General features: G+C 36.4%; 60 protein-coding genes. 13 read left to right on the top strand and 47 right to left on the bottom strand.

Annotated elements, in window-relative coordinates; genetic code table 11:
• Positions 1-463 precede the first annotated feature (463 nt).
• The 5 genes from EV200_RS05810 (at position 464) to EV200_RS05830 (ending at position 5,346) form a co-directional block, all read left to right on the top strand.
• Entirely contained in the window at positions 464-1,351 is an 888-nt protein-coding gene (locus tag EV200_RS05810; protein WP_132530096.1) for a DnaJ C-terminal domain-containing protein, read from the top strand.
• A 5-nt stretch (positions 1,352-1,356) separates the two neighbouring features.
• On the top strand, positions 1,357-1,653 hold the full coding sequence (locus EV200_RS05815) for a chaperone modulator CbpM (RefSeq protein ID WP_165877873.1): 297 nt from the start codon (positions 1,357-1,359) through the stop codon (positions 1,651-1,653).
• Positions 1,654-1,754: 101 nt separating this feature from the next.
• The gene (locus EV200_RS05820; RefSeq protein ID WP_132530100.1) at positions 1,755-3,323 is read left to right on the top strand and encodes a helicase HerA-like domain-containing protein; all 1,569 of its coding nucleotides are present in this window, start codon (positions 1,755-1,757) and stop codon (positions 3,321-3,323) included.
• Positions 3,324-3,382: 59 nt separating this feature from the next.
• The gene (locus tag EV200_RS05825) at positions 3,383-4,282 is read left to right on the top strand and encodes a nucleotidyltransferase family protein (RefSeq protein WP_132530102.1); all 900 of its coding nucleotides are present in this window, start codon (positions 3,383-3,385) and stop codon (positions 4,280-4,282) included.
• Positions 4,273-5,346, top strand: a complete 1,074-nt coding sequence (locus EV200_RS05830; RefSeq protein ID WP_132530104.1) for a phosphotransferase enzyme family protein — start codon at positions 4,273-4,275, stop codon at positions 5,344-5,346. Before EV200_RS05825 ends, EV200_RS05830 begins: the two co-directional genes overlap by 10 nt.
• Before the next feature lie 162 nt (positions 5,347-5,508).
• Here EV200_RS05830 and dnaK read toward each other — a convergent pair whose 3' ends face one another.
• The gene (dnaK, locus tag EV200_RS05835) at positions 5,509-7,419 is read right to left on the bottom strand and encodes a molecular chaperone DnaK (RefSeq protein ID WP_132530106.1); all 1,911 of its coding nucleotides are present in this window, start codon (positions 7,417-7,419) and stop codon (positions 5,509-5,511) included.
• 394 nt (positions 7,420-7,813) lie between these two features.
• On the opposite strand from dnaK, the gene EV200_RS05840 reads away from it, so the two are divergent.
• The gene (locus tag EV200_RS05840; RefSeq protein WP_132530108.1) at positions 7,814-8,173 is read left to right on the top strand and encodes a DUF1304 domain-containing protein; all 360 of its coding nucleotides are present in this window, start codon (positions 7,814-7,816) and stop codon (positions 8,171-8,173) included.
• A gap of 168 nt (positions 8,174-8,341) precedes the next feature.
• Here EV200_RS05840 and EV200_RS05845 read toward each other — a convergent pair whose 3' ends face one another.
• A complete protein-coding gene (locus tag EV200_RS05845) occupies positions 8,342-9,547 on the bottom strand; it encodes a class I SAM-dependent methyltransferase (RefSeq protein ID WP_229676783.1) in 1,206 nt (401 codons plus the stop codon).
• Positions 9,548-9,824: 277 nt separating this feature from the next.
• Here EV200_RS05845 and EV200_RS05850 point away from each other — a divergent pair, with 277 nt between their 5' ends.
• Positions 9,825-11,561: a GMC oxidoreductase gene (locus EV200_RS05850; RefSeq protein WP_132530110.1), complete on the top strand. Its 1,737-nt coding sequence runs from the start codon at positions 9,825-9,827 to the stop codon at positions 11,559-11,561.
• 11 nt (positions 11,562-11,572) lie between these two features.
• On the top strand, positions 11,573-12,211 hold the full coding sequence (locus EV200_RS05855; protein ID WP_132530112.1) for a gluconate 2-dehydrogenase subunit 3 family protein: 639 nt from the start codon (positions 11,573-11,575) through the stop codon (positions 12,209-12,211).
• A 225-nt stretch (positions 12,212-12,436) separates the two neighbouring features.
• On the opposite strand, the gene EV200_RS05860 is transcribed toward EV200_RS05855, so the two are convergent.
• The 35 genes from EV200_RS05860 to EV200_RS06030 all read right to left on the bottom strand — a co-directional run bounded on the left by EV200_RS05860 (position 12,437) and on the right by EV200_RS06030 (position 35,426).
• Positions 12,437-15,406 carry a glycoside hydrolase domain-containing protein gene (locus EV200_RS05860; RefSeq protein WP_132530114.1) on the bottom strand — a complete coding sequence of 990 codons (2,970 nt, stop codon included), beginning with the start codon at positions 15,404-15,406 and terminating at the stop codon, positions 12,437-12,439.
• Between the two features lie 397 nt (positions 15,407-15,803).
• Positions 15,804-16,334 carry a 50S ribosomal protein L17 gene (rplQ, locus tag EV200_RS05865; protein ID WP_132530116.1) on the bottom strand — a complete coding sequence of 177 codons (531 nt, stop codon included), beginning with the start codon at positions 16,332-16,334 and terminating at the stop codon, positions 15,804-15,806.
• A 126-nt stretch (positions 16,335-16,460) separates the two neighbouring features.
• Positions 16,461-17,453, bottom strand: coding sequence for a DNA-directed RNA polymerase subunit alpha (locus tag EV200_RS05870; RefSeq protein WP_025145205.1), 993 nt, complete (start codon positions 17,451-17,453; stop codon positions 16,461-16,463).
• 85 nt (positions 17,454-17,538) lie between these two features.
• Positions 17,539-18,147: a 30S ribosomal protein S4 gene (gene rpsD / locus EV200_RS05875; RefSeq protein WP_029282720.1), complete on the bottom strand. Its 609-nt coding sequence runs from the start codon at positions 18,145-18,147 to the stop codon at positions 17,539-17,541.
• Between the two features lie 62 nt (positions 18,148-18,209).
• Complete coding sequence (gene rpsK, locus EV200_RS05880; protein ID WP_029282718.1) at positions 18,210-18,599, bottom strand: 30S ribosomal protein S11; 390 nt, start codon at positions 18,597-18,599, stop codon at positions 18,210-18,212.
• A gap of 151 nt (positions 18,600-18,750) precedes the next feature.
• A complete protein-coding gene (gene rpsM, locus EV200_RS05885) occupies positions 18,751-19,128 on the bottom strand; it encodes a 30S ribosomal protein S13 (protein ID WP_010599886.1) in 378 nt (125 codons plus the stop codon).
• Between the two features lie 69 nt (positions 19,129-19,197).
• On the bottom strand, positions 19,198-19,314 hold the full coding sequence (gene rpmJ, locus EV200_RS05890) for a 50S ribosomal protein L36 (protein WP_010599887.1): 117 nt from the start codon (positions 19,312-19,314) through the stop codon (positions 19,198-19,200).
• A 1-nt stretch (position 19,315) separates the two neighbouring features.
• Positions 19,316-19,534 (bottom strand): translation initiation factor IF-1, encoded by a 219-nt coding sequence (gene infA / locus EV200_RS05895; protein WP_010599888.1) that lies wholly within the window; start codon positions 19,532-19,534, stop codon positions 19,316-19,318.
• Between the two features lie 71 nt (positions 19,535-19,605).
• Entirely contained in the window at positions 19,606-20,391 is a 786-nt protein-coding gene (map, locus tag EV200_RS05900) for a type I methionyl aminopeptidase (protein WP_029282715.1), read from the bottom strand.
• Between the two features lie 9 nt (positions 20,392-20,400).
• Positions 20,401-21,741 carry a preprotein translocase subunit SecY gene (gene secY / locus EV200_RS05905; RefSeq protein WP_132530118.1) on the bottom strand — a complete coding sequence of 447 codons (1,341 nt, stop codon included), beginning with the start codon at positions 21,739-21,741 and terminating at the stop codon, positions 20,401-20,403.
• 7 nt (positions 21,742-21,748) lie between these two features.
• The gene (gene rplO, locus EV200_RS05910; protein WP_132530120.1) at positions 21,749-22,195 is read right to left on the bottom strand and encodes a 50S ribosomal protein L15; all 447 of its coding nucleotides are present in this window, start codon (positions 22,193-22,195) and stop codon (positions 21,749-21,751) included.
• Between the two features lie 104 nt (positions 22,196-22,299).
• Positions 22,300-22,479, bottom strand: coding sequence for a 50S ribosomal protein L30 (gene rpmD, locus EV200_RS05915; RefSeq protein WP_010599892.1), 180 nt, complete (start codon positions 22,477-22,479; stop codon positions 22,300-22,302).
• A gap of 4 nt (positions 22,480-22,483) precedes the next feature.
• Entirely contained in the window at positions 22,484-23,002 is a 519-nt protein-coding gene (rpsE, locus tag EV200_RS05920) for a 30S ribosomal protein S5 (protein WP_010599893.1), read from the bottom strand.
• 17 nt (positions 23,003-23,019) lie between these two features.
• Complete coding sequence (gene rplR / locus EV200_RS05925) at positions 23,020-23,373, bottom strand: 50S ribosomal protein L18 (protein ID WP_132530122.1); 354 nt, start codon at positions 23,371-23,373, stop codon at positions 23,020-23,022.
• A 5-nt stretch (positions 23,374-23,378) separates the two neighbouring features.
• Entirely contained in the window at positions 23,379-23,936 is a 558-nt protein-coding gene (gene rplF, locus EV200_RS05930) for a 50S ribosomal protein L6 (protein WP_132530124.1), read from the bottom strand.
• A gap of 18 nt (positions 23,937-23,954) precedes the next feature.
• A complete protein-coding gene (gene rpsH / locus EV200_RS05935; protein WP_056869756.1) occupies positions 23,955-24,353 on the bottom strand; it encodes a 30S ribosomal protein S8 in 399 nt (132 codons plus the stop codon).
• A gap of 151 nt (positions 24,354-24,504) precedes the next feature.
• Positions 24,505-24,774 (bottom strand): 30S ribosomal protein S14, encoded by a 270-nt coding sequence (gene rpsN, locus EV200_RS05940; protein WP_010599897.1) that lies wholly within the window; start codon positions 24,772-24,774, stop codon positions 24,505-24,507.
• Positions 24,774-25,340 carry a 50S ribosomal protein L5 gene (gene rplE, locus EV200_RS05945; RefSeq protein ID WP_088301915.1) on the bottom strand — a complete coding sequence of 189 codons (567 nt, stop codon included), beginning with the start codon at positions 25,338-25,340 and terminating at the stop codon, positions 24,774-24,776. Before rplE ends, rpsN begins: the two co-directional genes overlap by 1 nt.
• Positions 25,337-25,678: a 50S ribosomal protein L24 gene (gene rplX / locus EV200_RS05950; RefSeq protein WP_132530126.1), complete on the bottom strand. Its 342-nt coding sequence runs from the start codon at positions 25,676-25,678 to the stop codon at positions 25,337-25,339. The genes rplE and rplX overlap by 4 nt, the downstream gene beginning before the upstream one ends.
• Before the next feature lies 1 nt (position 25,679).
• Positions 25,680-26,048 carry a 50S ribosomal protein L14 gene (gene rplN / locus EV200_RS05955; RefSeq protein ID WP_010599900.1) on the bottom strand — a complete coding sequence of 123 codons (369 nt, stop codon included), beginning with the start codon at positions 26,046-26,048 and terminating at the stop codon, positions 25,680-25,682.
• 1 nt (position 26,049) lies between these two features.
• Complete coding sequence (gene rpsQ / locus EV200_RS05960; RefSeq protein ID WP_010599901.1) at positions 26,050-26,304, bottom strand: 30S ribosomal protein S17; 255 nt, start codon at positions 26,302-26,304, stop codon at positions 26,050-26,052.
• 13 nt (positions 26,305-26,317) lie between these two features.
• A complete protein-coding gene (rpmC, locus tag EV200_RS05965; RefSeq protein WP_132530128.1) occupies positions 26,318-26,530 on the bottom strand; it encodes a 50S ribosomal protein L29 in 213 nt (70 codons plus the stop codon).
• A 72-nt stretch (positions 26,531-26,602) separates the two neighbouring features.
• The gene (rplP, locus tag EV200_RS05970) at positions 26,603-27,025 is read right to left on the bottom strand and encodes a 50S ribosomal protein L16 (RefSeq protein ID WP_010599903.1); all 423 of its coding nucleotides are present in this window, start codon (positions 27,023-27,025) and stop codon (positions 26,603-26,605) included.
• 40 nt (positions 27,026-27,065) lie between these two features.
• Positions 27,066-27,920: a 30S ribosomal protein S3 gene (rpsC, locus tag EV200_RS05975; RefSeq protein WP_132530130.1), complete on the bottom strand. Its 855-nt coding sequence runs from the start codon at positions 27,918-27,920 to the stop codon at positions 27,066-27,068.
• A 9-nt stretch (positions 27,921-27,929) separates the two neighbouring features.
• A complete protein-coding gene (gene rplV / locus EV200_RS05980; protein ID WP_056097519.1) occupies positions 27,930-28,292 on the bottom strand; it encodes a 50S ribosomal protein L22 in 363 nt (120 codons plus the stop codon).
• A 7-nt stretch (positions 28,293-28,299) separates the two neighbouring features.
• A complete protein-coding gene (gene rpsS, locus EV200_RS05985) occupies positions 28,300-28,566 on the bottom strand; it encodes a 30S ribosomal protein S19 (protein ID WP_010599906.1) in 267 nt (88 codons plus the stop codon).
• Positions 28,566-29,390, bottom strand: coding sequence for a 50S ribosomal protein L2 (gene rplB, locus EV200_RS05990; protein WP_088301914.1), 825 nt, complete (start codon positions 29,388-29,390; stop codon positions 28,566-28,568). Before rplB ends, rpsS begins: the two co-directional genes overlap by 1 nt.
• Before the next feature lie 20 nt (positions 29,391-29,410).
• Complete coding sequence (gene rplW, locus EV200_RS05995) at positions 29,411-29,701, bottom strand: 50S ribosomal protein L23 (protein ID WP_029282693.1); 291 nt, start codon at positions 29,699-29,701, stop codon at positions 29,411-29,413.
• A 1-nt stretch (position 29,702) separates the two neighbouring features.
• On the bottom strand, positions 29,703-30,332 hold the full coding sequence (gene rplD, locus EV200_RS06000) for a 50S ribosomal protein L4 (RefSeq protein ID WP_029282691.1): 630 nt from the start codon (positions 30,330-30,332) through the stop codon (positions 29,703-29,705).
• 4 nt (positions 30,333-30,336) lie between these two features.
• Positions 30,337-30,954 (bottom strand): 50S ribosomal protein L3, encoded by a 618-nt coding sequence (gene rplC / locus EV200_RS06005; RefSeq protein ID WP_029278646.1) that lies wholly within the window; start codon positions 30,952-30,954, stop codon positions 30,337-30,339.
• Positions 30,955-31,447: 493 nt separating this feature from the next.
• The gene (locus EV200_RS06010; protein ID WP_208864513.1) at positions 31,448-31,882 is read right to left on the bottom strand and encodes a hypothetical protein; all 435 of its coding nucleotides are present in this window, start codon (positions 31,880-31,882) and stop codon (positions 31,448-31,450) included.
• A 267-nt stretch (positions 31,883-32,149) separates the two neighbouring features.
• Positions 32,150-32,542, bottom strand: a complete 393-nt coding sequence (locus EV200_RS06015; protein WP_229676784.1) for a DUF1634 domain-containing protein — start codon at positions 32,540-32,542, stop codon at positions 32,150-32,152.
• A 2-nt stretch (positions 32,543-32,544) separates the two neighbouring features.
• Positions 32,545-33,378, bottom strand: coding sequence for a sulfite exporter TauE/SafE family protein (locus EV200_RS06020; protein WP_132530136.1), 834 nt, complete (start codon positions 33,376-33,378; stop codon positions 32,545-32,547).
• Positions 33,379-33,564: 186 nt separating this feature from the next.
• Positions 33,565-34,158, bottom strand: a complete 594-nt coding sequence (locus EV200_RS06025) for a hypothetical protein (protein WP_132530138.1) — start codon at positions 34,156-34,158, stop codon at positions 33,565-33,567.
• An 11-nt stretch (positions 34,159-34,169) separates the two neighbouring features.
• Complete coding sequence (locus tag EV200_RS06030; RefSeq protein WP_132530140.1) at positions 34,170-35,426, bottom strand: prephenate dehydrogenase; 1,257 nt, start codon at positions 35,424-35,426, stop codon at positions 34,170-34,172.
• A gap of 139 nt (positions 35,427-35,565) precedes the next feature.
• Here EV200_RS06030 and EV200_RS06035 point away from each other — a divergent pair, with 139 nt between their 5' ends.
• From EV200_RS06035 to EV200_RS21720, 3 genes are all read left to right on the top strand, one after another.
• A complete protein-coding gene (locus EV200_RS06035; protein ID WP_132530142.1) occupies positions 35,566-36,177 on the top strand; it encodes a hypothetical protein in 612 nt (203 codons plus the stop codon).
• A gap of 53 nt (positions 36,178-36,230) precedes the next feature.
• Complete coding sequence (locus EV200_RS06040) at positions 36,231-37,319, top strand: serine hydrolase domain-containing protein (RefSeq protein ID WP_132530144.1); 1,089 nt, start codon at positions 36,231-36,233, stop codon at positions 37,317-37,319.
• A 140-nt stretch (positions 37,320-37,459) separates the two neighbouring features.
• Positions 37,460-37,630: a hypothetical protein gene (locus tag EV200_RS21720; protein WP_165877875.1), complete on the top strand. Its 171-nt coding sequence runs from the start codon at positions 37,460-37,462 to the stop codon at positions 37,628-37,630.
• Here the strand turns inward: EV200_RS21720 and EV200_RS06045 are convergent.
• Both EV200_RS06045 and dgt read right to left on the bottom strand, forming a co-directional pair.
• Positions 37,622-38,260, bottom strand: a complete 639-nt coding sequence (locus EV200_RS06045) for a YiiX/YebB-like N1pC/P60 family cysteine hydrolase (protein WP_132530146.1) — start codon at positions 38,258-38,260, stop codon at positions 37,622-37,624. The two genes, EV200_RS21720 and EV200_RS06045, sit on opposite strands and share 9 nt — an antisense overlap.
• A 7-nt stretch (positions 38,261-38,267) precedes the next feature.
• Positions 38,268-39,611 (bottom strand): dGTP triphosphohydrolase, encoded by a 1,344-nt coding sequence (dgt, locus tag EV200_RS06050; protein ID WP_132530148.1) that lies wholly within the window; start codon positions 39,609-39,611, stop codon positions 38,268-38,270.
• A gap of 168 nt (positions 39,612-39,779) precedes the next feature.
• Between dgt and EV200_RS06055 the strand changes: the two genes are divergently transcribed.
• Together EV200_RS06055 and EV200_RS06060 are read left to right on the top strand one after the other, a co-directional pair.
• The gene (locus tag EV200_RS06055) at positions 39,780-40,163 is read left to right on the top strand and encodes a hypothetical protein (protein WP_132530150.1); all 384 of its coding nucleotides are present in this window, start codon (positions 39,780-39,782) and stop codon (positions 40,161-40,163) included.
• 9 nt (positions 40,164-40,172) lie between these two features.
• Positions 40,173-40,367, top strand: coding sequence for a YtxH domain-containing protein (locus EV200_RS06060; RefSeq protein WP_132530152.1), 195 nt, complete (start codon positions 40,173-40,175; stop codon positions 40,365-40,367).
• Between the two features lie 138 nt (positions 40,368-40,505).
• On the opposite strand, the gene EV200_RS06065 is transcribed toward EV200_RS06060, so the two are convergent.
• The 8 genes from EV200_RS06065 to EV200_RS06100 all read right to left on the bottom strand — a co-directional run bounded on the left by EV200_RS06065 (position 40,506) and on the right by EV200_RS06100 (position 48,715).
• Complete coding sequence (locus tag EV200_RS06065; RefSeq protein ID WP_132530154.1) at positions 40,506-40,790, bottom strand: hypothetical protein; 285 nt, start codon at positions 40,788-40,790, stop codon at positions 40,506-40,508.
• Positions 40,791-40,977: 187 nt separating this feature from the next.
• On the bottom strand, positions 40,978-41,226 hold the full coding sequence (locus tag EV200_RS06070; RefSeq protein ID WP_132530156.1) for a hypothetical protein: 249 nt from the start codon (positions 41,224-41,226) through the stop codon (positions 40,978-40,980).
• A gap of 99 nt (positions 41,227-41,325) precedes the next feature.
• Positions 41,326-41,631 carry a 30S ribosomal protein S10 gene (gene rpsJ, locus EV200_RS06075; protein ID WP_008244591.1) on the bottom strand — a complete coding sequence of 102 codons (306 nt, stop codon included), beginning with the start codon at positions 41,629-41,631 and terminating at the stop codon, positions 41,326-41,328.
• Between the two features lie 139 nt (positions 41,632-41,770).
• On the bottom strand, positions 41,771-43,885 hold the full coding sequence (fusA, locus tag EV200_RS06080; RefSeq protein WP_132530158.1) for an elongation factor G: 2,115 nt from the start codon (positions 43,883-43,885) through the stop codon (positions 41,771-41,773).
• A gap of 130 nt (positions 43,886-44,015) precedes the next feature.
• The gene (gene rpsG, locus EV200_RS06085; RefSeq protein ID WP_029282664.1) at positions 44,016-44,483 is read right to left on the bottom strand and encodes a 30S ribosomal protein S7; all 468 of its coding nucleotides are present in this window, start codon (positions 44,481-44,483) and stop codon (positions 44,016-44,018) included.
• A gap of 17 nt (positions 44,484-44,500) precedes the next feature.
• Entirely contained in the window at positions 44,501-44,914 is a 414-nt protein-coding gene (gene rpsL / locus EV200_RS06090; RefSeq protein ID WP_012780770.1) for a 30S ribosomal protein S12, read from the bottom strand.
• Positions 44,915-45,330: 416 nt separating this feature from the next.
• Positions 45,331-46,647: an adenosylhomocysteinase gene (gene ahcY / locus EV200_RS06095; RefSeq protein WP_132530160.1), complete on the bottom strand. Its 1,317-nt coding sequence runs from the start codon at positions 46,645-46,647 to the stop codon at positions 45,331-45,333.
• A gap of 619 nt (positions 46,648-47,266) precedes the next feature.
• The gene (locus EV200_RS06100) at positions 47,267-48,715 is read right to left on the bottom strand and encodes a M28 family peptidase (RefSeq protein WP_132530162.1); all 1,449 of its coding nucleotides are present in this window, start codon (positions 48,713-48,715) and stop codon (positions 47,267-47,269) included.
• Positions 48,716-49,211 lie beyond the last annotated feature (496 nt).

Raw genomic sequence — 49,211 nt, forward strand, 5'->3', positions numbered from 1 at the left:
CGTTGCCTACCGCAAAGCTTATGTTGCCTACCGCAAAGCTTATGTTGCCTACTGCAAAGCTTATGTTGCTTACTGCAAAGTTTATGTTGCCTACTGCAAAGCTCATGTTGCCTACCGCAAAGCTTATGTTGCCTATCGCAAAGCTTATGTTGCTTACTTGCAACTATTAAACTTTCTTCTCCGCTTAACCTTATATATCCTTAAATGCCTTATATGGTCAATAAATTTATACCATTACTATTTACAAAAGATAATTTTAAAAGGGAAGTAAATTATACTTTCCTTAGATTAACAACACTAATCTGATCATTAACAGCAGATGCCTTCAATTTTTTGGAGGCATTTTTGTTTAATGGCTTTTAGAAATAAAAATCAATATTTAAGGGAGATATACGTTAAAATATTAAAGTAAATTTAGCCACCAAACATTGAACATTAGTACTAACTTATTTGTTAACAACATATGGACTACATAGATTACTATAAAATCCTCGATTTAAAGAAAAGCGCATCAATTGACGATATAAAAAAAGCTTATCGAAAATTAGCCAGGAAATATCATCCAGATTTAAACCCGAATAATGATGAGGCCAATAAAAAATTTCAACAGATTAACGAAGCCAATGAAGTATTAAGTGATCCAGAGAAACGCAAGAAATACGATAAATATGGTAAAGACTGGCAACATGCCGATCAGCTGGATGCACAACAGCAGCAACAGCGACAATACCAATCGCAAGGCGGAGGCGGTGGTTATTCTGGCGGATTTGGTGGCGAGGACTTTTCAGATTTCTTCTCTTCCATGTTTGGTGGCGGTGCAGGCAGAAGCAGCAGGCAATCCCCCTTTAAAGGACAAGATTATAATGCCGATTTACAATTAAATCTTAAAGATGCATACACCACACATAAACAAACACTAACTGTAAATGGCAAACAAGTACGCATAACCATCCCGGCCGGTGTAGAAAATGGACAAAAGATAAAGCTTTCTGGTTATGGAGCACCCGGAGCCAATAATGGGCAACCCGGAGATTTATACATTAAGTTTAACATCAGCGAAGACCCTAAATTTAAACGCAAGGGTAATGATATCTACATTCAGGAAGAAATTGACCTGTACACAGCCGTTTTAGGTGGCGAAAAAATTGTAGAAACATTAAACGGTAAAGTAAAGCTTAAAATACCAGAAGGTACACAACCCGATTCAACGCTGCGTTTAAAGGGAAAAGGGTTTCCTGTTTATAAAAAAGCAGATCAGTTTGGAGATTTATATATTAAATGGCAAGTTAAACTCCCTACCAATTTGAACCAGGAGCAAAAAGAACTATTTGAAAAACTATCTAAAAGCTAATGATGATGAGCAATAATCTAATAGCCCTACATGATATATGTGTGTATCATCATGTAGAGATCGATTTCATCCAATCACTCGAAGATTTCGGTCTGATTAAAACCACCACGCAAAAGAAATTAACCTTCTTAAGTTTTGATGAATTGATGAAACTAGAGCGGTATGTTCGTTTAGCTAAAGATTTAGATATTAACCTCGAAGGCTTGCACGCCATTTCGCAACTATTAAGTCAGGTAGAAACCATGCAAAACGAAATCAGCACTTTAAAAGCCGAATTAAACCATTATAAACAGTTTAACTAATAAAGCGAAAACTTTGTGCAATAAATTGTACCCGGGATGTTCCCTTAATTACACCTATTTTTCAAGATTAGTTATTAAATTGTGCTATCAAATATAACAACATGAGTGAGTCATCTAAATTTATCGAAAAAATAAAATCATCCTATGCCCCTACCGGTTCATATATTTATTTAGGTGCAGGAATTTTAGATGGACAAGTTCACAGCGAGGCCGAAGTTAATTTATCATTAAAAATGATGAACAGACATGGCTTAATTGCCGGGGCTACAGGAACAGGAAAAACAAGAACGCTACAGTTACTGGCAGAACAGTTATCAGATGCCGGAGTACCAGTATTTATGTTGGATGTTAAAGGAGATTTATCCGGTTTAAATCAGCCAGGCGCAGTTAATCCTAAAATAGAAGAGCGTGCCCAGCAGTTAAACAAGCCATTCGTACCCGCTGGTTTTCCTGTAGAAATCTATTCCCTCTCTGGAAAAACAGGCGCACAAATGCGGGCAACCGTATTTGAATTTGGGCCAACACTTTTATCAAAAATATTAGACCTCAACGATACACAAGCTGGAGTAATGGCTGTTATTTTCAAATATGCTGATGATAACAAAATGCCAGTAATAGATCTGAACGATTTAAAAAAACTCGTATCTTATCTATCAGAAGGCGCAGGTGCAGCAGAAATAAAAAGCAGTTATGGCAGTATTTCTACCTCAACATCAGGTACAATTCTGAGAAAAATTGTGGCGATTGAACAGCAAGGATTGGGTGGCATGTTTGGAGAAAAATCTTTTGACATCGAAGATTTATTTGAACGTGTTGACGGAAAAGGTACCATTAGCTTACTTAACATTGCTGATGTTCAAAATCAACCCATATTATATTCTACCTTTTTATTAAGTCTACTCGCCGAACTGTTTAGTACAATGCCCGAAGTTGGAGATTTAGATAAACCAAAATTAGTTTTCTTTTTTGATGAAGCACATTTACTATTTAAGAATTCATCAAAGGCCTTTTTAGAACAGATTGAAACCATTATCCGACTAATCAGATCAAAGGGAATTGGCGTATTTTTCTGCACCCAATCTCCAACTGATGTGCCAGAAAGCGTATTAGGTCAATTGGGTAACCGGGTTCAGCATGCATTAAGGGCATTTACACCAAATGATGTAGATGCACTTAAAAAAACGGTAAACACTTATCCAAAATCTGATTTCTATGAAATAGATAAGATTTTAACCTCACTTGGTACCGGACAAGCACTCATCACTGTTTTAAATGAAAAAGGAATCCCCACTGAAGTTTCAGCAACTATGCTTACTCCTCCACGTGCCACAATGGGTCCTTTAACATCTGTTGACTTTGAGAAGTTAATACAGAGCAGTCAGATGTTCACCAAGTATAAGGACTTAATTGACCCTGAAAGTGCCTATGAAATTTTAACAAAAAGAATAAATGATCAGGCGGCAGCAGCAGAACAAGAAAAGCAGGAAAAAGAGTTGCAAAAAAAAGAAATACAAGACAATAAGGCCAAACCTGGAGAAAAAAGCTTGGTAGAACAGGTAATGGGTGCAACAATCACTCGCCAAATTGGCAAAGAAATTGTTAGAGGTATATTCGGAATGCTAACCGGCAAGAAAACCAGATCTAAAACCGGTGGTCTTTTTGGTTTTTAATCCCTCTCAATAATCAACATTAATACAATAACATTTAACGCTCCATTAATTTTTATAAGATGAAACCTACACTATTGATATTGGCTGCTGGGATGGCAAGCCGCTATGGAAGTATGAAACAGATTGATGGCTTTGGCCCAAATGGCGAAACCATCATCGATTATTCCATATATGACGCAATCAATGCCGGATTCGGCAAAGTTGTATTTATTATTAAAGAAGAATTTGTAGATAATTTTAAATCTATTTTTGAGCCAAAATTAAATGGCAGAATAGAAACAGAATATGTTTTTCAAAATTTCGACTTAAAACAATTCGGCATAGACGAAGAAATTTATAGAGAAAAACCATGGGGAACTGCGCATGCAATTCTATCAGGAAGAAATGTAATTAAAGAGCCTTTCTGTGTCATCAATGCCGACGATTATTATGGTTTTGATGCCTTTCAAAAAATGGCTGATTTCTTAAATACAGAAGCTAACGACACCAATTATTCTATTATAGGCTACGAAATTGGTAAGACGCTATCTGAATTTGGTTCAGTATCAAGAGGTGTTTGTAAAGTAGACGAATCTGGTAACTTATCAGAAATTGTAGAACGTACAAAGGTTTATCCAAAAGATGGAAAGATTTTCTACGAAGAAGATGGCGAAGAATTTCCATTAGACTTCAGTACACCAGTGTCGATGAATTTCTGGGGTTTTACTCCAGCAGTTTTCAAAATTACAGAAGGCTTGTTTAAAGAGTTTGCAATGGCAAATAAAGACAAACCTAAAGCAGAATTTTTTATTCCCCTAATTGGCGAAAATCTGGTAAGAAATAATACAGCCACTTTTAAAGTAGTTCCAACATCCAATAAATGGTTTGGCGTAACTTATAAAGAAGATAAACCATACGTTCAGGATTCTATTAACCAATTGGTTAAAAACGGAACCTATCCTGAAAAGTTATGGAGCTAAATTTAAATGCTGAAGTTTTACAAGCTTACGGATATACTTCAGAAAATATAAACATTAATCAGATAGGTACGGGTTTAATTAACCGTACCTATTTGCTATCACCTGTATTTGAAGAAAATAAATTCATCCTTCAAAACATCAATACCAGTGTTTTTAAGCATCCGCAAAGCATTGCCGGCAACCTTAAATTAATTGGAAATTACCTGGCAACAAACTACCCGGATTACCTCTTTATCAAACCTGTTTCTACCATTAGCGGCGAAGAAATGGCTTTTGTAAATGGCGAATATTGGAGGTTATTACCTTACATACCCCATACCGTTTCTTTAGAAGTATTAAATGAGCCACAACAAGCTTATGAAGCAGCAAAGCAATTTGCAAAGTTAAGCCGCCTGTTAGCCGATTTTGAGACCACCACGCTTCAAGAAACCATACCTGGATTCCATAATTTAAGCCTGCGTGTAGATCAGTTTCAGGATGCCTTAAAACTAGCCTCTCCTGAACTAAAGACCATAGCCAAACAGCAAATTGACGATGCCAACTCACAAAAACACCTGCTAGATTATTTCAATTCTTATAGCCACCGGAAAGACTTCCCCAACCGTGTGATGCATCATGACACCAAAATAAGTAATGTACTTTTAGATGCAGAAACTTTTAAAGGCATTTGTGTAATCGATTTAGACACCATCATGCCAGGCAAATTCATTTCAGATTTGGGTGATATGATGCGTACCTATCTATGTGCCTTCTCTGAAAATGAAACCGATTTAGGCAAAATCAACATTCGGTTACCCTATTTCGAGGCAATGATTAAAGCTTATCTTTCAGAAATGAAAAGCATTTTAACCGAAACAGAAAAGGAGCTGATTTTATTTTCAGGCAAATACATGATCTATATGCAGGCCATACGCTTCTTAACTGATTTTTTAAACGGGAATATTTATTATCCGGTGAGTTACTCTACTCAAAATCTAGACCGGGCTAAAAACCAGTTTAAATTACTGCATGAATTATCCGTAAACGAAAAAGAATTACAGGATATTATTGAATCAAATCTATAAGGTTTCTTTTAAGAGTTGACAACTTTCTTTTCAATCTGCTATTTAAAGTTGTCAACGCTATAAATTGTCAACTCTACAAACCAAAAAAGCGTTTCTGAACTTAATCAGAAACGCTTTTTATATACTCCTAAGACTTGCGAATCAGGACTTTAGACTCAAGACTTATTTCTTATCGTCTTCTTTTACTTCTTCAAAATCAACGTCAGTAACATTATCGCCACCACCTTGAGGTTGAGCATCAGCTTGTGGCTGCTCACCACCTTGAGGCTGACCGCCATCTTTGTACATTTCCTCAGATGCCGCATTCCATGCATTTTGCAATTCAGCTTGCGCTGCATCGATATCTGCAAAGTTACGTGACAAGTGAGCTGCTTTTAATTTCTCTAAACCAGATTCGATTGGCGCTTTTTTATCAGCAGATAATTTATCACCAAATTCTTTCAATTGTTTTTCAGTAGAGAAGATTAAAGCATCAGCACCGTTAATTTTATCAGCTTCTTCTTTTTGTTTAGCATCATCAGCTGCATTAGCTTCTGCTTCTTCTTTCATTTTTTTGATCTCAGCATCAGTTAAACCTGAAGAAGCTTCGATACGGATTTTTTGCTCTTTACCAGTAGCTTTATCTTTTGCACTTACGTGTAAGATACCGTTAGCATCAATATCGAAAGATACTTCTACCTGAGGCACACCACGAGGTGCTGGTGGAATACCATCTAAAATGAAACGACCAATTGTACGGTTTTGATTAGCCATTGGGCGTTCACCTTGTAAAATATGGATTTCTACTGAAGGCTGGTTATCAGCTGCGGTAGAGAAAGTCTCTGATTTTTTAGTTGGGATAGTCGTGTTAGACTCAATTAATTTAGTCATTACACCACCCATAGTTTCGATACCTAATGATAAAGGAGTAACGTCTAATAACAATACGTCTTTTACATCACCAGTTAACACACCACCTTGAATAGCAGCACCAATAGCCACAACCTCATCAGGGTTAACACCTTTACTTGGCTCTTTACCAAAGAAAGCTTTAACTGCATCCTGAATAGCAGGAATACGAGTTGAACCACCTACTAAGATAATTTCATCGATATCGCTTGTGCTTAAACCAGCATTTTTCAATGCAGATTTACAAGGCTCAATAGTACGTTTGATTAAGCTATCAGCCAATTGCTCAAATTTAGCACGAGATAATGTACGCACTAAGTGTTTTGGGCCACTAGCATCAGCAGTAATATATGGCAAGTTAATTTCAGTAGAAGTTGTGCTTGATAATTCAATTTTAGCTTTCTCAGCAGCTTCTTTTAAACGTTGTAATGCCATTGGATCTTTCGCAAGGTCCATGCTGTTTTCTGATTTAAATTCATCAGTTAACCAATCGATAATAATGTGGTCAAAGTCATCACCACCTAAGTGCGTATCACCATCAGTAGATTTTACTTCGAAAACGCCATCACCTAATTCCAATACAGAAACGTCATGCGTACCACCACCACAGTCAAACACAACAATTTTCATGTCTTTGTGTGCTTTATCTAAACCATAAGCTAAAGCAGCTGCAGTAGGCTCGTTGATGATACGTTTTACAGTTAAACCTGCAATTTCTCCAGCTTCTTTAGTCGCCTGACGTTGTGCATCGTTAAAATAAGCTGGCACAGTAATTACTGCTTCAGTAACTTCCTGACCCAAGAAATCTTCAGCAGTTTTTTTCATTTTCTGCAAAATCATTGCAGAGATCTCTTGTGGAGTATATTTTCTGTCGTCGATTTCAACACGTGGCGTGTTGTTATCACCTTTAACAACTTTATAAGGTACACGTCCAGCTTCTTTCGCACTTTCGTCGTAGCTGTTACCCATAAAGCGTTTAATCGAATATATCGTTTTTGTTGGGTTGGTTATAGCCTGACGTTTAGCAGGCTCGCCAACTTTACGCTCACCGTTTTCTGCAAAAGCAACAATAGACGGTGTAGTACGTTTACCCTCACTGTTAGCGATAACTACAGGCTCGTTGCCCTCCATTACGCTCACGCAAGAGTTTGTTGTTCCTAAGTCTATTCCAATAATTTTTCCCATTGTATTTATGTTTTTCTTTCTTTTATTATTCTAATTTCTAGCTATTAAACAATGCTTGTGCCAATTGCCTTTTGGCAGAAAATATCGTCAAAAGACTGATAAAATGTAAAAAAGGAGACTAAAGTTTACTGACAGCATGACAGAAAAGAACTAAAAGATCAAAACTGAAATACCAGTCCCGATTACCAAATTTTATTGCAATAAGTTGAAAATTATGTTAAAATTAAATTAGAGACACTTCCCTCGCTAAATGCAATAGCATTATAAACTAAGGCTGATACTATGAAATCTAATTAGTGCCTTCTAGGCACATGACCAGAGAGATTAGCTATAATAAAAATCAACAATGATATTTCGCAATTTATTGTATCTTCAATAAATAAACCAATACATCATGCAATTAGCTGCACAAATTATGATCGGCCTGGTCGCCGCCATTCACATTTATATTTTATGGTTAGAAATGTTCGCCTGGACAACTAAAGCACCAAAGGTTTTCAAAACCATACCTGCAGATCTTTTTCTACCTACAAAAACATTAGCAGCAAACCAAGGATTGTACAATGGTTTTCTGGCAGCTGGATTAATCTGGTCATTATGTATCAGTGATCATCAATGGAAAATTTATGTAGCTATCTTTTTCTTATGCTGCGTAATCGTTGCCGGCATTTATGGAGCAGCAACTGCAAGTAAGAAGATTCTTTATGTGCAATCCATCCCGGCATTAATCGCATTAATCTTATTACACCTGTAACCATCAGTGGGTATTGCCGTAAATAAGGGATTAACCTCTATTTCTGCTTTAGTTTTACCTTAAACTCTGCGCTTCTATGAAGAACTTAGCGTTCTTGGCGGTTAAACTAAAACCCCAACCTTTTTATACTTTATTTAGCCTGAAGCTTTGCGGTTCTTTGCGGTTAATTTACAACTCCAACAATCTTTCTAAATGATGATAGCCAATCCCAAAGTATGCTTTACTCGCTTTAATCTTTTGTAAAATCTCCGCTTGTCTTTCGCTTTCAGCTTTAGTCTTTAAGCTTTCACCTCTTTTAACCCCAACAACAAGTACATTCTTCGGTGTGTGTACATCTGATATAAATTCAAATACTTTAGTTTTATAACCAAAGTATTCCAAAATTAAAGCACGGATACCGTCCGTAACCATTTCAGCCTGACGCTCCAGAAAAATCCCATGTTTAGTTAAAAACGAAACGTCATTTTTAACTTTATTTTTTTCTATTTCTCTTCTGATCTGTTTATGGCAACATGGCGCGACGACAATCAATTCGGCATTAGCCTTAATTCCTTTAAAAATGGCATCATCAGTTGCCGTGTCGCAGGCATGAAGCGCAATTAATAAATTCACATCCTTGGCATCATAATCTTCAATCGTTCCCTGAACAAAATCCAATTGATCAAATGAAGATTTCTTTGCTACCTCATTACACAAATCAACCATGTCCTGGCGATATTCTACACCAATCACCTCAGACTCCAATTTAAGAACGGAATGAAGATAATCATACAAAGCAAAGGTTAAATAACCTTTACCTGATCCCATATCAGCAACTTTCTTAATTGTTCCCTCAGGCAACTCTTTAATCAGCGCACTTAAAATTTCAATGTAATGGTTAATCTGACGGAATTTATCCTGTGCATTTTTATATACTTTACCCTCAGTGTCGGTAATTTTTAATTCATTTAAGTAAGATTTTGAATCTGGTTTAATTAATCTTTCTTTCGCTTTATCGTGACTATCTGCCGGAACTTCTTTAATAGATGCATTTATTTCTCTGATTACAATCTTTCCGTTATTTAATTCTTCAAAAATTAAATCATTTGCAGTTGTAAACAGTGTAGCTATTTTGAATCCATTTTGCATGTATTCTGCTATTAAATTAATCGCTTCATCCGAATTAAAATTTTTAACTACATCTCTTGTTTTGTACCGGAAAGTAAAGGCAAATTTTTCCTCTCGCCTGATCACAACTTTACGAACCAGTATTTGTTTCAAAGCTTCTTCTGTCCCCTTGTAATTTCCTAAGGAAATTTTAACAAAATTTCTTTCGTTTAAACTAACTTCTAGAGCAGAAATAAATTGAGCAATGTGTTCGGAAAATACCATCATTAAAATTTAAAACTCAAAGATAAATCATTTTACTTGGAGAATGTACGTTGCTACATAATGTAACAATTGAGCGACTTACCAATTACTTTAAATGTTAAAATAAATATGATTACACTTTGAATATTGCTTTTCGATTAAAAAAATAGAGATGAGAGGTAATACGATTTAGGAATGTCAGAAAATAGATTATCTGTAATCATTCCAAAAAAAGGCGATCACTTTTATTTCAAAAAAATTAAGTTTAGATTAGATATCAATTAATTTCTATCCATATTACATGAGTGACTTTCAGATAAAAAAATCGCCAACGGTTTATGATGCTATTATTGTTGGATCTGGTGCCGGTGGCGGTATGGCGGCATATGTTTTAGCTAACGCAGGCCAAAAGGTTTTAATGCTTGAGGCTGGTCAATATTTCGACCCCCGAATAGATGCGCATCAATTGAAATGGCCTTGGGAATCTCCACGTCGTGGCGCATCTACTACGAGACCTTTTGGTGATTTTGATGCCTCATATGGCGGCTGGGAGTTGGAAGGTGAACCTTATACAACCAAAGATAAAACCGAATTTGAATGGTTCAGATCCAGAATGCTGGGCGGACGCACCAATCACTGGGGAAGAATATCACTCCGAATGGGTCCGCTTGATTTCCAGGCGAAAGATGGTTTAACGGATGACTGGCCCATTACTTATGACGATGTAAAACCATTTTATGATAAAGTTGACCGTTTAATTGGCGTTTATGGCACTAAAGAAGGATTGCCTAATGAACCAGATGGCATTTTTATGAAACCGCCAAAACCCCGGCTAACTGAGCTTTTTATTAAAAAAGGAGCAGATAAAGCAGGAGTTAAAGTCATTCCGGGCAGAGGTTCCGTTTTAACAGAACCTTTACCAAATAATAGCGATAGGGCACCTTGCTTCTATTGCGGCCAATGTGGGAGAAGCTGTAAAGTATATGGCGATTTTTCTTCTTCATCTTGCTTGGTGATTCCTGCAGTTAAAACCGGAAACCTTACTGTTATTACTGATGCAATGGTTCGTGAAGTGATTACAGATAAAGATGGATCGGCCAAAGGAGTTTCCTATGTAAACCGGAAAGATTTACAAGAATATCAGGTAAATGGAAAAATGGTGATTTTAGGCGCAAGTGCTTGTGAATCGGCCCGTATTTTATTGAATTCTAAATCATCTGCACATCCTAATGGCTTAGCCAATAGTAGTGGCATAGTAGGTAAATACCTTCATGATTCTACCGGTGTAAGCGTTTCAGGATTTCTGCCTCAGTTAATGGATAGAAAACGTTATAATGAAGATGGTTTAGGAAGTGTGCATATTTATTCGCCATGGTGGCTAGATAATAAAAAACTTAACTTCCCGAGAGGTTACCACATTGAATATTGGGGTGGAATGGGAATGCCTGCTTACGGCTTCGGCGGAGGTGTTCCGGAAATGAACGGCATGGTGCCTGGAAGAGATGGCAAAATGAAGGATGCAGGCGGTTATGGTAAATCTTTAAAAGATGATTACCGCCGTTTCTATGGCACAACTGTAGGTATGGCGGGGAGAGGAACAGCCATAGCCAGAGCAGATAATTATTGTGAAATTGATCCAAATGCAGTCGACAAGTTTGGTATTCCAGTATTGAGATTTCACTACAAATGGGCTAAGGAAGAAATTTTACAAGCTAAACACATGCAGGATACCTTCCTTACCATGATGAAAGAAATGGGTGGTGTAGTGACTTCCAAAATTCAGGGACCAGAAACCAATTATGGATTACTTCCCCCAGGGAAAATTATTCATGAGGTCGGCACCATTAGAATGGGCGATGATCCTAAAAATTCTGCTTTAAATAAATACTGTCAGGCGCATGATTGCAAGAACTTATTTGTGGTAGATGCGGGTTCATTTGTTCAGCAAGGCGATAAGAATGCCACTTGGACAATTCTTGCATTATCCATGCGCACCGCTGAATACATTTTAGCTCAAAAGAAAAAACAAAACATTTAAAGAATTACTATATGAACAGACGTGATTCCATAAAAGCATTAGGCCTAACAGCCATTAGTACCAGTGTAATATTAGATGCCTGCAAACAACCCGAAAGCAAAACCGCTGATATTACTACACCAAAAGAAGAAGATGGTAAAGAGGCAGGACGTGAACAATGGGAAATTGACCGGGACAAAAGGTTAAAAGCTGAAACATATTTTACCAAACATGAAATGGCAACAATAACTGTTTTAGCAGACATTATCATTCCAAAAGATAATGTATCAGGAAGTGCATCCGATGCTAAAGTGCCTGAGTTTATTGAATTTATTGTTAAAGATATTCCTGAACATAAAATCCCTATGCGTGGCGGATTAAAATGGCTTGATGTTTACTGTTTTAACAAATTTAATAAATCCTTTATAGAGGCATCTTCTGATCAACAGATTTCTATAATTGATGAAATCGCCTATCCAAAGAAGGCAAAGCCAGAAGTTCAGGCTGGGGTTACATTTTTTAATAGGATGAGAAGTTTAACTGCATCAGGCTTTTATACTACTGAAATTGGCGTAAAAGATATTGGTTATGCCGGAAATGCGCCTAATCAATGGACTGGTGTGCCAGATGACGTATTGAAGCAATATGGTATGCAAAACGTTAAGGTGTAATTAGTAATATCAAAACAAATCGCCATTTCGATCGAAGTGGAGAAATCTTTGTAAATCGGTTCAAAGATTTCTCCATTCCGTTGCACTCCAGTCGAAATGACGACTATTCGATAATTAAAATGAGGCTTCGTTTATAACGAGAAGATCGATTTATATCGATCTTAGTATAATTACACACTGCTAATGTGTTTCTGAATGATCCCGTTTGCAAATCGGGACCAGAAACTACTCCACCATCAATATCAAACCTTTTCCTTTTTCGATAGGAATTGGTTTTCCAATAGGATAATTTCCAGCAACCTGAAACTGATCAATATTTGGAGCTGAGATTTTTGCCTTATCGGCATTTAAGCCTAATTTATTCCAATCAATAATTAAATTAACCTGTACATCATCCTCTGCCCAACTTGCCAAAGCGATCATCGTCTTTCCTTGCTTCTTGTAAACAGTTGCTAATACTTTCGAATGATCAGTTTTTACAAGACAGTTATCGCTCCAATAACCAATCATTTCAGATCCTTTAATGCCGAAGTTATCCCAAGCTTTCCACAAAGGTTTTGGATCACTTTTATCCGACCAGCCGAGGCGGCTCGTCATGCCATAAATCATTCCCCGCCAAGGATTTCCATCATCTTGTAGCATCTCCCCCATTAAACCAAATGGAATTCCGCTTACTTCGGTTAAAAAAAAGTCAGGGCTATTTTTTTGATAATCGAAATATTCACCAAACCATAAACGATTGAGATAAGGAAAATGCTCCAGATATAAAATGGCACTATTATTAAAACCATCATTCTTATTATACTGGTTAGCAGAATGGAGATCAATAATACCTGGGTGATGATTTTGAGTTAATACACGTTTAATGCGTTTCATCGTAACCCGGTCAAATGCTACATCATCAAGATACACACCATCAATACCCACATTATTCACAAGCCAATTCATACCTTCTACGTAATAATTATGCCAACGGTTCATCCCACTGTTAATTATAGCCGCATCTTTTATCTCAGGCACAAACCATGCAGCGATGTAATTAGAATCTAAATGCTCCTGCAACCAACTAAATCCTCCACCTTTTCCAGGTGAATACACTTCAGTACCCAAACTTCGTAAGGCTGGCCATTCATAAGCATGATTGGAGAGCTCCCGTACAGTATTATAAATTTTAACTTTTAAGCCTCTGGTGTGCGCATCATCAACATAATTTTTCATTTTTTTCCATTCGATAAAAGGATAATTTATCCATGGATTAATAGGTGTGGCATGGTGAATATTAACTACAGTTGCACCTGTCGATTTAATTGAATCCAAATCTCCATATTTATGATAAAAGCGATTTTCCCATTGGAAATCAGTATCAATTAAGTGAAAGGGAGTAATCAATAAGTTAAAATTATAATAAAGCACATCACCTTTTTTCATACTTCTGGCTCCGGTAAAACTATCAGCCAACATTGAGCTACCTTTAACATTAATCTGAATGCCACCTTTATTATCATTACCCCATGACTTTGGCAATAACAAAGGTTTCTGCAAGTAGAAATTAGTATTTAGCGGACGAATATAGTTTTCATCTCTGAGGTTATAGTATAGCCCTGCATTTACATTTCCAATCCAAACTGCATCCTGATTTTTATTTGCTACATCCCATTTCCATTTAACCGTATCAGGACGAAGGCCACCCTTTTCTCCCAAACCCATTAAATATTTAGTTGAGTTTTTTTCAAAAGGAATGTGAAAATCGACATTGCTAAAATTGACATCTTTTAAGGCTGTAACTTTTACTACATAATGAACATATCCATCAAATTCTAAGGCCCCTTCTACATCCATTTGGAGATTTGGCGATGTGTTGGATGCCGTCCATTTTACAGTTCCAGCCTCTTTACTGGTAATTTGAAAATTGCTCGCAGCAAATTTTTCCTGAGTTTTAGGTGTATTGTAAAAATGAAAATGAATCGGCTCGTATAAAATATTATTTGGCTTTTCTGTATAAGCCGTCATTTCTGAATTGAAAAACGTTTGAATCTGCTTAGGGAAACCATCTGCATTAATTTCGAACTTTCTACCCAAAAGTGAGATTACGTTTCCATTAACAGTTAAAGGTGTGTAAGGCGCAACCACTGTATTTGCTTGTGCTAGCGTAGAATTTAACCAGGTTAAGCGGGTTTGTTTATTGGGAGTTCCTACACCGGCATCCGCCAATATCTGATTGGTGACCGAGATACGCACATCAATAACCTTAGAGTTACCATTACTTTTTACCGTGAATTTACCTGAATAAATACCCGCTGTTGTATTTTCTGGAATATTCACAGTAATCCATATCGGCTGAACTTTACCAGAAGCTACATTTACAGTTTGAACCAATGGTTTATTGTCATAACTTGTCCCATTCGTATTTAAGCAGTTGATATATTTCTTCGAAATCATCTTTCCAGTCTTGCTTTTTAAATCACTAAAACTCACGCTTATTTGTTGCAAATCCTTCATTGCAAATACACCTAACTGAAAAGCATAATTCTCACCTCTACTTGCAACGCCAGAAAAATTCTTTTGAGTGCCTTTTTGAATCCATCGGTATGGTAAATCATTTTGCATCTTAATAGGATACATTCTATCTTCAGGAAAAACAATAAAGGTATTATTAGGATATTTAGCTTTTATATCATTAGTTTCCTTCTTGGTAGCGATCACTTCCATAGGGTAAAAGGAATTGAAGGCATCTATAGATTGTATTTCTAAAACTATAGTATTAAGCTTCACAATTTTTGCCTTGCTTAACCAGTTCTTATCAGACACATTTGATTTTAAGTATACTCCTTTAGGATAATTACTCCTACCCTCATTTTTATAAGGTAAATAATAAATGTAGTATTTACCTTTTTGAGGTGCTTCAAAATAAATCTCAGCGCTTTCCTGAGTGAAACGATCAAGCCCTAAAACAGAAACATTTTTACCCGTAGCATCCTGAATTATGATCCCTTTTGATTCTGGATGGTTATCCCGTCTACGCCAATTGATTTTAGCGTGAGCCGTTTTTCCTTCGCCGCCAAACTGAACAATTACCCGATGGTTTCCCAATGAATCAGCATTCCAGGAATGATTACCATTTGTATATTTTAATACTTGAGCATTGATTGATAACTGCCAGAACAGACAGAGCAAAAGAAAAAGCCTAAATTTCATTATGAGTTTGTTTTAGGCTAATTTATAAATACCTCCTTGAAATAATGCTATGTAATGAAAAAATGAGACAAACGTTTGTTTATTTGGTTTATTAGTTCATTAGGCAATAGTTCATTGGTTAGTATGATTTAGAAGTTGAGTTAATTACCAATCGCAAACTGAGGACTATGATTGATTCATTGTTGGTGTCATTCTGAACGCAGTGAAGAATCTCTTTCCTATTACGACAGAAACCTGATATGCCTACAGATTTGATTTCAACTAATCTAGATTAATCACCTTATTCAGTTCAGCATTTCATGGCTTAAAGATTCTTCACTGCGTTCAGAATGACAAGAAAACAAAAAAAGTCCTGATCTTTCGAACAGGACTTTCTAAACTTTTAAAGTTGAATATATTATTCGCCTTTTGGTTCTTCAGTAGCAGGAGCTTCTTCAGTAGTAGTTTCTGGAGCAACTTCAGCAGTTTCAGCTTTCGCTTCTTCTGATTTTGGAGCAGCAGCAGCTTTACTTCTACCACGACGAGTTGTTTTCTTCTCTTCTTTCGCTTCTACATCTTTACCATAAACTTCATTATAGTCTACCAATTCAATTAAAGCCATTTCAGCGTTATCACCTAAACGGTTGTTTAATTTAATGATACGAGTGTAACCACCTGGACGATTTGCAACTTTCTCAGCAATTTCGCGGAATAATATAGTTACTACTTCTTTATCTTGTAAGTAAGCAAATACTGTACGACGTGAGTGAGTAGTATCATTTTTTGATTTAGTGATAATTGGCTCAACATATACGCGTAAAGCTTTTGCTTTTGCTAAAGTTGTAGTAATTCTTTTGTGCAAAATCAGTGATGAAGCCATATTAGCTAACATCGCTTTTCTGTGTGAGGTAGTTCTACCTAAGTGATTGTGTTTTTTACCGTGTCTCATTTCGAGTGTTATAAAGTATATACCGTCTCTTTGCAATTAAGCTGAGGGAATTATATACTATGAAAAAATATTATTTATAGGTAAGTTTCGGACTCAAGGCTTTTGATTCCGAACTTATGACTATCTTTATTCTTCGTCTAATTTAAATTTAGACAGGTTCATACCAAATGATAAACCTTTCGATTTTACTAATTCCTGAATCTCTGTTAAAGATTTTTTACCAAAGTTTCTGAATTTTAACATATCAGCAACATCGTAAGAAACTAAATCAGCTAAAGTGCGGATATCAGCAGCTTTTAAGCAGTTTAATGCTCTAACTGAAAGATCCATATCTACCAATTCAGTTTTTAAGATTTTACGCATGTGTAAAATTTCCTCATCAACTTCTTTAGTTTCTTCTTTAGCTTGAGATTCTAATACTAAGTTCTCATCAGAGAATAGCATAAAGTGTTGGATAAGAATCTTAGCCGCTTCTTTTAATGCTTCTTCTGGATGAATTGAACCATCAGTAGAGATATCTAAAACCAATTTCTCATAATCCGTTTTTTGCTCAACACGAAAGTTTTCGATCGTGTATTTCACATTTTTCATTGGAGTATAAATCGAATCGATCGCAATAACACCTACAACAGCATCAGCAACTTTATTTTCTTCAGCAGGTACATAACCACGTCCTTTATTGATGGTTAATTCCACTTCCAAAGTAACAGATTTATCCATATTGCAAATAACATGCTCAGGGTTTAAAACTGTAAAGTTGTTAGAGAATTTAGTGATATCACCAGCTTTAAACTGATCCTGACCATTAACGATGATGAAAACTTTTTCAGAATCACCTGAATCGCCAGTTTTCTTAAAACGAACTTGTTTTAAGTTTAAGATGATATCAGTTAAATCTTCTACAACACCTTTCATGGTAGAAAATTCATGAGAAACTCCTGAAAAACGAATAGTAGTAATAGCATAACCTTCTAATGAAGAAAGTAATATTCTTCTTAAGGCATTACCAATTGTTACACCGAAACCGGGCTCTAAAGGACGAAATTCAAATGTGCCATCGAAATCGGTTGATTTCTGCATGATCACTTTGTCTGGTTTCTGAAATGCTAAAATTGCCATTTATATTTTTTTAAATTCGTTATTGAATATATAGTAACAAGAAAAAAGTTAATTACCCTTTTGAGGTAATTAACTATCTTATTTATTACTTTGAGTATAACTCGATGATTAAGTTTTCCTTAATGTTTTCAGGAATCTCATCACGTTGTGGATAGGTTAAGAACTTACCAGTTAATTCACTGGCGTTCCACTCTAACCAGGCAAACTTATTAATCGTTCTGCCCGCAACTGAGTTACTAATTGATTCTAATGATTTCGATTTTTCACGAACAGCAACCACATCACCAGCTTTTAACTGATATGAAGGGATATTTACAACTTCACCATTCACAGTAACGTGTTTATGGCTAACTAACTGGCGTGCACCAGAACGGGTTGTTGAAATACCTAAACGGTAAACTGTATTATCTAAACGTGCTTCTAATAACTGAAGTAAGTTATCACCGGTAATACCAGCACGTGAAGATGCTTTTTTAAACAAGTTACTGAACTGTTTTTCTAATACACCATAAGTATATTTTACTTTTTGTTTCTCCATTAACTGGATAGCATATTCAGATTGTTTTCCTCTTCTTTTTGATGAGCCATGTTGCCCAGGAGGATAATTTTTTCTGTCTAACACCTTATCAGGACCGAAGATTGGTTCTCTGAATTTACGGGCGATTTTTGATTTTGGGCCTGTATATCTTGCCATTTTTTTTTCTGTTTTAAAGTATCATTCGGCCTTTAACCGAAGATTCTTAGCTTTAAAATTAATTAAACTCTTCTCTTTTTAGGAGGACGACATCCGTTGTGAGGAAGTGGAGTTATATCTTTAATAGACATTACTTCGATACCTGCTACTTGCAAAGTTCTGATTGCAGATTCACGACCTGAACCCGGACCTTTTACAAACACTTCAACTTTACGTAAACCTAGATCAAACGCAACTTTACCGCAATCTGAAGCCGCTTGACCAGCTGCATACGGCGTGTTCTTTTTAGAACCTTTAAAGCCCATTTTACCAGCAGAAGACCATGAAATGGTTTGTCCGCTGTTGTTTGTTAAGGTAACGATGATGTTATTGAAGGTAGCATTGATATGCGCCTGTCCAACAGACTCAATTACAACGATACGTTTTTTTGTTACTTTTTTACTCTTAGCCATTTTATCTTTTAGATTTTAGATATGAGACTTGAGATATGAGAATTTCTCTACCCCGATACTCAGTATCCTACTTTTTCTCTTTTGTTCCAGATTTGAGCAGATTTTAAAGACATGATTCTCACATCTAAATCTCACCTCTCACATCTATCTATTACTTAGTAGCTTTTTTCTTGTTAGCAACTGTCTTTCTCTTACCCTTACGAGTACGTGAGTTGTTTTTAGTACGCTGACCACGAGAAGGTAAACCTTTTCTGTGACGTAAACCACGGTAACAACCAATATCCATTAAACGTTTGATGTTTAACTGAACCTCTGAACGTAAAGCACCTTCTACTTTAATTTCATCGTTAATCATTGTACGGATTGCTGATAACTCATCATCAGACCAGTCTTGTACTTTTTTGTTTAAGTCGATGCCTGCAGTAGTTAAGATACGTTGTGCAGTAGTTCTTCCTATTCCGTAGATATAAGTTAAACCAATCTCTCCTCTTTTGTTTCTTGGTAAATCAATACCTGAAATCCTTGCCATATTTGTTTATGTTTTACGTAATTCCGAACGGCGGGCCACCGTTGTGCGGATCATTACAATATTTTTAAATTACCCTTGACGTTGCTTGTATTTTGGATTTTTCTTGTTGATAACGTAAAGTTTACCTTTACGGCGAATAATCTTGCAATCAGCGCTACGTTTTTTAATTGATGATCTAACTTTCATTTTATTTATATCTATAAGTGATGCGTCCCTTTGTTAAATCATAAGGAGACATCTCTAATTTTACTTTGTCACCAGGAAGGATTTTGATGTAGTGCATCCTCATCTTACCTGAAATATGGGCGATAATCTCGTGTCCGTTTTCAAGTTCTACCCGGAACATTGCATTAGACAATGCTTCTCTGATTACTCCGTCTTGTTCAATTGAGGCTTGTTTAGCCATATTTTGTTGATTGTTACTTAATTAGCTGCTTCTAAACAGGGTTGCAAAATTAAATAAAAAATTTTAATTATTTATTTTTTTTGTTGTAAAACTTCTTCTATTATAGAAAAGGTCGATAAAACTTCTGCTTTGCCCCTTTTTATAGCCACTGTGTGTTCAAAATGTGCCGATGGCTTATTGTCTTTACTGGTTACCGTCCATCCATCGTTATGGAATTTAACACCGGCAACACCTGCATTAATCATAGGTTCGATCGCAATTACCATTCCTTCTTCAAGTTTTGGTCCTGCACCACGTTTTCCATAATTAGGAACTTCAGGCTTTTCGTGAAGTTTTACGCCAACGCCATGTCCTACCAATTCCCTTACTACACCGAAACCATTAGCTTCCGCATATTGCTGGACGGCAAAGCCGATATCGCCAATACGCATTCCCACTACAGCCTTCTCAATACCCAATTCCAGACAACGTTTTGTAACCTCTACAAGCTTCTGCTTTTCAGCATCAATTTCTCCGATAGAAAAAGTATAAGCCGAATCACCGAAATAGTTGTTTTTAATTACTCCACAATCAACCGAAATTAAGTCTCCTTCTTCTATAACGTATTTACTTGGAAACCCATGAACAACTTGCTCATTAGGAGAAATACATAAAGAGTTAGGGAAACCATTGTAGTTTAGAAAAGCTGGAATTGCACCATGATCGCTTATAAACTCATAAGCTAGCTTATCTAGTTCAATAGTAGTCATGCCTGCTTTTATCACTTTAGCTACTTCTGCTAAAGTTTTAGAAACAAGCATGGAACTTTCTCTTATTAACTCGATCTCCTCAAGAGACTTGTAATAAATTTTAGACATTCTTCAGAACTACAATGCTGCATTGCTACTGGCAGCAGGAACACCTGTTCTACCTGTAACTCTGCCTGTTTTCATTAAACCATCATAGTGACGCATTAATAGATAACTTTCGATTTGTTGAAGCGTATCTAACACTACCCCTACTAAAATTAATAATGAAGTACCACCAAAGAAGTGTGCAAACTCTTGCTTAATACCGAATTTAACCGCTAACGAAGGTAAAATAGCAATGATTGCTAAAAATACTGCGCCAGGGAAAGTGATTTTAGAAATGACATCATCAATAAAAGTTGATGTTGCAAAACCCGGTTTAACACCTGGAATAAAACCACCATTTTTCTTCATATCGTCACTCATTTGAGTTGGATTTACCGTAATTGCAGTGTAGAAGAAAGTAAATGCGATAATTAAAAAAGCGAATGTTAAGCTATAGGCTAACGATGTTGTATTGCTGAACTGAACCAACCACGAACCTTGTAGTGACGGAACAAATTGCATTAAAGCACCAGGAATGAACATCAATGCCTGAGCAAAGATGATTGGCATTACACCAGCTGCATTTACTTTTAATGGAATGTATTGACGAACACCACCAAACTGACGGTTACCTACAATTTTTTTAGCGTATTGTACAGGCACCTTACGTACACCTTGAACAATTAAAATGGTAAACATTACCACAGCAAATAAAGCAACGATCTCTAAAACAAGCGCTACCGGACCTCCACCTTCACTGGCAGAACCCACACGAGCACTAAATTCCTGGCTGATTGCCTGCGGTAAGCGGGCGATAATACCAGTCATGATAATTAAAGATGTTCCGTTACCAATCCCTTTATCCGTAATTTTTTCACCTAACCACATTACGAATAATGTACCTGCCGTTAATACAAACGTAGATAATACTAAGAATAAAGTATTCGGTAATAAAATAGCTTCAGCCGGAACCTGCGTTTTAACGTAACCTACTGATTGAACGATTGTGATCGCTACCGTTAGGTAACGAGTGATCTGGTTCATTTTCTTTCTACCACTTTCGCCCTCTTTCTGCATTTTTTGGAAAGAAGGAACAGCAATACCCAATAGTTGTACCACGATTGACGCAGAGATATAAGGCATTACCCCTAATGCTAAAATAGATACACGAGAGAAGGAACCTCCGGCAAACATATCGAGTATGCCTAAAATTCCAGATTTTTCGTTAGCATCTAAAGCAGTTGGATCCACACCTGGCAAAACCACGTGAGATACAAAACGGTATACCAAAAGAATTAAGAGCGTAAACAAAATACGCTCTTTTAATTCTTGAATTTTCCAGATATTACTTAAAGTAGTAAATAGCTTCTTCATTTAATAATTACAATTTTACAATAGAACCACCTGCAGCTTCAATAGCTTGTTGTGCGGTTGCAGAAAACGCATGTGCTGTAATCTCTAATTTTGCTTTCACTTCACCACGACCTAAAATTTTAACTAAGTCATTTTTTGAAGCTAAACCATGCGCTTGGAGAGCAGCGAAATCGATTGTTGTTAAGCTGTGTTTTTCAGCTAAAGTTTGCAATACGTCTAAGTTTACACCAACATATTCTGTACGGTTAATTGGCTTGAAACCAACTTTAGGCACACGACGTTGTAAAGGCATTTGACCACCTTCAAAACCGATTTTGGTTTTGTGACCTGAACGAGAACCCGCACCTTTGTGACCACGGGTTGAAGTACCACCACGACCAGAACCTGTACCACGACCAATTCTTTTGCTGTTTTTTGTAGAACCTTTTGCAGGTTTTAAAGTATTTAAATTCATTTTTTTGAATTTGTGTTGCCCTTCGCTTTCACTAAACAGGTACAACGATTAAACATATATAAAGGTAGTATCAGTTTATAGCCAATACTACCTTCAAATTTTTACTAGATTGCTTCGATCGCTACCAGATGATTCACTTTGCGAACCATACCGATAATTTGCGGTGTAGCTTCAACCTCCACACTTTGGTTCATTTTAGATAATCCCAAAGCCTGAACAGTTCTCTTTTGGCGCTCGCTTCTGTCGATAACGCTTTTTACTTGTGTTATTTTGATCTTAGCCATGATATTATCCGTTAAATACTTTGTTTAAATCTATACCACGGGTTTGAGCTACTGTATAAGCATCACGCATTTTAGTTAATGCATCTACGGTTGCTTTTACCACGTTATGTGGGTTAGATGAACCTTTAGATTTTGCCAATACGTTGTGCACGCCAGCACTCTCTAATACAGCCCGCATCGCACCACCGGCAATTACTCCGGTACCTACTGCAGCTGGTTTGATTAAAACAAAACCACCAGAGAATTTACCGATTTGTTCGTGAGGAACAGTACCATTTAAAATAGGCACTTTTACTAAGTTCTTTTTAGCATCATCCACACCTTTTGCAATTGCTTCAGTTACCTCTTTCGCTTTACCTAAACCGAAACCAACAACACCGTTTTCATCTCCAACAACAACAATTGCTGAGAAGCTGAAAGTACGACCACCTTTAGTTACTTTGGCAACACGTTGTATACTAACCAAACGATCCTTTAATTCGATATCGGTGGTTTTTACTCTTTTTATATTGATAGTTGACATCTTACTTTTTCTTCAGATTAAAATACTAGACCAGCCTCGCGAGCACCTTCTGCTAACGATTTTACACGACCGTGGTATAAGTAGCCATTTCTATCGAAAACAACTTCTTTAACACCAGCAGCAATTGCTTTTTCAGCTACTAATTTACCTACTGCTACTGATTGGTCACTTTTGTTACCTGTTCCAGAAAAATCTTTTGATAAAGATGATGCTGAAGCTATTGTTGTACCAGTTATATCGTTAATTACCTGCGCATAAATCCCTTTATTGCTTCTAAATACAGATAACCTTGGACGTTCGGTAGAACCAGTAAGTCTTTTTCTGATCCCTTTTTTAATACGATCTCTTCTTGATAATTTTTTACCTGCCATGATTACTATTTTTTAGACGCTGATTTACCTGCTTTTCTTCTTAACACTTCACCTACAAACTTGATACCTTTACCTTTATATGGTTCTGGTGCACGTAACGAACGGATTTTCGCTGCTACCTGGCCGATCAATTGCTTGTCAATACTTTCTAAAATAATTTTAGGCGTCTGACCTTTTTCTGATGATGTAGTTACTTTAATCTCTTCTGGTAATTGAAATACATAATGGTGAGAATAACCTAAAACTAGATCTAATGTATTACCTGTGTTTGTAGCACGGTAACCAACACCTACTAATTCTTGAGTTAATTTATAACCTTCTGTAACACCAATAACCATGTTATTAAGCAAAGAGCGATATAAACCGTGTAATGCTTTGTGTTTCTTTTGTTCTGATGGACGTTGAACTGTTAAAATTCCATCTTCTTGACTTACAGTGATATCTGTATCTACTGCTTGTGTTAATTCACCTTTAGGACCTTTTACACTTACAACATTATCGTTAGATACTGTAATTGTAACACCTGAAGGGATTGTAATTGGGGCTTTTCCTATTCTTGACATTGTGCTGTTCTCCTAATATTAATAAACGTGACACAATACCTCACCACCAATGTTTAATTTGGCTGCTTCTTTATCGGTCATTACACCTTTAGAAGTAGATAAGATTGCGATACCTAAACCGTTTAATACTCTTGGCATATTTTCAACACCAGCATAGTTTCTCAAACCTGGTTTACTAATTCGCATCAAAGTACGAATAGCAGGAACTTTAGTAATTGGATTGTATTTCAAAGCAATTTTGATTGTGCCTTGAACTGTAGTATCTTCAAACTTGTAGTTCGCGATGTAACCTTTATCGAAAAGAACTTTTGTAATTTCTTTTTTAAGGTTTGATGCAGGAATTTCTACAACACGGTGGTTGGCCTTAATGGCATTCCTTACTCTTGTTAAATAATCTGCTATTGGATCTGTATTCATTTTTTATTGTTTTTGATAGTGGTTTCCTTCTGCTACTCAGCTGTGGGACCTGCTACCGGTTAAAATTCTTTTAAAAGCAAAAAGACTAAAGCACAAAGACTAAAGCGACATACATTCGCTTTAGACTTTGAGCTTTCAGCTTTAAGCTATATTACCAAGATGCTTTTTTAACACCTGGTATTTTACCGTCTAGTGCCATTTGGCGAAACGTTACCCTTGAGATACCAAAGGTACGCATATAACCGCGTGGACGACCAGTTAATTTACAACGGTTGTGTAAACGTACCGGAGATGAATTTTTAGGTAATTTATCTAAACCTTCGAAATCTCCTGCAGCTTTTAATGCTGCACGTTTTTCAGCGTATCTAGCTACCAATTTTTGGCGCTTAACTTCGCGTGCTTTTACACCTTCTTTTGCCATTATTCTGCTGTTTTTTGATTTTTAAATGGTAATCCGAATTGTTTCAATAACTCAAGTGCTTCAACATCAGATTTCGCCGAAGTTACGAAAGTTATATCCATCCCTAAAATTTTATTGATTTTATCTATATTAATCTCTGGGAAGATGATTTGCTCAGTAACGCCTAAAGTGTAGTTACCTTTTCCATCAAAACCTTTATCGTTAATACCTTTGAAATCACGAATACGTGGCAAAGCTACAGAGATCAAACGATCTAAGAACTCGTACATATTGTTATCACGTAATGTTACACGTACACCAACAGGCATACCTTTACGCAATTTAAAGTTGGAGATATCTTTCTTAGAGTTAGCCGGAACTGCTTGTTGACCAGTAATGGTTGACAATTCAACGATTGTCGTATCCATGATCTTTTTATCAGTTACAGAAAAACGACCTACACCCTGATTGATACAGATTTTTTCCAATTTAGGAACCTGCATTACAGTTTTATACTGAAATTTCTCTTTTAATGCATTTACAACTTCTTCTTTGTATTTGCTTTTTAATCTAGGTGTAGCCATTATTTAATTTCCTCCCCTGAAATTTTAGCAACTCTAACTAATTTACCATCCGCGTTTAGTTTACGACCAACACGTGTAGCTTTACCAGATTTTGGATCAACCAACATCAGGTTAGAAATATGAAGAGCAGCTTCTTTTTTAATAATACCACCGTTTGGATTTGCAGCATTTGGTTTAGTATGTTTAGACACTAAATTAACGCCTTCTACAATGGCTCTGTTTTTTTCTATTTGTACTGAAAGTACTTTTCCTTGTTGACCTTTTGAATCGCCAGCAATTACTTTAACTAAATCTCCTGTGCGGATTTTAAGTTTTGATGGTGTATTTACTTTGTTTCCCATTTTATAATACCTCCGGTGCTAATGATACAATTTTCATGAATTGTTTTTCACGTAGTTCTCTCGCAACCGGGCCAAAGATACGTGTACCTCTTGGCTCATCCTGTGCGTTCAATAATACAGCTGCATTATCGTCAAAACGGATATAAGAACCATCTTTACGACGGATTTCTTTTTTAGTTCTTACAACAACTGCTTTTGAAACTGTACCTTTTTTAATATTACCTGACGGTAATGCGCTTTTTACGGTAACAACTACTTTATCACCAATTGAAGCATAACGTTTGCCGGTTCCACCTAGCACGCGAATTACCAATACTTCTTTTGCGCCGCTGTTATCAGCAACGTTTAATCTTGATTCCTGTTGTACCATCTTATTTAGCTCTTTCTAAAATTTGTACCAATCTCCAGTTCTTGTTCTTACTCAAAGGACGAGTTTCCATGATCAATACTGTATCACCGATACCGCATTCGTTTTTCTCGTCGTGAGCCATAAATTTGGTAGTTTTCTTAACGAACTTGCCATAAATCGGGTGCTTTACTTTACGCTCAACGCTCACTACAACAGATTTATCCATCTTGTTGCTTACTACTAATCCCGTTCTTGTTTTTCTTAATTGTCTTTCCATGTCGACTCTCAAATTATTTAGTTTCAGTAGCTGACTCAGTGTTTTTCACTTTAGTCAACTCAGTGTTTAAACGGGCTATGTCTTTCCTTACTTTCGCAATACGCGAAGGATTTTCGATAGCTGAAATAGTGTGTGCGAACTTTAATTTTGATAAGCTCTCTTTTTCTTCCGCAATCTTAGCTACTAATTCTTCTTTTGAAAGCCCTGTGATTTCTGAATTTTTCATTTTTCTTTTCTTTTACGTTGAGTGTAGCGGTTATAATAAACAAGTATTTACAACATTCACCTCAACACTTTACTATGCTTCTACGTAATCTCTACGTACTACGAATTTGGTTTGGATTGGTAATTTCTGAGCTGCTAAACGCAATGCTTCTTTAGCTACTTCTAAAGGCACACCTTCAGCTTCGAAAATTACGCGTCCAGGTCTTACAACTGCTACCCAATACTCAGGAGCACCTTTACCTTTACCCATACGTACCTCAGCAGGTTTTTTAGTTACTGGTTTGTCCGGGAATATTCTGATCCACACCTGACCTTCACGTTTCATGAAACGTGTTACGGCGATACGGGCAGCCTCTATCTGGCGACTTGTAATCCAAGTTGCTTCTAAAGATTTGATACCGAAAGATCCGAATGCTAATTCAGCTCCACGAGAAGCTAAACCCTTCATTCTGCCTTTTTGCATCTTCCTGAACTTCGTTCTTTTTGGCTGTAACATTTTATTTTGTTCTAATCGTTAAACGATGTTAATAAATCAATTATTTACGAGGACCTCTGTTAGCGCCTGCGCCACCACCTCTATTTGCTCCGGGACCACCTTGACCTGGACCACGACCACCACCTTGGTTTCCACCACGTCTGTCGTTACCACCGCCACGGCTATCTCTTCCACCACCACCTCTGTTATCTCTTCCACCGAAAGCTGGTTTCTCTGATGCGCCTTTTGGACCGTTGTTTGTCGAACCAATGTTTGGAGACAAATCACGTTTTCCATAAACCTCACCTTTACAGATCCAAACTTTAACACCTATTTTACCATAAGTAGTTAAGGCTTCAGCTAAAGCATAGTCAATATCAGCACGGAATGTATGCAAAGGCACTCTTCCTTCTTTGTATTGCTCAGTACGTGCCATTTCAGCACCACCTAAACGACCAGAAGTCATGATTTTAATACCTTCAGCACCCATACGCATAGTTGATGCGATAGAAGATTTCATTGCTCTACGGAATGAGATCCTTGCTTCTAATTGTTTAGCAACACCTTCTGCAACTAATTGTGCATCAAGTTCTGGGCGTTTAATTTCAAAGATGTTAATTTGAATTTCCTTTTTAGTCAATTTCTTTAACTCTTCTTTGATTTTGTCAACCTCAGCACCTGCTTTACCGATTACGATACCTGGACGGGCTGTGTGGATAGTTACGGTGATACGTTTTAACGTACGCTCAATAACCACTTTAGCAACACCACCTTTAGCAATACGGGCAGAAAGGTATTTTCTTATTTTCTCATCTTCAACTAATTTATCGGAGTAGTTGTTGCCACCGAACCAGTTAGAATCCCATCCTTTGATGATACCTAACCTGTTACCTATTGGATTTGCTTTTTGTCCCATTTCCTAAAATTAGTTTTGAGTTGTTTCTGTATTTTTACTATCTACAATCAGCGTTACGTGGTTAGAACGTTTACGAATTCTATATCCACGGCCTTGAGGAGCTGGACGTAAGCGTTTTAACTGACGGCCACCATCAACCATAATTGTTTTAACAAAAAGTTGATTTTCTTCAGGACGGGCACCTTCATTTTTAGATTCCCAGTTTTTGATCGCAGATAATAATAATTTCTCAACTCTTATTGCTGCTTCTTTATTGGTAAACTTTAAAATGCTTAATGCTTTCTCTACACGTTCACCTCTGATAAGATCTACAACCAAACGCATCTTACGCGGTGAGGTTGGACAATTGTTTAATTTTGCTATTGCTTCCATTGTCTAATTATTTTTTCTTTTCAGCGTGTCCTCTGAATGTTCTGGTTGGAGCAAATTCTCCCAACTTGTGACCAACCATGTTTTCTGTTACGTACACTGGAATAAATTTATTACCGTTGTGTACTGCAAATGTATGATTAACGAAATCTGGTGAGATCATTGATCTACGAGACCAAGTTTTGATTACAGACTTTTTGCCTGAATCATTCATAGAGTTTACTTTTTTCTCTACGTTATGGTCAATATACGGTCCTTTTTTTATCGAACGAGCCATTATTTCTTCCTTCTCTCTATGATGTAACGATTAGAATATTTTTTAAGTTCTCTGGTTTTAAAGCCTTTAGCTAAAACGCCATTTCTTGAACGTGGGTGACCACCTGATGATCTACCTTCACCACCACCCATTGGGTGATCGACAGGGTTCATCGCTACCGGTCTAGTTCTCGGACGACGGCCCAACCAACGTTTACGACCTGCTTTACCTAATACTTCGTTTGCGTGATCTGAGTTAGATACAGCACCGATAGTAGCAAGACAAGTAGTCAAGATTAAACGGGTTTCGCCTGAAGGCATTTTCAAAGTAGCATATTTACCATCGCGGGCAGCTAATTGTGCGTAAGCACCTGCACTACGAGCTAATTGTGCTCCTTTTCCAGGGTGAATCTCCACGTTGTGGATGATAGAACCTAATGGAATGTTCGATAATTTTAAAGTGTTACCTACTTCTGGTGCTGCTGCATCGCCCGATAATAATACCGAACCCACTTGCAATCCTTCAGGAGCAATGATATAACGCTTCTCGCCATCTGCATAATGTAGTAATGCAATGCGGGCAGTACGGTTTGGATCGTATTCAACAGTTGCTACTGTTGCAGGAATATCAAATTTATCACGTTTGAAATCGATCAAACGGTATGATTTCTTGTGACCACCACCCATGTAGCGCATAGTCATCTTTCCTGTGTTGTTACGTCCACCAGACTTTTTTGATGATACAACCAATGATTTTTCGGGCGTGGTTGCTGTAATCTCCGTAAAACTAGCACCAACTCTGAAGCGGGTACCTGGAGTAACTGGTTTAAATTTTCTTAAGCCCATAGTTATAATGAATTATTAAATTAAAGGGTTGCGTAATAATCTATTGTTTCGCCGTCTTTCAACGTTACGATTGCTTTTTTGTATTTCGGGCTACGGCCAGATACAAAACCTGCTTTAGTGTAACGTGATTTAGCTTTTCCATCAACAACCATTGTGTTAACTGCAACGATAGTTACACCGTACAATTTTTCAATAGCTGCTTTAATTTGGATTTTGTTAGCCTTGTGGTTAACGCTAAATGTGAAACGGTTAGATTTCTCAGTTAAAGCTGAAGCTTTTTCGGTTAATATTGGTTTTTTTAAAATGTCCATATTATTTGGCAAACGCCTCCTCCAAAGTTTTAACAGAATCTGCAGTTAACACAAGTACACCAGCATTTAATACATCATAAGTATTTAAATCTGCTGCCGAGATTACTTTTGTTTTCTGAACGTTTCTGCTTGATAAATAGATATTATTATTTTGTGCAGGTAAAACCAATAAAGTTTTTTGAGTACCTACGTTTAACGCAGCCAATAAGCTTGTATAGTTTTTAGTTTTAGCAGTATCGAAGTTGAAATCTTCTAAAATTACCACGTTGTTATCTTTTGCTTTATAAGCTAAAGCTGACTTACGTGCTAATGTTTTTAATTTCTTGTTCAATTTAAAGCTATAATCACGTGGTTGAGGACCGAAAACACGACCACCACCGTTAAATAACGGAGATTTAATGCTACCAGCACGCGCACCACCTGTACCTTTTTGCTTGTATAGTTTACGGGTCGAACCTGCAATCTCATTACGTTGTTTAGATTTGTGAGTACCTTGACGTTGGTTAGCCAAATACTGTTTTACATCTAAATAAATCGCGTGGTCGTTAGGTTCGATACCAAATACCGATTCAGGAAGTTGCACCTTGGCACCTGTTTCTTTACCTGAAATGTTTAATACTTTAACTTCCATCTGATTACTTGTCTAAGATTACGTAAGAACCTTTAGCTCCTGGAATGGAACCACTAACTACTAATAAGTTTTGCTCAGCATAAACTTTCAAAACTTGTAAGTTCTGAACTTTTACCCTGTCTCCACCTGTTCTTCCTGCCATGCGCATTCCTTTGAATACACGTGAAGGGAATGACGATGCTCCCAATGAACCTGGGGCACGTAAACGGTTATGCTGACCGTGAGTCTGCATACCAACACCGGCGAATCCGTGGCGTTTTACAACACCTTGAAAACCTTTACCTTTTGAGGTACCTACAACATCAACAAAATCGCCTTCTGCGAATGAATCAACAGTTACTACATCACCTAAATTAAGTGAAGTTGTAAATGAATCAAATTCTACCAGCTTGCGTTTCGGAGTTGTGTTTGCTTTCGCGAAATGGCCTTTCAATGGTTGAGTTGTGTTTTTCTCTTTTTTCTCATCATAACCCAACTGGATTGATGAATAACCATCTACTTCTTCGGTTTTTACCTGTGTAACTACACAAGGTCCAGCCTCGATTACCGTACAAGGAATGTTTCTTCCTTCGGCATCAAAGATACTGGTCATTCCTACTTTTTTTCCAATAATTCCTGACATTTTATCTTTTCTTTTTAACACCCATCGAAGCAGTAGGGCTTCGTTCAAGGTGGTTGTACATCCCTTTAAAGGGAGGGCAAAGATAGACAAGAAATATTAATTTTCAAATAGTTAGCGAAATATTTTTTCAAATAAATTGCTGATATGATGGTATTTAACTTTTAAAGACACATTAAAGCCTTAAATTAGAATTTAAATGAGTTGTTAAAAATTTAACCAGTTGCATTTTTATTCTATTTTCAGCTATAAAAAGCAACAGTACAGCGGATTAGAGAATAAATAACTTCAGGAATACTTTTTCTCCTTATTTCTAATGGCTGTACAAATGGCTATCACAGCATCTTCATTATATTCATAGATAACAGAATATCATCTATCAAAGTATTTTCAAAGCTTATAACATAAATAATATCATTGTTAATTAGAAAATACTGACATGTGACTGAGTAAAAAACATAAATTCACCTTTTGAAATGACACTTCGATCAGGATGTTAAATACCTTCTCTATCTGGCGTGGTATCAAATCCATTATCCGAAAATAAGTCATCATCTTCTACCTCATCTTTATAAAAGAAGTAGTTTCCAATGCCGACATGTTTATCCAATGTAGACAATACGCTATTAATCATAGCGGCAGTATCATGAGGTCCAACATAATAAGCCGGAACCCCATTTTCACCAAATTCAATATTTATGATTGGAATACGATCATCATCTTCTTCGAGTATAAACTGGCCTACCCCCCAATCTTTATGTGGTTTGAAACCACAACTCTCAGCGAAAGCTTCTGCACCATATATAATATTGTGTGCCATGTTATAGTCAATCACTTCCCCATTCATGTACGATACCAGATCTTCGAACTCATCTATAGGAATATTAAACTTAAAGGCCGAATCTTTAATACCTAAGCACCTGACATCCACAAGATATATGCCTACAGTAAAATTTTCATTGATGTGAGTCCGACTAATCAGCACGTTTGCAATACCACTCTTTTCCCAATCATGAGAGATATAACATTGTCCCAATGGCAATTGCCTAGCCCGTGATCTAATGAAATTATCAGGGTTTTGAAATAGCTGAATAACTTTTCCAGTTTTTGCCATTATTTGTGAAAACTATGAACACAATTTTAGATGTTTTAACGCATTTAAACTACATATTTTTTCAATATTCTGGAAACATTGGGTTTAATGTGCTAAACCTCCATTCAAACTGATGGTGATAATCGCCAGAATAATTAAGCCAATTAATACGTATAGATAATCCCTTTCTATCAAAAAGCTAAAAATAGCAAAAATGATACGGGCTACTGGCGTAAAAATTAACATCAATATGCCAAACTGTACAATGGCATCACCATGAAAAGTAAGTAAGCCTTTAAAAATGGCCGCAATAGAAGAGAACTTAGCAAGTTCTGGTTTAAACACCTTATAGTCGGTAATGACTCCCTTATTATGAATCAGAAAAATAATACCTCCAATGAGCACAATGGTCATCGATATGATTACACCCGCCCGTAAAAGGGTGCCAAGTATCACCTGAATATCTTTATCATTGATATTTTTATTTACTGCGCTCATGATTATAATCCGCTGATTCCTTTATAAATCATTTGAATAGCTAAAAAGGTTACAACGATTGCAAATACAATTTTTAATTTATCTGTTTTGGCCTTTAATAAAACTTTTGAACCAACAGTAGCACCAGTTAATACACCGATGCAAACCGGCATGGCAATCCCAGGATCGATCTGACCACGGTGTAAATAAACAATCGCACTGGCAGCTGCTGTTACACCCATCATAAAGTTACTCGTGGTGGTAGAAACCTTAAAAGGCAAACGCATGATATTATCCATGGCAATAACCTTTAAAGCGCCGCTTCCAATACCCAGCAAACCAGAAAGTGTTCCGGCAAAGAGCATCATTAAGAAACCAGCAGGAACATGTTTTACAGCGTATTGGTGATCCACTCCTTTATCTGGATAAGATCCATTCAATCTGAAAAATTTAGCCCATTTATCTGTATGATCTAATGTAGTATGATCTACTTTTTTCTTTAGCGTCATGATGGCAGAAAAAATAAGGATACAACCAAATATGATGGCAATATAGTTGGCATTCAAATAAACGGCTACAATTGCGCCACAGATGGCTCCAACAGTGGTGGCGATCTCCAGAAACATCCCAATCCGGATATTAGTAATCCCTTCTTTGACATAAGCTGCCGCCGAACCTGATGAAGTTGCTATAACCGAAACTATGGAAGCACCAATGGCATAGTGAATATCAACACCTAAAGCCAGAGTGAGTAATGGAATAATGATTACGCCACCGCCTAAACCCGTTAGAGAACCTAATAAACCAGCCAAAAAAGCACCAAATAAAACAATTATGGTAAACAGCAATACCGACATGCAGGCAAATATAATGTACTGATTTTGTGGAAACGAAAGATTATTTGAATAAAATAAAGTCTATATGTTATATGGATAAATAGAATTTTGAAGCAATGAATGATTGAATGAGAGAATGATTGGGTTACAAATAAATGAATATAGCATACACCAATCAATAATTCTCTCAATCAAAATTCACTCATTCTATATTTTAAAGTGAAGTTTACTTTCCTTATTTAGATCAACACCTCGTAAACTCTCCAACAATTCAAAAGCAATTTGCCTAATCGTTTCCGGGATTGGGTTGATCGTTGTTTTATCACCATTGGCATCCGTAATTTTCCATCCTGAGGTATTGATTACTAGGGGATCATCATTGGCTTCCGATTTTATTATTTTAGCCCGTGTAAATGCGTTACCATCCGAATCAATAATTAATTTTTTATTACTCCACCAGTTTTCATAAGACACCTTCACCAGTGCTGACCTATCTAATCTGGCTAAATATGTCCAGCCCATTGCAGCATGGTGTTCTAATTTCAACAAGCCAATAAAATTAGTAAGGCTTTTCGAATTATAACTTTCCGAACTGCAAAGGAGATCCAAGTGAGTAAGTTTAAGCTCACTTAACAATGATTTAGATTGATTCGAGTTATTAAAAATTATAGCAATTTTTTCTGATATGTCATGAATAACAGCTTTATTTCCCTTGTCATATTCACCACAAAGAGCATCAATATCTTTTAATTGCTGTTGTAATAACGAAACCAGTTCAGGTTTATTCAAAATAGTCTTCATATTAAAAAAAACTACTTACCCAACCGTTTAATCATTTCGGCACTCAAGTCCCTCCCATCATTTAATCGGTTGGCAAAAAATGATTTAGCAGCTTCAAAATGCTCCTTATAACCCTTCAAATCTCCATAACCAATTATTGAAGCCCATTCATGTACTGCGGTATGGAATTCTAAATCATCACCTCGGATGGATTTATCATACAATGCCGTGTAAATAGATTCTTCAAGCATAGCTTCATTTTTAAAAAGATATTCTGCAATGCCTAATCTTAATTTAAACGGTGGTGTTTGGCAAATTAAATTGTCATAAGGATTTACACCCATTTTATACCAGGCATACACCATGCTTAATAAACTCAGGTGTGAATTTGGTTTTTGTTTATGGTCTGCATCAGAAAGACTGAACTCTTTCATAATGTTATCATCCAGAAGCAAAAGGGTTCGGCTTTCATGAAAAACGAAATCACGGGCAGCATAAATTTTAGCTCTAAACTTTTCCTCATTTTCACAGATCATCAGTTTATATAATTCTGATTCTGCTTGAGCATAATATTTTACTTGTTTTTGAGCATATGGATTTAAAATGGCGAGCCCTGCATAAATATGTGATTTGTAACTGAAAATCCTAAGTGTAGTTAAAATTTTTACGTTATCAATTCCACCGGCATAAGCTGGATTATCCCATGGGAAAAAGCCTGCATTTTTCCAGGCTGAGCCCATACTCTCGAAACCCATGTGGGTAACAGCTTGTGTATCGGCAACAATCCGATCATGTTCCCGGTAGTCATCCATTTCGATGATATTCGATTTTAACGATCTGTAAACATTTAAAGCTTTGGCATAAACCTCATCAGTTGCACGATGGCGTACCACTACCAATGTTTGTCCTTCAGGACTGAAAGCCGGACCATGGAGAGAATGACAGGTTACAATTTGGGTATCTGCTGGAAGATGTTTTTCAAAAGCCGCAATTTCAGGATGTTTTACTGAAGTTTGTCCGGAAACAATGGCACCAAATTTTGTGGAACGTGCAAAAGTAGCCACCACCTCATCTATCTTCTCGGCCTCGACACAATAAATGATGAAATCAGATTTACGGGCCACCTCGTGCCCATCGATTAAAATTTCGATGCCTTTAGGTTCAAGCTCATTTTTAAGATCGGTAAAACGTAAGGGTTGGTCTGCACCGCACACTTTATAACCTGCACTTACAAACGAAATGGCGTATAATTTACCCATATCACCCAACCCAATAATTCCTATTTGCATAGAACAAATGTAATCTATCACACTTAATTTATAATAAAACCGTGATAAAATTGTTAATTTATAAATAATATAACATCATCTTTATGCATCATCAATGTATAAAAATGTAGTTTTACACTTTAATACCTATAATATAACTATGCGGAAACTTAAACCAACCCTATTATTTTTAGTAGCCATGCTATTTGTAAATATTGCATTCGGGCAGGCTAAACAAGACACTTCGAAAAATACTGATCCATCTCTAAATGGCCAGTATAATTTTATGCTGAAAAAATCTAAAAGTTTATATGGTGCAAAACTGATTAACCCATCCAGGTTATCGGCTTTATGGAAAAGTGTTAATGATACTTTAAGAAAAGAGAGAAAACAACTTCAGGAAGCTAAAAAAGAGATAAAAGCACAAAGTGATAACATCGCCAGCTTGAAAGGTGAAGTTACAGGCAAAGAAAGTTCACTTGCTAATGCTACTGCATCCGTAAATGAAATAAAATTTTTAGGTATAGCTTTCAATAAAGGCACTTACAATACCATTGTTTGGGCAATCATTATTATACTGGGTGCTGGTTTGGCAATCGTGATCTTCCAATCTGGAAAATATCGTAAGGAAGCAACTTACAGAACTCAACTTTACCAGGAAGTAGCCGATGAATTTCAAACCCATAAGGTAAAAGCAAAAGATAAAGAGATGAAACTTGCCCGTGAGTTACAGGATGAACGCAATAAATGGGATGATTCAAGAGGAAGATAGTAAAAAAAACAAGTAACATATTAGCGCTTGTTACGTCTATTTTATAAAACCTAATGAACAATCGCTTTTATAAAATAGCTATACTTTTTTCTATAATATTAGTTTCAACGAGCCACATTCAGGCTCAGGATAAGAGTGATTCTATTACTCACTTCGTGAAGAATGAAATGCAAGCCAGGAAAATACCTGGCTTACAAATATCAATTATCCGATCTGGAAAAATTATAATGTTAGAATCATATGGTCTGGCTAATGTTGAACATAATATTCCTGTAAATCAACAAACGCTATTTTCTATAAATTCTGCTACAAAGGCTTTTACAGGTGTTGCTATAATGCAATTGGTAGAGGATGGCAAACTTAACATTGAAAAACCAATATCAACCTATCTAGCCAAGCTGCCTACAGACTGGCAAAATATCTCCGTTCGCAGGCTTCTAGATCATACTTCTGGAATCCCTGATTATATGGATACAAAAAACGGCGGATATATTGATGGCCTTCCATTCAGCAAAGCATGGTTAACAGTACGTGAGCAACCTATGGAATTTATCCCTGGTGAAAAGACGTCTTACAACCAAACCAATTATGTACTTCTCGGGCAAATCATAGAGCAACTTAGCGGAATGAAATTTGAAGATTTTGTACGTACCAGGCAATTTATTCCGGCAGGTATGTATTTAACAAACTTTGGCGATTCAAGAGATGTGATTATAAACAAAGCACCTACTTATACCATAAGTAAAGAAACAAAGGGAAATTTTATTAAAGGCCAAACATTAGAGCGAACATGGGAAGAATTTCCGGAACTGAGAGCTACAGTTGGCATAAACTCAAATGCTGAAGAATTAGGTAAGTGGATTATTGCGCTGCAAAATAATAAGTTACTAAAAAATAAGAATAGCTTGGATGTAATGTGGTCGCCACAGAAATTAAACAATAAAAGTTATGGCAGCTGGGCATTGGGCTGGGTTGCGAAACGCAACTTCTCACCCAGGGCGGTGGCAGGTATTGGTGGATCCAGATCTTGGTTTTATATCTATCCAGATCATAATCTGGCTGTTGTGATACTTACAAATATGAAAAGTTTTGGGCCAGAGAATCTGGCATCAGAAATTGCAGGCTTTATTATCCTGAATTAAAAACTTCGAACGGAGGAAATTATCCCGATGCTGTAATTACGCTTCGAAATATTTTAGAACGGGATGGTTATAATAGCGCAGAGGATTCTTATAAAAAGATCAAGAATAAGGACGCTGACTATTTAATTTCTGAAAGTGATATGACCAATTGGGCATATTGGGAGTTGCTCATCAATAAGCAACCGTTGAAAGCGAAAGCACTTTTTAAATTCATGGCATACCTCTATCCAAATAATAGTGATTGGAAGGAAGGTATGGCAGCTGCAGACAAAGCGTTAAAACTAACAGGTAAGAGTCCTAATTTAAATTGATAAATTCCCTATTACTAACAACTTATCACTAGCAGCTAATCCGTTTGGGTTACAACCCAATTTCCCTTCTGGAATTTTAAGATTTTGTTTTTTGTAAAACTCTATCCAAAAACCATCCGTTTTCCCAGTTTTCGGATTAATAAAGGTCATTGGTTCCAGGTTGAAAATGTGATTTTTCCTAAAGCATCTTTCTATAAAATCAGAGCAATAGTAAGAACTATCATTAAGAATATACGTCCAATTATATGGTTTGCCCAACATTCTTTTGGCAGATAATATGGCATCTGGGATGGCATCCTGAAAATTGTTTTTCAATCGGTAAACCATTATTTTATTGTCTGCAGTTTTCTGTGTTTGATAAAATGCCTGGATACTTTCTCTTATGGTTCCTTTTTTTGAAGACGCATGTAGTACAAATATGGAATCAGTGCTTTTTTCAATTATTCCGATATGATCGAAGGCAATAGAATCTCTTTTTTGCGTCACCCGGTTAATGGCGCCTGAAAGATTCGCTTTTTCGGCACCAACAAATATTAAATCACCATTTTTCAAATTACCAGTGGTAACCGTTTGTGCATGAGCTACATTAGAAAAAAATAAAAGGCCAATAAAAAAAGTAATGATCTTCATAAAATGCTTATGTTTCTGAAGGAAAAGAAATGCCTTTGATGTTCCGATACAAATCTACCGCATATAAATCAGTCATACCAGAAACGAAATCTAAAACACTTTGCGTGCGGGAATAAATATCAGTTAAATCGGTATGGTATTGCTTAGGAATTAACTTAACAAGTTTCTGATAATAATGAGTGTTATTATTAATCAGTGCTGGCACAAATTCTTCTAGTAAGCCTGCCATAATTTTATAACCTGCCACCTCTTTCTGTATTACGGAAGAGAAGTTATAGATTCTTTCCACAGAGACTTTTTCAATCGCTTTCCAAGAAGATAAATAAGGTTCAGGAAGAAGATCTGTCAGGCTATGATTCAGTTCACCCTTCAACAGCGATTCCTGTTCTTTAAAGAAAATTCCTGCACAAATATTAGTTAGCGTATTGATGGCCTTAGCCCTCAACAAACCAATTTTCGCATCATCATCTTCATAATCATTTTTTAAACGATCCTCAATGGTTAGGGAATTAGAGAATGGCAGCAAATAATTTTTAACCTCTTCATAAGATAATATTTTTAATCGATGTGCATCTTCCAGATCGATGATGCTATAACAAATGTCATCTGCCGCTTCAACTAAATAAACTAACGGATGACGTTTATAAATCAGGTACTCACTTTCTTCCTGTGCTAAGTTTAACTCGGTTGCAATCTTCTTAAAGGTTTCTTCTTCTGATTGAAAAAAACCGTATTTCTTCCTATGCAAAAGCTTTTTTTGTCGCCCAGCTATTGATGCGCATGGATATTTTGCAATCGAAGCCAATGTGGAATAGGTTAAAGCATAAGCATCATTTCCCTTCCCTTTTAAAGGATGGGTAAGAATTCGAATGGCATTTGCATTACCTTCAAAATTTATGAGATCGTGCCATTGCGAATCACTCATATCCTTTTGATAGATTTGCCCATCACCATCCGTAAAATAACGTGAAATTGCGGCTTCTCCTGAATGACCAAAAGCTGGATTACCAAGGTCATGGGCCAATGCCGCCGCGGCTACAATATTCCCTACTTCATTTAATAGCGGAACCTCTTTAATTAAAGATGGCTGATGCTCTTCTACATTATTTAGAAAGATATTAGCCATAGATCGGGCTACGCTGGCTACCTCTAAACTATGAGTTAACCGATTATGAACAAATACACTACCAGGCAGTGGAAAAACCTGTGTTTTGTTTTGTAAACGTCTAAATGGTGAAGAGAATATCAACCTGTCATAATCGCGCTGAAAATCAGAACGGGCCTTATCCCGATCACCAGTCCAACTCTCTTGCCCAAATCTCTTATTTGATAATAGATATTTCCACTCCATTTAATGCTTGCTTTTAATTTCGCCCGAAGTTAAACAAAAGAAAAAACTCATGTTAAAATTTATTTACGCAATTATCTCATTCAAGCATTCGTTATATCAGATGTGAAGTTCTGCAAGACTTATTACAAACCATTTGCTCATCGAGATGTTCTTTATAAAAATACAATTATGAAAACGAGCATTTATAATAAGGATGAACATACCGAAGGCTACATCGGAAATGGTAATACTGATAAAAAGTCTGACGTTCAGAAAGCGCATGAAAAAGGTAACGAGGGTAATGAGGTTACTGCTTTTGGGCGAGCACCAATAGGCGAAGAAAATGCAGGCGGTATTGATAAAGGCAATATAAATGCGAGGGATGGCTTTGACAATTCTGGCACACAAGGTCGTGATTCTTTGAGTGATGACACTTACAATAGTACAGAGAAACATCACACTGTTGATAGTGCTGCAAGCCAGACCGGCAGTTCATCGGAAGATTTTATGGATAATAAAGATTCAATAATAAAAGAACGTAATGAGGACGATGTGCTCAACACAGGAATTTAAACTTACAACATGGGACTACTAAAATATGTGATCATTGGTACAGCAGCTGTTTATGGGCTGAACTATATTACCAAAAAAAGGCTGATTGATGGAAAATCTATTGTTGACGATTTGATTGAGAAAACGCCAGAATTAATAAAAGAAGTCGATCAACTTAGCAAAAATATTAAACGAGACTATCAGCAGACGACAGCACTATATTAGCAAATAATAGATATCAACTTATATATACTAAGAGAATAATTATCAATCTATTCTCATAAATTATGAGATATTTTTAAGTATATACTTTAACTGATTTAATAATATTAGAAGGGATTATAGATACATTCCTTCTAATATCTACAGATCTTTTCCACCTAAGCCTTTTTCTTGATCACTATTTCTATTACTCGGATCATTATTATTGCTTAAATTAATATTTTTTAGCTCTTCATTAACATCATGATCATGTTCTTCTAATTTAGAAAGGTGATTTTCATCTGGTACATTTTTCCTTCTAAATGGAGAATCAGTAATGGCATGCCCATAAGTAGCTTCACCATTATCCCATTCTATATTATGTTGATCAAGTTTATTACCTTGAATACTTTCCTGATCATCATGTGCATTATTTGACTTGCTCATCTTTTCAATATTTAGTATAGTATTAATTTAACAACATAGCGCTGACTCAGAAAGTTTGATGCCTTACTATTTTATGTAAACGATTTATAATAACTATAAAGATTTCCGTAAACCTAAAGCGTAAATAATATAATTCTTATGGCAAACATGCTACATAAAAAGTAAAAATAATTTTGAGTACACTATGCTATTTTACACCATTTGATTGGTCAACTTCTCCTTTAGGACTATCAACATCATCTTTATTTGAGCCATTTTCATCTCTATCCTTTGGTGGATGGTCCATTCTACTTTCTTCTAAAGCTGAAAAGTCACTTCCCTTTTGATTGGCAACTTCTCCATGTGAAGCAGGTTTTTTAATTGATTCTTCTTTTGGATCAGCAAAATCCTGACCTTCGATTGGTAAGTTTTGTTCTTCTTTTAATGGCTTGTTCATACTTATTAAACCTGCATTATTACTTTTTGTTTGAAAATGATCGGGCATAAAAAAAGGTCGCAATTTAACATTACGACCTTTTCTCAATTTTTAAATCAATTAAACTTTAATTTCAACTTCAACACCACTAGGTAATTCAAGTTTCATTAAAGCATCAACTGTTTTAGAGTTAGAGCTATAAATATCTAATAAGCGTTTGTAAGCGCATAATTGAAATTGCTCTCTAGCTTTTTTGTTTACGTGTGGAGAACGTAAAACAGTAAAGATTTTTTTCTCTGTAGGAAGTGGAATTGGACCACTTACAACTGCACCCGTAGGTTTAACAGTTTTTACGATTTTCTCAGCAGATTTATCTACTAAGTTGTAATCGTAAGATTTTAATTTAATTCTGATTCTTTGGCTCATCTTATTTTTAATTGTGATTCCCTGTTAGAGCTATTAACAACAGAAATCGGATTTATCTTTTAGTATCGAGATTAAAGTATCGAGTATCAAGATAGAAAATCAGTCTTGATACTTGATACTAAATTCATGCTACTAGTAATTATTCTTCAGATTTTACTCTTCCTTTAGATTTAGCAATTACTTCATCCTGTACGTTTTTAGGCGCAGCTTCGTAGTGGTCAAATTCCATTGTAGAAGTTGCACGTCCTGAAGTGATTGTACGTAATTGTGTTACATAACCAAACATTTCAGAAAGAGGCACAGTTGCTTTAATTACCTGAGATCCGTTACGGGTATCCATACCTAATAACTGACCACGACGACGGTTCATATCACCGATTACATCACCCATATTTTCTTCAGGGGTTAAGATTTCGATTTTCATGATTGGCTCCATCAAAGTAGGTTTACATTTAGGTAAAGCCTCACGGTATGCCATTTTAGCTGCAAGCTCAAATGATAAAGCATCTGAATCGACCGCGTGGAATGAACCATCAGTTAAACGTACTTTCATATCAGGAAGTGGGTAACCTGCTAATACACCATTTGCCATTGAAGCAGCAAAACCTTTTTCTACTGAAGGAATAAATTCACGTGGAATTGAACCACCTGTAATTTCGTTTACGAACTGTAAACCACCTTTTTCGAAATCAGCATCAATTGGTGAGATAACTACTGAAATATCAGCAAATTTACCACGACCACCTGATTGTTTCTTATAAGTTTCACGGTGTGTTGTTGTACCGAAAATAGCTTCTTTGTAAGCTACTTGTGGTGCTCCTTGGTTAACCTCAACTTTAAATTCGCGTTTTAAACGATCTATCAGGATATCTAAGTGAAGCTCACCCATACCAGAGATTACAGTTTGACCAGTTTCCTGATCTGTTTGAACTCTGAATGTTGGATCTTCTTCAGCTAATTTACCTAAACCAATACCTAATTTATCTACATCAGCCTGAGTTTTAGGCTCAATAGCTAAACCGATAACTGGCTCTGGGAAATCCATTGATTCAAGAACGATTGGATGTTTCTCATCACAAAGTGTATCACCTGTTTTGATATCTTTAAATCCAACTACCGCAGCAATATCACCAGCAGCCACATTTGGCACAGGATTTTGCTTGTTAGCATGCATTTGAAAGATACGGGAAATACGTTCTTTATTTTCTGAACGAGAGTTATAAACATAAGAACCCGCTTCTAAGTTACCTGAGTAAACACGGATAAAACATAAACGACCTACGAATGGGTCAGTTGCAATTTTAAAAGCTAAAGCTGCAAATGGTTCACTAATGCTTGGTTTTAATAAAACTTCTTCGCTAGTATCTGGGTTAGTACCAATAACACCTTCGCTATCCATAGGTGAAGGCAATAATTCCATCACATAATCAAGCATAGTTTGTACACCTTTGTTTTTGAAAGATGAACCACAAACCATAGGTACAATTTTAGCATCTAAAACAGCTGCACGTAAAGCATCTAAAACTTCACGTTCTGTGATTGTTTCTGGCGCCTCGAAGAATTTCTCCATTAACGACTCATCATAATCAGCAACCGATTCCAACAATTTCTCTCTCCACTCCGCAACTTCATCAATCATATCGTCTGGGATAGGCACTTCAGTAAAGGTCATCCCTTTATCGTGCTCATTCCAAACAATACCGCGGTTATTAATTAAATCAACCACACCTTTAAATCCGTCTTCAGAACCGATAGGTAATTGCAAAGGAACTGCATTACTACCCAACATTTCTTTAACTTGTTTAACAACTTTTAAAAAGTCTGCTCCAGAACGGTCCATTTTATTAACGAAACCAATACGAGGCACACTGTAGTTGTTTGCTAAACGCCAGTTAGTTTCCGATTGAGGCTCAACACCATCAACAGCCGAAAACAAGAATACTAATCCATCTAATACACGTAATGAACGGTTTACCTCTACAGTAAAATCCACGTGACCAGGTGTATCAATAACGTTAACATGATATTTTTGACCTCTGTAATTCCAATCAACCGTAGTTGCTGCAGAAGTAATCGTGATACCACGTTCTTGCTCTTGTGCCATCCAATCCATTGTTGCAGCACCTTCATGCACTTCACCAATTTTATGACTTACACCAGCATAATAAAGAATACGCTCTGTTGTTGTAGTTTTACCTGCATCAATGTGAGCCGCGATTCCGATATTTCTTGTAAATTTTAAATCTCTTGCCATTGTATTTTTTTTGATTTATCTGATTTTAAATGATTACACCGATTATGTTAAAAACAAATCGGTGTAATTTATTTAATCAGTATAATCTTCTAATTAAATCTGTGTAATCTTACTAATTTGCTAATCACCACTAGAAACGGAAGTGAGAGAACGCTTTGTTGGCTTCTGCCATTTTATGCGTATCTTCTTTCTTCTTAACAGCAGCGCCTTCACCTTTAGCAGCAGCAACGATTTCTCCAGCTAATTTCTCTTTCATCGTTTTTTCACCACGACGACGAGCGTATAAAATTAACCATTTCATACCTAAAGCAGTTTTACGTTCTGGTCTAACCTCAGTTGGAACCTGGAAGTTAGCACCACCAACACGACGAGATTTAACCTCTACAGCTGGCATAATGTTAACTAAAGCACGTTTGAATATCTCTAAACCGTTTTCACCTGCTTTTTTCTCAGCAATTTCAACAGCATCATAGAAAATAGAGTAAGCGATAGATTTTTTTCCATCGTACATCATATTATTTACAAAACGAGTTACTTGAACATCGTTAAATTTTGGATCAGGAAGAATAATTCTCTTCTTTGGTTTTGACTTTCTCATTTCTTATTTCCTCCCGATTATTTCTTTTTACCTTTTGCAGGTGCAGCAGCAACTTGACCTGGTTTAGGGCGTTTAGTACCATATTTAGAACGACGTTGGTTACGACCAGCAACACCTGATGTATCTAATGCACCACGGATGATGTGGTAACGTACACCTGGTAAATCTTTAACACGACCACCACGGATCAATACGATTGAGTGCTCTTGTAAGTTGTGACCTTCCCCAGGAATGTATGCATTCACCTCTTTACCGTTCGTTAAACGAACACGGGCTACTTTACGCATTGCTGAGTTTGGTTTTTTAGGGGTAGTGGTGTACACACGTGTACATACACCTCTTCGCTGTGGACAGCTGTCCAACGCTGGAGACTTACTCTTGAACTCCAGTGCTACTCTACCTTTTCTAACTAATTGTTGAATGGTTGGCATTGTGCTTTTTTAATTTTTTATTTAATTATTTTACCGCTCCCCCGGCATCCTTACAGATAGCCTATAAAACGGACTGCAAAAGTAGAACAATTCTTTTTATAAATCAAGGGGTTAAGTGAAAAAGTTTGGCACGGGGAGATTTAATATTAAGGAGTTGTGAATTCAACTGGAGTTTTCAGTTCTTAATTATTAAAGCCTACAAGAATGAAAATAATCATCTTTTGGAGAATTATATGATTGGACTGAAAATCCGAAGCATTATCATAATCTATTTCAAACAATTGTTAAATGCATCAAGCCATATAGGTAAACCTATTGTTTAGGCAAATTGCTTGTAAAATAAAAGGGATATGCAATGCTGCACATCCCTCTTGTATTTAGATTCATGACTCTGAACTACAGACTCATGACTAATTTTAGTAACGATATTCGTTTGATTTAAAAGGACCTTCTACCGGAACGCCGATATAATCAGCCTGGTGTTGATCTAGAACATCTAATTCTACACCAATTTTAGCTAAATGTAAGCGAGCAACTTTCTCATCTAAATACTTAGGCAAAACATAAACCTTGTTTTCGTATTTATCTGTGTTTGTCCAAAGTTCTAATTGAGCTAGAGTCTGGTTAGTGAATGAATTACTCATCACAAAACTTGGGTGACCAGTTGCGCAACCTAAGTTTACCAAACGACCTTCGGCTAATAGAATGATATCTTTACCTTCTATAGTATATTTATCTACCTGTGGTTTGATCTCTACCTTAGTTGAACCATATTTTTCGTTTAACCAAGCTACATCAATTTCATTATCGAAGTGACCAATGTTACAAACGATCGCTTTATCTTTCATGGTTAAGAAATGTTCTCCACGAACAATATCACGGTTACCAGTTGTAGTAACAATAATATCAGCTTCTTTAACAGCTGTAGCGAATTTTTTAACTTCATAACCTTCCATTGCCGCTTGTAAAGCACAAATTGGATCAATTTCAGTTACAATTACACGTACACCTTGTGAACTTAAAGACTCTGCAGAACCTTTACCCACATCACCATAACCACAAACAACAGCTACTTTACCAGCCATCATCACATCAGTTGCGCGACGGATTGCATCAACTAATGATTCGCGACAACCGTATTTGTTATCAAATTTAGATTTCGTTACAGAATCATTAACGTTGATTGCAGGTAGGTGCAATGTTCCGTTTTTCATTCTTTCGTACAAACGGTGAACACCAGTTGTAGTTTCTTCTGATAAACCTTTAATTCCTGCGATAAGCTCAGGATATTTATCAAAAACCATGTTGGTTAAATCACCACCATCATCAAGAATCATGTTTAATGGTTTTTGATCCGCACCGAAATGTAAAGTTTGCTCAATACACCAATCAAATTCTTCTTCGTTTAAACCTTTCCAGGCATAAACTTGAATACCTGCAGCAGCGATTGCAGCAGCAGCATGATCTTGTGTAGAAAATATATTACATGATGACCAGGTTACTTCTGCACCTAGCGCTACTAAAGTTTCAATTAATACGGCCGTTTGGATGGTCATATGCAGACAGCCTGCAATACGAGCACCTGCTAACGGTTGGGTAGGACCGAATTCTTCGCGTAAACTCATTAAACCTGGCATTTCTGCTTCGGCTAATTCAATTTCTTTACGGCCCCATTCTGCCAGTGAAATGTCCTTAACTTTATAAGGAATGTATGTTGTCTCTACTGATGACATAATTATTTGTTTTTAAATGTAATGCAAAGTTACGGCATCGCTTTGTGAAAGCCAAATAATTAGAAGAGCAAGCTGGTTTGTTGAATGTAAAATAGTATCAACTCATATCAGCCTTTGATTACTGAATTATCCCTTTTTGACTACCTATTTAACCTGCGATTAAGAAAAGTTATTTAAGACCTCTAAAGATCAGAAAGACTATTTTACTCTTCTTAATTTGAATTTGATCACTCATAATTATTGTTACTCTAAATTAAATTATCATAATAATAGCGAGGGACTAAATATATATTTAAATAATTTTCAAAAATATTAAACAATATTACTTTAAAACGGTATTTTAGATCATCTATCCCTTTCTAATGGAACGTATGTTTTCTGTTATCCCATGGATGACATTTAAGATTTATATCTTATCTATCAGGCAATCTTTGTTTTACAAACGTTGCCAAAGAATTATTTATGCCATAGCTTTTCTCGGATTTTTATTTTTTTTATGGTGGAGTGGGATTCTTATTTCTTCTGTGAATGAATTATTTGTACGCTAAAATTTGTGCTATCTTAAATATGATGATCATTTTTTCTTCATCAGAACCTTTTCATACATCTTGTAGATATTTTATTTCCATCTCCACTCACCCGCAATAGTAAGTGGTTCCTTTAGATTCTGAGATTCTAAGAAAGCTTTTAATTCTTCCTCACCTTGAATACCAATAGGGATTTTCGGCGTATTGGCTAAAGCATAAGTAAGCATTGCACTATAGCGAACGGTATTTTTCAATTCTTGTTCATCTACAAGTTTAAAAGAGTCTCCATCAGAATGATAAAATGGACCGGAATTATTGGGCAATTTACCACCAAAGCCACCACCAGTTGGAATGCCTTCTAACATAAAAGGTTGATGATCGCTATGTAAACCAGCACCTGCATTGAATAAGTTTTTAAAACCAGTATCTATTTTTACAATATCATCACCCCAGGCCGTAAATAATTCTTTCATTTCCGCACGGGATGTAGAAAAACCTTTAGGATCATTGGTCATGTCGTAGTTTAGCATAAACTTAACCTGTTGGAGCGTTTTTTCTTTCTTTGCCTGATTGATATAAGCTTTTGAACCTAAAAGCCCTTGCTCCTCACCCATAAACAACACAAATTCAACTGTACGCTTTGTTTTCAGGTGAAGTTGTTTAAAAGTGCGTGCCATATCCATAATGGCAAATGATCCAATCCCATTATCAATAGCGCCTGTAGCTAGATCCCAACTATCTAAATGTCCGCCAACAACGACTTTATCTTTTGGTAATTCCGTACCCTTAAAAGTAGCCACTACATTTCTGGCTTTGATTAATCCAGAAAAATTAGTCATGGCAATATGAGCCGTTTGTGCCTGGGTTTTCAATTTCTCTTTCAATGCCATTCCGTCTTCCAGACCAATACAAACTGCCGGAATAGAAATCAGCTTTCCTGTTACAGAAGCCGTTCCTGTTAGCAGCACTCCATTTTTAACGGTATTGATGATAATTACACCAGTTGCACCATATTGAGTAGCAATCGCCGTTTTCTCTGAACGATGAAGTGATTTTGTTCCTGCAGGAGAGCCTGGTAAAACACCTAAATATATCAAGGCAATTTTCCCCTTAAACTTAGCCGGATCTGCTTGGTAGTCAACTTCCATTCCATTACCTGCATCAACAATTTCTCCTACAATATCAGCACTAACTGGCGAGTGTGCCAGTGTTACGGCCTTCATTTTTACCAGGCTATTTTGATCAGATCCAATTTCTACATGAATTGTTTTTCGGGCCCAGCTTTCTACCTCAAAAGGTTGAAATTTAACATCGCAACCGTATGACTTTAATAAATCGTAAGCATATTGTTCTGCTTTTTCACCATTTACTGACCCTGTTAAGCGATGACCAATAGTTTCGGTTTCATATTTTAATGTTTGATAAGCTTTAGAATTTTGCTGAACATTGTCATTTATTTTTGAGAAGACATTGCCAAATTGGTCCTGAGCATTGGCAAATAAAGTTGTACTGATAAGTGTTAAAGCAAAAAGGTATTTCATTAGATATCGTTTATCCGCTGAAAGTACAAAATTCAACCCCAATTTTTATGCTGTAACGCATATTTTGCTGAATTCAGCCATTAGCTTCAATAAACATATATTTTTACACGGTAAATTAACCATAGAAGGCACATAAGGAAATATAAGACCTTAAATATTCAAGCTTTTCATTGGTTCACCTAATAACTAGATGGCTTTGAAAAAAGATAGCCATTAGCTCCAATGAACTTATATTCCATAATGGTAGAATTAACCATTGAAGGCACATAAGGAAATATAAGATCTTAAATATTTCAGCATTTGATTGGGTTCACCTAATAAATATATGGCTTTAAAAAAGCTAGCCATTTGCTCCAATGAACTTACATTCCTTACATGGTAGAATTAACCATAGAAGGTACATAAGGAAATATAAGATCTTAAATATTTCAGCATTTGATTGGGTTCACCTAATAAATATATGGCTTTAAAAAAGCTAGCCATTTGCTCCAATGAA

Source organism: Pedobacter psychrotolerans, from assembly GCF_004340665.1.
GTDB classification, from domain to species: domain Bacteria; phylum Bacteroidota; class Bacteroidia; order Sphingobacteriales; family Sphingobacteriaceae; genus Pedobacter; species Pedobacter psychrotolerans.

What these genes read in the sequence shown, in the direction of transcription:
- rplR (WP_132530122.1), bottom strand. Translation starts at nt 23,373, where the DNA reads ATGGCAGGTAAAAAATTATCAAGAAGAGATCGTATTAAAAAAGGGATC.
- EV200_RS05840 (WP_132530108.1), top strand. Translation starts at nt 7,814, where the DNA reads ATGCAATTAGCTGCACAAATTATGATCGGCCTGGTCGCCGCCATTCAC.
- rplN (WP_010599900.1), bottom strand. Translation starts at nt 26,048, where the DNA reads ATGGTACAACAGGAATCAAGATTAAACGTTGCTGATAACAGCGGCGCA.
- EV200_RS06045 (WP_132530146.1), bottom strand. Translation starts at nt 38,260, where the DNA reads ATGAAGATCATTACTTTTTTTATTGGCCTTTTATTTTTTTCTAATGTA.
- EV200_RS06070 (WP_132530156.1), bottom strand. Translation starts at nt 41,226, where the DNA reads ATGAACAAGCCATTAAAAGAAGAACAAAACTTACCAATCGAAGGTCAG.
- rplP (WP_010599903.1), bottom strand. Translation starts at nt 27,025, where the DNA reads ATGTTACAGCCAAAAAGAACGAAGTTCAGGAAGATGCAAAAAGGCAGA.
- EV200_RS05815 (WP_165877873.1), top strand. Translation starts at nt 1,357, where the DNA reads ATGAGCAATAATCTAATAGCCCTACATGATATATGTGTGTATCATCAT.
- rplC (WP_029278646.1), bottom strand. Translation starts at nt 30,954, where the DNA reads ATGTCAGGAATTATTGGAAAAAAAGTAGGAATGACCAGTATCTTTGAT.
- rplB (WP_088301914.1), bottom strand. Translation starts at nt 29,390, where the DNA reads ATGGGCTTAAGAAAATTTAAACCAGTTACTCCAGGTACCCGCTTCAGA.
- rpsH (WP_056869756.1), bottom strand. Translation starts at nt 24,353, where the DNA reads ATGAATACAGATCCAATAGCAGATTATTTAACAAGAGTAAGGAATGCC.
- EV200_RS06035 (WP_132530142.1), top strand. Translation starts at nt 35,566, where the DNA reads ATGCGGAAACTTAAACCAACCCTATTATTTTTAGTAGCCATGCTATTT.
- fusA (WP_132530158.1), bottom strand. Translation starts at nt 43,885, where the DNA reads ATGGCAAGAGATTTAAAATTTACAAGAAATATCGGAATCGCGGCTCAC.
- EV200_RS05820 (WP_132530100.1), top strand. Translation starts at nt 1,755, where the DNA reads ATGAGTGAGTCATCTAAATTTATCGAAAAAATAAAATCATCCTATGCC.
- EV200_RS06025 (WP_132530138.1), bottom strand. Translation starts at nt 34,158, where the DNA reads ATGAAGACTATTTTGAATAAACCTGAACTGGTTTCGTTATTACAACAG.
- rpmJ (WP_010599887.1), bottom strand. Translation starts at nt 19,314, where the DNA reads ATGAAAGTTAGATCATCAATTAAAAAACGTAGCGCTGATTGCAAGATT.
- rpsQ (WP_010599901.1), bottom strand. Translation starts at nt 26,304, where the DNA reads ATGGAAAGACAATTAAGAAAAACAAGAACGGGATTAGTAGTAAGCAAC.
- EV200_RS05870 (WP_025145205.1), bottom strand. Translation starts at nt 17,453, where the DNA reads ATGGCAATTTTAGCATTTCAGAAACCAGACAAAGTGATCATGCAGAAA.
- EV200_RS06100 (WP_132530162.1), bottom strand. Translation starts at nt 48,715, where the DNA reads ATGAAATACCTTTTTGCTTTAACACTTATCAGTACAACTTTATTTGCC.
- rpsS (WP_010599906.1), bottom strand. Translation starts at nt 28,566, where the DNA reads ATGGCTCGTTCGATAAAAAAAGGACCGTATATTGACCATAACGTAGAG.
- EV200_RS05825 (WP_132530102.1), top strand. Translation starts at nt 3,383, where the DNA reads ATGAAACCTACACTATTGATATTGGCTGCTGGGATGGCAAGCCGCTAT.
- EV200_RS06020 (WP_132530136.1), bottom strand. Translation starts at nt 33,378, where the DNA reads ATGTCGGTATTGCTGTTTACCATAATTGTTTTATTTGGTGCTTTTTTG.
- EV200_RS05845 (WP_229676783.1), bottom strand. Translation starts at nt 9,547, where the DNA reads ATGATGGTATTTTCCGAACACATTGCTCAATTTATTTCTGCTCTAGAA.
- rpsK (WP_029282718.1), bottom strand. Translation starts at nt 18,599, where the DNA reads ATGGCTAAGAGTAAAAAAGTAACAAAAAAACGTATCGTTGTAATTGAG.
- rpsD (WP_029282720.1), bottom strand. Translation starts at nt 18,147, where the DNA reads ATGGCAAGATATACAGGCCCAAAATCAAAAATCGCCCGTAAATTCAGA.
- EV200_RS05830 (WP_132530104.1), top strand. Translation starts at nt 4,273, where the DNA reads ATGGAGCTAAATTTAAATGCTGAAGTTTTACAAGCTTACGGATATACT.
- rplO (WP_132530120.1), bottom strand. Translation starts at nt 22,195, where the DNA reads ATGAATTTAAATACTTTAAAACCTGCAAAAGGTTCTACAAAAAACAGC.
- EV200_RS06015 (WP_229676784.1), bottom strand. Translation starts at nt 32,542, where the DNA reads ATGAGCGCAGTAAATAAAAATATCAATGATAAAGATATTCAGGTGATA.
- rplW (WP_029282693.1), bottom strand. Translation starts at nt 29,701, where the DNA reads ATGGACATTTTAAAAAAACCAATATTAACCGAAAAAGCTTCAGCTTTA.
- rpsG (WP_029282664.1), bottom strand. Translation starts at nt 44,483, where the DNA reads ATGAGAAAGTCAAAACCAAAGAAGAGAATTATTCTTCCTGATCCAAAA.
- EV200_RS06040 (WP_132530144.1), top strand. Translation starts at nt 36,231, where the DNA reads ATGAACAATCGCTTTTATAAAATAGCTATACTTTTTTCTATAATATTA.
- dnaK (WP_132530106.1), bottom strand. Translation starts at nt 7,419, where the DNA reads ATGGGAAAAATTATTGGAATAGACTTAGGAACAACAAACTCTTGCGTG.
- rplV (WP_056097519.1), bottom strand. Translation starts at nt 28,292, where the DNA reads ATGGAAGCAATAGCAAAATTAAACAATTGTCCAACCTCACCGCGTAAG.
- rpsJ (WP_008244591.1), bottom strand. Translation starts at nt 41,631, where the DNA reads ATGAGCCAAAGAATCAGAATTAAATTAAAATCTTACGATTACAACTTA.
- EV200_RS06065 (WP_132530154.1), bottom strand. Translation starts at nt 40,790, where the DNA reads ATGAGCAAGTCAAATAATGCACATGATGATCAGGAAAGTATTCAAGGT.
- EV200_RS06030 (WP_132530140.1), bottom strand. Translation starts at nt 35,426, where the DNA reads ATGCAAATAGGAATTATTGGGTTGGGTGATATGGGTAAATTATACGCC.
- EV200_RS06055 (WP_132530150.1), top strand. Translation starts at nt 39,780, where the DNA reads ATGAAAACGAGCATTTATAATAAGGATGAACATACCGAAGGCTACATC.
- EV200_RS05860 (WP_132530114.1), bottom strand. Translation starts at nt 15,406, where the DNA reads ATGAAATTTAGGCTTTTTCTTTTGCTCTGTCTGTTCTGGCAGTTATCA.
- EV200_RS05810 (WP_132530096.1), top strand. Translation starts at nt 464, where the DNA reads ATGGACTACATAGATTACTATAAAATCCTCGATTTAAAGAAAAGCGCA.
- rpmD (WP_010599892.1), bottom strand. Translation starts at nt 22,479, where the DNA reads ATGGCTAAGATCAAAATAACACAAGTAAAAAGCGTTATCGACAGAAGC.
- rpsM (WP_010599886.1), bottom strand. Translation starts at nt 19,128, where the DNA reads ATGGCAAGGATTTCAGGTATTGATTTACCAAGAAACAAAAGAGGAGAG.
- EV200_RS06060 (WP_132530152.1), top strand. Translation starts at nt 40,173, where the DNA reads ATGGGACTACTAAAATATGTGATCATTGGTACAGCAGCTGTTTATGGG.
- rplD (WP_029282691.1), bottom strand. Translation starts at nt 30,332, where the DNA reads ATGGAAGTTAAAGTATTAAACATTTCAGGTAAAGAAACAGGTGCCAAG.
- rplQ (WP_132530116.1), bottom strand. Translation starts at nt 16,334, where the DNA reads ATGAGACACGGTAAAAAACACAATCACTTAGGTAGAACTACCTCACAC.
- ahcY (WP_132530160.1), bottom strand. Translation starts at nt 46,647, where the DNA reads ATGTCATCAGTAGAGACAACATACATTCCTTATAAAGTTAAGGACATT.
- map (WP_029282715.1), bottom strand. Translation starts at nt 20,391, where the DNA reads ATGTCTAAAATTTATTACAAGTCTCTTGAGGAGATCGAGTTAATAAGA.
- secY (WP_132530118.1), bottom strand. Translation starts at nt 21,741, where the DNA reads ATGAAGAAGCTATTTACTACTTTAAGTAATATCTGGAAAATTCAAGAA.
- infA (WP_010599888.1), bottom strand. Translation starts at nt 19,534, where the DNA reads ATGGCTAAACAAGCCTCAATTGAACAAGACGGAGTAATCAGAGAAGCA.
- rpsC (WP_132530130.1), bottom strand. Translation starts at nt 27,920, where the DNA reads ATGGGACAAAAAGCAAATCCAATAGGTAACAGGTTAGGTATCATCAAA.
- rpsL (WP_012780770.1), bottom strand. Translation starts at nt 44,914, where the DNA reads ATGCCAACCATTCAACAATTAGTTAGAAAAGGTAGAGTAGCACTGGAG.
- EV200_RS21720 (WP_165877875.1), top strand. Translation starts at nt 37,460, where the DNA reads ATGACCAATTGGGCATATTGGGAGTTGCTCATCAATAAGCAACCGTTG.
- EV200_RS05850 (WP_132530110.1), top strand. Translation starts at nt 9,825, where the DNA reads ATGAGTGACTTTCAGATAAAAAAATCGCCAACGGTTTATGATGCTATT.
- rplF (WP_132530124.1), bottom strand. Translation starts at nt 23,936, where the DNA reads ATGTCAAGAATAGGAAAAGCCCCAATTACAATCCCTTCAGGTGTTACA.
- rplX (WP_132530126.1), bottom strand. Translation starts at nt 25,678, where the DNA reads ATGGGAAACAAAGTAAATACACCATCAAAACTTAAAATCCGCACAGGA.
- rpmC (WP_132530128.1), bottom strand. Translation starts at nt 26,530, where the DNA reads ATGAAAAATTCAGAAATCACAGGGCTTTCAAAAGAAGAATTAGTAGCT.
- dgt (WP_132530148.1), bottom strand. Translation starts at nt 39,611, where the DNA reads ATGGAGTGGAAATATCTATTATCAAATAAGAGATTTGGGCAAGAGAGT.
- rpsE (WP_010599893.1), bottom strand. Translation starts at nt 23,002, where the DNA reads ATGTCAACTATCAATATAAAAAGAGTAAAAACCACCGATATCGAATTA.
- EV200_RS05855 (WP_132530112.1), top strand. Translation starts at nt 11,573, where the DNA reads ATGAACAGACGTGATTCCATAAAAGCATTAGGCCTAACAGCCATTAGT.
- rpsN (WP_010599897.1), bottom strand. Translation starts at nt 24,774, where the DNA reads ATGGCAAAAGAAGGTGTAAAAGCACGCGAAGTTAAGCGCCAAAAATTG.